The sequence below is a fragment of the Bradyrhizobium sp. AS23.2 genome, assembly GCF_001908185.1.
GTDB lineage: Bacteria > Pseudomonadota > Alphaproteobacteria > Rhizobiales > Xanthobacteraceae > Bradyrhizobium.
This window is the reverse complement of sequence record NZ_LGHM01000150.1, coordinates 1-57,671: the sequence shown is the minus strand read 5'-3', so window position 1 is coordinate 57,671 and position 57,671 is coordinate 1. Positions and strand designations below refer to the sequence as shown.

47 protein-coding genes, 1 tRNA gene and 1 pseudogene are annotated in these 57,671 nt (G+C 63.8%); 27 read left to right on the top strand and 22 right to left on the bottom strand.

Annotated features, from left to right (window positions below; translation table 11 throughout):
* Positions 1-105: 105 nt before the first annotated feature.
* Entirely contained in the window at positions 106-999 is an 894-nt protein-coding gene (locus AC630_RS30155; RefSeq protein WP_074122116.1) for a dioxygenase family protein, read from the bottom strand.
* A gap of 117 nt (positions 1,000-1,116) precedes the next feature.
* Positions 1,117-2,325, bottom strand: coding sequence for a 3-oxoadipyl-CoA thiolase (gene pcaF, locus AC630_RS30150; protein WP_074122115.1), 1,209 nt, complete (start codon positions 2,323-2,325; stop codon positions 1,117-1,119).
* A gap of 350 nt (positions 2,326-2,675) precedes the next feature.
* Between pcaF and mutS the strand changes: the two genes are divergently transcribed.
* Positions 2,676-5,414: a DNA mismatch repair protein MutS gene (gene mutS / locus AC630_RS30145; RefSeq protein ID WP_074122114.1), complete on the top strand. Its 2,739-nt coding sequence runs from the start codon at positions 2,676-2,678 to the stop codon at positions 5,412-5,414.
* Positions 5,415-5,517: 103 nt separating this feature from the next.
* Here the strand turns inward: mutS and AC630_RS30140 are convergent, their stop codons facing one another.
* The 5 genes from AC630_RS30140 to AC630_RS30120 all read right to left on the bottom strand — a co-directional run bounded on the left by AC630_RS30140 (position 5,518) and on the right by AC630_RS30120 (position 10,009).
* Positions 5,518-6,321, bottom strand: coding sequence for a hypothetical protein (locus tag AC630_RS30140; protein WP_074122113.1), 804 nt, complete (start codon positions 6,319-6,321; stop codon positions 5,518-5,520).
* Positions 6,322-6,568: 247 nt separating this feature from the next.
* Positions 6,569-7,078: an OsmC family protein gene (locus tag AC630_RS30135; RefSeq protein ID WP_074122112.1), complete on the bottom strand. Its 510-nt coding sequence runs from the start codon at positions 7,076-7,078 to the stop codon at positions 6,569-6,571.
* Positions 7,079-7,132: 54 nt separating this feature from the next.
* Positions 7,133-7,918, bottom strand: coding sequence for an ABC transporter ATP-binding protein (locus AC630_RS30130; protein WP_074122111.1), 786 nt, complete (start codon positions 7,916-7,918; stop codon positions 7,133-7,135).
* 4 nt (positions 7,919-7,922) lie between these two features.
* Complete coding sequence (locus AC630_RS30125; RefSeq protein WP_074122110.1) at positions 7,923-8,768, bottom strand: ABC transporter permease; 846 nt, start codon at positions 8,766-8,768, stop codon at positions 7,923-7,925.
* 269 nt (positions 8,769-9,037) lie between these two features.
* On the bottom strand, positions 9,038-10,009 hold the full coding sequence (locus AC630_RS30120; RefSeq protein WP_074122109.1) for an aliphatic sulfonate ABC transporter substrate-binding protein: 972 nt from the start codon (positions 10,007-10,009) through the stop codon (positions 9,038-9,040).
* Between the two features lie 187 nt (positions 10,010-10,196).
* Between AC630_RS30120 and AC630_RS30115 the strand changes: the two genes are divergently transcribed.
* Positions 10,197-12,986, top strand: a complete 2,790-nt coding sequence (locus AC630_RS30115; RefSeq protein ID WP_074122108.1) for a [protein-PII] uridylyltransferase — start codon at positions 10,197-10,199, stop codon at positions 12,984-12,986.
* A 155-nt stretch (positions 12,987-13,141) separates the two neighbouring features.
* Here the strand turns inward: AC630_RS30115 and AC630_RS30110 are convergent, their stop codons facing one another.
* Positions 13,142-13,672 carry a methylated-DNA--[protein]-cysteine S-methyltransferase gene (locus AC630_RS30110; RefSeq protein WP_074122107.1) on the bottom strand — a complete coding sequence of 177 codons (531 nt, stop codon included), beginning with the start codon at positions 13,670-13,672 and terminating at the stop codon, positions 13,142-13,144.
* Between the two features lie 97 nt (positions 13,673-13,769).
* Here AC630_RS30110 and AC630_RS30105 point away from each other — a divergent pair, with 97 nt between their 5' ends.
* From AC630_RS30105 to AC630_RS30095, 3 genes are all read left to right on the top strand, one after another.
* Complete coding sequence (locus tag AC630_RS30105) at positions 13,770-14,126, top strand: DUF1304 domain-containing protein (protein ID WP_208867065.1); 357 nt, start codon at positions 13,770-13,772, stop codon at positions 14,124-14,126.
* Between the two features lie 149 nt (positions 14,127-14,275).
* Positions 14,276-15,502: an ABC transporter substrate-binding protein gene (locus tag AC630_RS30100; protein ID WP_074122132.1), complete on the top strand. Its 1,227-nt coding sequence runs from the start codon at positions 14,276-14,278 to the stop codon at positions 15,500-15,502.
* 204 nt (positions 15,503-15,706) lie between these two features.
* Complete coding sequence (locus AC630_RS30095; RefSeq protein ID WP_074122105.1) at positions 15,707-16,933, top strand: ABC transporter substrate-binding protein; 1,227 nt, start codon at positions 15,707-15,709, stop codon at positions 16,931-16,933.
* Between the two features lie 141 nt (positions 16,934-17,074).
* Here AC630_RS30095 and AC630_RS30090 read toward each other — a convergent pair whose 3' ends face one another.
* Positions 17,075-17,500 carry a DUF1330 domain-containing protein gene (locus AC630_RS30090; RefSeq protein WP_074122104.1) on the bottom strand — a complete coding sequence of 142 codons (426 nt, stop codon included), beginning with the start codon at positions 17,498-17,500 and terminating at the stop codon, positions 17,075-17,077.
* A 176-nt stretch (positions 17,501-17,676) separates the two neighbouring features.
* On the opposite strand from AC630_RS30090, the gene AC630_RS30085 reads away from it, so the two are divergent.
* Positions 17,677-19,884: a transglycosylase domain-containing protein gene (locus AC630_RS30085; RefSeq protein ID WP_074122103.1), complete on the top strand. Its 2,208-nt coding sequence runs from the start codon at positions 17,677-17,679 to the stop codon at positions 19,882-19,884.
* Positions 19,885-20,210: 326 nt separating this feature from the next.
* Here the strand turns inward: AC630_RS30085 and AC630_RS30080 are convergent, their stop codons facing one another.
* From AC630_RS30080 to AC630_RS30065, 4 genes are all read right to left on the bottom strand, one after another.
* Entirely contained in the window at positions 20,211-21,050 is an 840-nt protein-coding gene (locus tag AC630_RS30080) for a M48 family metallopeptidase (RefSeq protein ID WP_074122102.1), read from the bottom strand.
* Positions 21,051-21,371: 321 nt separating this feature from the next.
* Positions 21,372-22,700: a polyhydroxyalkanoate depolymerase gene (locus AC630_RS30075; protein ID WP_074122101.1), complete on the bottom strand. Its 1,329-nt coding sequence runs from the start codon at positions 22,698-22,700 to the stop codon at positions 21,372-21,374.
* A gap of 121 nt (positions 22,701-22,821) precedes the next feature.
* Positions 22,822-23,640 (bottom strand): ABC transporter permease, encoded by an 819-nt coding sequence (locus tag AC630_RS30070; RefSeq protein ID WP_074122100.1) that lies wholly within the window; start codon positions 23,638-23,640, stop codon positions 22,822-22,824.
* Positions 23,641-23,771: 131 nt separating this feature from the next.
* Entirely contained in the window at positions 23,772-24,578 is an 807-nt protein-coding gene (locus AC630_RS30065; protein WP_074122099.1) for an ABC transporter ATP-binding protein, read from the bottom strand.
* A gap of 99 nt (positions 24,579-24,677) precedes the next feature.
* Between AC630_RS30065 and AC630_RS30060 the strand changes: the two genes are divergently transcribed.
* Together AC630_RS30060 and AC630_RS30055 are read left to right on the top strand one after the other, a co-directional pair.
* Positions 24,678-26,009: an ActS/PrrB/RegB family redox-sensitive histidine kinase gene (locus AC630_RS30060; protein WP_074122098.1), complete on the top strand. Its 1,332-nt coding sequence runs from the start codon at positions 24,678-24,680 to the stop codon at positions 26,007-26,009.
* Positions 26,010-26,112: 103 nt separating this feature from the next.
* Complete coding sequence (locus AC630_RS30055; RefSeq protein ID WP_074122131.1) at positions 26,113-26,667, top strand: ActR/PrrA/RegA family redox response regulator transcription factor; 555 nt, start codon at positions 26,113-26,115, stop codon at positions 26,665-26,667.
* A gap of 176 nt (positions 26,668-26,843) precedes the next feature.
* On the opposite strand, the gene AC630_RS30050 is transcribed toward AC630_RS30055, so the two are convergent.
* Positions 26,844-27,335, bottom strand: a complete 492-nt coding sequence (locus AC630_RS30050; RefSeq protein ID WP_074122097.1) for an MmcB family DNA repair protein — start codon at positions 27,333-27,335, stop codon at positions 26,844-26,846.
* Between the two features lie 181 nt (positions 27,336-27,516).
* A complete protein-coding gene (locus tag AC630_RS30045; RefSeq protein WP_074122096.1) occupies positions 27,517-29,115 on the bottom strand; it encodes an alpha-amylase family glycosyl hydrolase in 1,599 nt (532 codons plus the stop codon).
* Between the two features lie 171 nt (positions 29,116-29,286).
* Here AC630_RS30045 and AC630_RS30040 point away from each other — a divergent pair, with 171 nt between their 5' ends.
* Positions 29,287-29,982, top strand: coding sequence for an MBL fold metallo-hydrolase (locus AC630_RS30040; protein WP_074122095.1), 696 nt, complete (start codon positions 29,287-29,289; stop codon positions 29,980-29,982).
* A 129-nt stretch (positions 29,983-30,111) separates the two neighbouring features.
* On the opposite strand, the gene AC630_RS30035 is transcribed toward AC630_RS30040, so the two are convergent.
* The gene (locus AC630_RS30035; RefSeq protein ID WP_074122094.1) at positions 30,112-30,480 is read right to left on the bottom strand and encodes a winged helix-turn-helix transcriptional regulator; all 369 of its coding nucleotides are present in this window, start codon (positions 30,478-30,480) and stop codon (positions 30,112-30,114) included.
* A gap of 194 nt (positions 30,481-30,674) precedes the next feature.
* On the opposite strand from AC630_RS30035, the gene AC630_RS30030 reads away from it, so the two are divergent.
* Entirely contained in the window at positions 30,675-30,983 is a 309-nt protein-coding gene (locus tag AC630_RS30030) for a hypothetical protein (protein ID WP_245330563.1), read from the top strand.
* Between the two features lie 204 nt (positions 30,984-31,187).
* Here the strand turns inward: AC630_RS30030 and AC630_RS30025 are convergent, their stop codons facing one another.
* Positions 31,188-32,360: an extracellular catalytic domain type 1 short-chain-length polyhydroxyalkanoate depolymerase gene (locus AC630_RS30025; RefSeq protein WP_074122092.1), complete on the bottom strand. Its 1,173-nt coding sequence runs from the start codon at positions 32,358-32,360 to the stop codon at positions 31,188-31,190.
* A 141-nt stretch (positions 32,361-32,501) separates the two neighbouring features.
* Positions 32,502-33,914, bottom strand: coding sequence for an MFS transporter (locus AC630_RS30020; RefSeq protein WP_074122091.1), 1,413 nt, complete (start codon positions 33,912-33,914; stop codon positions 32,502-32,504).
* A 229-nt stretch (positions 33,915-34,143) separates the two neighbouring features.
* Here AC630_RS30020 and AC630_RS30015 point away from each other — a divergent pair, with 229 nt between their 5' ends.
* Positions 34,144-35,382, top strand: coding sequence for an LLM class flavin-dependent oxidoreductase (locus AC630_RS30015; protein WP_074122090.1), 1,239 nt, complete (start codon positions 34,144-34,146; stop codon positions 35,380-35,382).
* 94 nt (positions 35,383-35,476) lie between these two features.
* A complete protein-coding gene (locus tag AC630_RS30010) occupies positions 35,477-36,853 on the top strand; it encodes a cytochrome P450 (RefSeq protein WP_074122089.1) in 1,377 nt (458 codons plus the stop codon).
* 305 nt (positions 36,854-37,158) lie between these two features.
* Here the strand turns inward: AC630_RS30010 and AC630_RS30005 are convergent, their stop codons facing one another.
* On the bottom strand, positions 37,159-37,488 hold the full coding sequence (locus tag AC630_RS30005) for an SDR family NAD(P)-dependent oxidoreductase (protein WP_083636445.1): 330 nt from the start codon (positions 37,486-37,488) through the stop codon (positions 37,159-37,161).
* Between the two features lie 155 nt (positions 37,489-37,643).
* Between AC630_RS30005 and AC630_RS30000 the strand changes: the two genes are divergently transcribed.
* The 12 genes from AC630_RS30000 to AC630_RS29945 all read left to right on the top strand — a co-directional run bounded on the left by AC630_RS30000 (position 37,644) and on the right by AC630_RS29945 (position 52,428).
* Positions 37,644-38,609: a sensor histidine kinase gene (locus AC630_RS30000; protein WP_074122087.1), complete on the top strand. Its 966-nt coding sequence runs from the start codon at positions 37,644-37,646 to the stop codon at positions 38,607-38,609.
* A 258-nt stretch (positions 38,610-38,867) separates the two neighbouring features.
* Positions 38,868-40,604, top strand: coding sequence for a putative bifunctional diguanylate cyclase/phosphodiesterase (locus AC630_RS29995; protein WP_074122086.1), 1,737 nt, complete (start codon positions 38,868-38,870; stop codon positions 40,602-40,604).
* Between the two features lie 324 nt (positions 40,605-40,928).
* Complete coding sequence (locus tag AC630_RS29990; protein WP_074122085.1) at positions 40,929-42,371, top strand: sigma-54 interaction domain-containing protein; 1,443 nt, start codon at positions 40,929-40,931, stop codon at positions 42,369-42,371.
* A 386-nt stretch (positions 42,372-42,757) separates the two neighbouring features.
* Positions 42,758-43,942, top strand: a complete 1,185-nt coding sequence (locus AC630_RS29985; protein WP_074122130.1) for a substrate-binding domain-containing protein — start codon at positions 42,758-42,760, stop codon at positions 43,940-43,942.
* Between the two features lie 64 nt (positions 43,943-44,006).
* Complete coding sequence (locus AC630_RS29980) at positions 44,007-44,771, top strand: ABC transporter ATP-binding protein (protein ID WP_074122084.1); 765 nt, start codon at positions 44,007-44,009, stop codon at positions 44,769-44,771.
* Positions 44,768-45,490 carry an ABC transporter ATP-binding protein gene (locus tag AC630_RS29975; RefSeq protein WP_074122083.1) on the top strand — a complete coding sequence of 241 codons (723 nt, stop codon included), beginning with the start codon at positions 44,768-44,770 and terminating at the stop codon, positions 45,488-45,490. The genes AC630_RS29980 and AC630_RS29975 overlap by 4 nt, the downstream gene beginning before the upstream one ends.
* Positions 45,487-46,497, top strand: a complete 1,011-nt coding sequence (locus AC630_RS29970; RefSeq protein ID WP_074122082.1) for a branched-chain amino acid ABC transporter permease — start codon at positions 45,487-45,489, stop codon at positions 46,495-46,497. Before AC630_RS29975 ends, AC630_RS29970 begins: the two co-directional genes overlap by 4 nt.
* Entirely contained in the window at positions 46,494-47,579 is a 1,086-nt protein-coding gene (locus AC630_RS29965; RefSeq protein ID WP_208867064.1) for a branched-chain amino acid ABC transporter permease, read from the top strand. Before AC630_RS29970 ends, AC630_RS29965 begins: the two co-directional genes overlap by 4 nt.
* Before the next feature lie 183 nt (positions 47,580-47,762).
* Complete coding sequence (locus AC630_RS29960; RefSeq protein WP_074122080.1) at positions 47,763-50,873, top strand: bifunctional diguanylate cyclase/phosphodiesterase; 3,111 nt, start codon at positions 47,763-47,765, stop codon at positions 50,871-50,873.
* A 1-nt stretch (position 50,874) separates the two neighbouring features.
* Positions 50,875-51,933, top strand: coding sequence for a sensor domain-containing diguanylate cyclase (locus AC630_RS29955; protein ID WP_074122079.1), 1,059 nt, complete (start codon positions 50,875-50,877; stop codon positions 51,931-51,933).
* Between the two features lie 58 nt (positions 51,934-51,991).
* Positions 51,992-52,068: transfer RNA gene (locus AC630_RS29950), tRNA-Arg, on the top strand.
* A gap of 81 nt (positions 52,069-52,149) precedes the next feature.
* On the top strand, positions 52,150-52,428 hold the full coding sequence (locus AC630_RS29945; RefSeq protein ID WP_208867063.1) for a DUF5334 family protein: 279 nt from the start codon (positions 52,150-52,152) through the stop codon (positions 52,426-52,428).
* A gap of 21 nt (positions 52,429-52,449) precedes the next feature.
* On the opposite strand, the gene AC630_RS29940 is transcribed toward AC630_RS29945, so the two are convergent.
* Entirely contained in the window at positions 52,450-53,280 is an 831-nt protein-coding gene (locus AC630_RS29940; protein ID WP_074122129.1) for an SDH family Clp fold serine proteinase, read from the bottom strand.
* A gap of 495 nt (positions 53,281-53,775) precedes the next feature.
* On the bottom strand, positions 53,776-54,501 hold the full coding sequence (locus tag AC630_RS29935) for a TIGR02391 family protein (RefSeq protein ID WP_074122077.1): 726 nt from the start codon (positions 54,499-54,501) through the stop codon (positions 53,776-53,778).
* A 282-nt stretch (positions 54,502-54,783) separates the two neighbouring features.
* Between AC630_RS29935 and AC630_RS29930 the strand changes: the two genes are divergently transcribed.
* The 3 genes from AC630_RS29930 (at position 54,784) to AC630_RS29920 (ending at position 56,797) form a co-directional block, all read left to right on the top strand.
* Positions 54,784-55,260 carry a hypothetical protein gene (locus AC630_RS29930; RefSeq protein WP_143198430.1) on the top strand — a complete coding sequence of 159 codons (477 nt, stop codon included), beginning with the start codon at positions 54,784-54,786 and terminating at the stop codon, positions 55,258-55,260.
* A gap of 98 nt (positions 55,261-55,358) precedes the next feature.
* Positions 55,359-55,859, top strand: coding sequence for a hypothetical protein (locus tag AC630_RS29925; protein WP_143198429.1), 501 nt, complete (start codon positions 55,359-55,361; stop codon positions 55,857-55,859).
* A gap of 32 nt (positions 55,860-55,891) precedes the next feature.
* The gene (locus AC630_RS29920) at positions 55,892-56,797 is read left to right on the top strand and encodes a hypothetical protein (RefSeq protein ID WP_074122074.1); all 906 of its coding nucleotides are present in this window, start codon (positions 55,892-55,894) and stop codon (positions 56,795-56,797) included.
* Between the two features lie 87 nt (positions 56,798-56,884).
* On the opposite strand, the pseudogene AC630_RS45740 reads toward AC630_RS29920, so the two are convergent.
* Positions 56,885-57,671, bottom strand: a pseudogene (locus AC630_RS45740) (hypothetical protein); the annotation flags it as partial.

Here is a 57,671-nt window from a genome sequence, read left to right as displayed (position 1 = left end):
TTTTCGTGCGGCCGGTCAACGCTTGCTCCGATCATTATAATATATAACTAATCGGGGAAAGCGGGTTTAGCGGGCCTCTTGTAGCCTTCACCTGCCGCAAGCGCCCTATTTGATCGGCGGACGCGGCAGCACGGCTTCCCCGGCCTCGAGCCGGTAAGTGTGATCGAGCGAATACCAGGGCGCCGGAACATCGGGCGCGGTCGGATGCGGCATCTCGTGGCGCACGAACTTGCCGATCAGCGCTTGTGTCACGCCGAACTGCACGTCGCTGTCGATATGGGGATCGTTGGGATCGTAGACCTGCGAGATCAGGACCTTGAACCCCGGCTTGAAGATCAGGGCATGCAGATGCGCGGGACGATAAGCGTGCCGGCTCTGCGCTTCCAGCAGACGGCCGACCACGCCGTCGGTCGGAATGGGATAGCCGACCATCATCACCGAGCGAAAGGAGAAGCACCCATCCTGATCTGTCGTGAACTTGCCGCGCAGGTTCATGTCGGCCTGCTCGGGATCCTGGTTCTCGTAGAGACCAACCGGCGAGGCGTGCCAGACGTCGACCTCTGCGCCCGCAACGGGCCGGCCGTCCTTGTCGACGACGCGACCGTTGACGAACAGCGTCGCGCCCGGGGTCTCGGACCGGACGATCGATCCGCCGTTCTCCACCCGCGGCGAGTTCAGCCGCCAGAACGGTCCGAGCAGCGATTGATCCGTTTCCGTATTGCCCTGGTCACCATTGTTCAGCAGGCACACCAGCGGGGAGACGCCGAGCGAGCCCGCCATCAGCACAACTTCGTTGTGCGTGTCGGTGGTCAGCTTGCCGAGTTCGGCGACGATTGCCGTGGCGTCGCGGAATTCCTTCTCGGTCAGGCGAACGTCGCGGACGAAGGCATGCAGGTGCTTGACCAGCGAGACCATGATCTGGCGAAGCCGTGGATCGGACGTTCGCTCCATCACCGCCAGTGCCGCCGCCGTGACGTCCTGCTCGCGCGCGATGATCATGCTGCCATTTTCTCCCTGTCATTCCGGGGCAGCCCGACAGGGCTGAACCCGGAATCTCGAGATCCCGGATTCCACTCTAACGAGCGGCTCCGGGATGACGGGACGCTGCGCGTCCCGTCAGTTCAGCTTCTCGATCGCGACCGCGACGCCCTGGCCGACGCCGACGCACATGGTGGCGAGCGCGAGCTTGCCGCCGCGCTTCTCCATGCCGTGCACGGCGGTGAGCGCGAGACGGGCGCCACTCATGCCGAGGGGATGGCCGAGCGCGATGGCGCCGCCATGCGGATTGACGAAGTCGGCATCGTCCTTGACGCCGAGCTGACGGAGGCAGGCGATGCCCTGCGAGGCGAAGGCCTCATTGAGCTCGATCAGGTCGAAATCGCTGATCTTCTTGCCGAGACGCTCCATCAGCTTGCGGGTCGCGGGCACGGGGCCGATGCCCATGATGCGCGGCGGCACGCCGGCCGAGGCAAGCCCGAGGATGCGCGCGCGCGGCGTGAGACCATGCTTCTTCACCGCAGCTTCCGACGCCAGGATCATCGCGGCGGCGCCGTCATTGACGCCGGAGGCATTGCCGGCGGTCACCGTGCCCGGATTGCGCACGATCGGCTTCAGCTTGGTCAGCCCTTCCAGCGTGGTCTCGGGACGCGGATGCTCGTCCTTGTCGACGGTAACAGGGCCAGCCTTGCCGCCGGGAATGGTGATCGGCGTGATCTCCTCGGCGAAATAGCCGGCGGCGATCGCCGCACCGGCGCGCTGCTGCGAGCGGATGGCGAAAGCGTCCTGGTCGGCGCGGGAGACCTGGAATTCCTCGGCGACGTTCTCGCCGGTCTCCGGCATGGCGTCGACGCCATACTGGGCCTTGAGCAGCGGATTGATGAAGCGCCAGCCGATCGTGGTGTCGAAAATCTCGGCGGAGCGCGAGAAGGCTTCCTGCGCCTTGCCCATCACGAACGGGGCGCGCGTCATGGATTCGACGCCGCCGGCAATCGCAAGCTCGATCTCACCGGCGCGGATCGCGCGGCCGGCCGCCCCGACCGCGTCGAGGCCGGAGGCGCAGAGCCGGTTCAGGGTCTGGCCGGGAACCGAGTCCGGCAGACCCGCGAGCAGCAGCGCCATGCGCGCGACGTTGCGATTATCCTCGCCGGCCTGGTTGGCGCAGCCGAAGAAGACTTCATCCACCTGCGCCCAATCGAGGTTGGGGTGCTTGCCCATCAGCGCCTTGATCGGGGCTGCCGCGAGGTCGTCGGCGCGCACCTTGGCGAGCGAGCCTCCGAAGCGGCCGATCGGTGTCCGCACGGCATCGCAAATAAAGACGTCACGCATCGTTGTTCTCCCTGAATGCCGCGGTCCGGCCAGAATTCTTCAATGACGGCGGAGTTTTAGGAGGGCGCCCGCAGCAGGTCAATTGACGGTTTCGCGCGGGCCGCATGGCTTGGCGCATGAGCTACCTGCCGAGAAACTCCAGCCGTCATTCCGGGGCGCCCGAAGGGCGAGCCCGGAATCCATACCCACGAGCGGGGGTTATGGATTCCGGGCCTGCGCCTATCGGCGCATCCCGGAATTACGACCAAAAATGTGGCAGCCGCTCGCCCGATGCGGACAACGTGGAAAACCCGCCCCATCCGGCCAAAGCGATAGGAGCACGGGGCGAAATTTTGTAGGTTGCGCCGCCCATGACAGTCCGACAACCCATTCCCGCGCCAGACCCTGAACCTACACAAGCGCCGCCGGCGGAAGCTGCCGCGCGCGTCACGCCGATGATGGAACAGTACCTTGAAATCAAGGCGGCGCATCAGGGCCTCTTGCTGTTCTACCGGATGGGCGATTTCTACGAGCTGTTCTTCGAGGACGCCGAGATTGCCTCCAGGACGCTGGGCATCGTGCTGACCAAGCGCGGCAAGCATCAGGGCGCGGATATCCCGATGTGCGGCGTGCCGGTCGAGCGCTCCGAGGATTATCTGCACCGCCTGATATCAGCCGGCCACCGGGTCGCGGTGTGCGAGCAGACCGAGGATCCCGCCGCCGCGAAGGCGCGTGGCAACAAGAGCGTCGTGCGCCGCGGCGTGGTGCGACTGGTCACCCCAGGCACGCTGACCGAGGACACGCTGTTAGATGCGCGCGCCAACAATTACCTGCTGGCGATTGCGCGCGCCCGCTCCTCCGCCGGCGGCGACCGTTTCGGCCTTGCCTGGATCGACATCTCGACCGCCGAATTTTCCGTGACGGAATGTTCGGGCGGCGAGCTCGCCGCGACGCTGGCGCGCATCAATCCGAACGAGGCGATCGTCACCGACGCGCTCTACAACGACAGCGAGCTCGGGCCGACCTTGCGCGAGTTGCCGGCGGTGACGCCCCTGACCCGCGACGTCTTCGACGGCGCCACCGCCGAGAAGCGTCTCTGCGATTATTTCGCGGTTGCGACCATGGACGGGCTGGCGCAGCTGACGCGCCTTGAAGCCACCGCCGCGGCGGCGGCCGTCACCTATGTCGACCGCACCCAGGTCGGCAAGCACCCGCCGCTGTCGCCGCCCGCGCGCGAGGCCTCGGGCGCGACCATGGCGATCGACCCGGCCACCCGCGCCAATCTCGAACTGACGCGGACGCTGGCGGGCGAACGCCGCGGCTCGCTGCTCGATGCCATCGACTGCACGGTGACTTCAGCCGGCTCACGTCTGCTGGCGCAGCGGCTCGCGGCGCCGCTGACGGATGCGCCGGCGATCGCGCGGCGGCTCGATGCGGTCAGCAGCTTCGTTGCCGATTCAGCCGCGCGCGAAGACATCCGGAGCATTCTGCGCGGTGCGCCCGACATGTCGCGGGCACTGGCCCGTCTCTCGGTCGGCCGCGGCGGACCGCGTGACCTCGCCGGCCTTCGTAATGGCATCATGGCCGCCGACCAGGCGCTGGCGCGCCTCGGCGAGATCGACCAGCCGCCACAGGAAATCGCGGCGGTGATGGCCGCGCTGCAAAAGCCGTCGCGAGAGCTCGCTGCCGAATTCGCCGCGGCGCTCGACGAGCAACTGCCGCTGATCAAGCGCGATGGCGGCTTCGTGCGCCAGGGCTACGAGCCCGCGCTCGACGAAGCCCGAAACCTGCGCGACGCCTCGCGCCTGGTGGTCGCCTCGATGCAGGCACGCTACGCCGACGCGACCTCCGTGAAGGGCCTCAAAATCCGCCACAACAACGTGCTCGGCTATTTCGTCGAGGTCACCGCGCAGCACGGCGACAAGTTGATGTCGGCGCCGCTGAACGCGACCTTCATCCATCGCCAGACGCTGGCGGGCCAGGTGCGCTTCACCACATCCGAGCTGGGCGAGATCGAGGCCAAGATCGCCAATGCCGGCGACCGCGCGCTCAACCTCGAGCTCGAGATCTTCGAGCGTCTCTGCGCCAAGGCGCTCGAGATCAGCGAGGACCTTCGCGCCGCCGCGCACGGCTTCGCGCTGCTCGACGTCGCGACATCGCTGGCGAAACTCGCGGTCGACGACAACTATGTGCGGCCCGAAGTCGACTCCTCCCTCGGCTTTGCCATCGAAGCCGGCCGCCACCCAGTGGTCGAACAGGCGCTGAAACGCAATGGCGAGCCGTTCATCGCCAACGCCTGCGACCTGTCGCCGGCGCCCGCGCAAAAGTCCGGCCAGCTCTGGCTGCTGACCGGTCCGAACATGGCGGGTAAATCGACCTTCCTGCGCCAGAACGCGCTGATTGCCCTGATGGCGCAGATCGGCAGCTTCGTGCCGGCGACGCGCGCGCGGATCGGCATCATCGACCGCTTGTTCTCGCGCGTCGGTGCCGCCGACGATCTCGCGCGCGGCCGCTCCACATTCATGGTCGAGATGGTCGAGACCGCGGCGATCCTCAACCAGGCCGGCGAGCGCTCGCTCGTGATCCTGGATGAGATTGGCCGCGGCACCGCGACCTTCGACGGGCTCTCGATCGCCTGGGCCGCGATCGAGCATCTGCACGAGAGCAATCGCTGCCGCACGCTGTTCGCCACGCATTATCACGAGCTGACCGCGCTCTCGGCCAAGCTGCCGCGGATGTTCAACGCGACGGTGCGGGTGAAGGAGTGGCAAGGCAATGTCGTGTTCCTGCACGAGGTGCTGCCCGGTTCGGCCGACCGCTCCTACGGCATCCAGGTCGCAAAGCTCGCCGGCCTGCCGCCGGCCGTGATCACGCGCGCCAAATCGGTGCTGGCGAAACTCGAGGCCCAGGACCGCGGCCAGACGGCCCGGGCCCTCGCCGACGATCTGCCGCTGTTTGCGGTGCCATCGCGCGCTGCCGCGGAAGCCGCACCGCCAAGCGAGGCCGAGCTGCTGATGGAAGCGGTGAAAGCGCTGCACCCCGACGAGATGTCGCCGCGTGAGGCGCTGGATGCGCTGTATGCGCTGAAGGCCAAGCTGCCGAAGCAGTGAACGGTGCCGTAGGGTGGGTTAGCGAAGCGTAACCCACCACCTTGATCGCCGCACGAGAAGTGGTGGGTTACGCGTTCGGCTAACCCACCCTACAAGGCGAATGCTACGCCGCGGGGATGACTCGTTTCCTCCGCCCGTTCCACCACAACGTCAGATTCCACACGATGCAGGTGGCGAGCCCCAGGCTGAGGCCGATCGCCGAGCCGAAGTTTCCAGCCCCCACATGCAGCACCGCGATCGCCATGCCGAAGCCGAGCAGGCCCCAGGCCGAGTTGGCGAGCACGGCGGCGGTCGGCGGGCCGCCGATGCGCGGGTGCAGGATCACCATCATGCTGGTGAAGACGATCGGGTAGAGCGCGATCACGCCGGAGACCCGCGGGCCGACCCAGCCCGAGGTCGAGACCACGATCGCGACCAGCGTCGCGACCAGCGAGGCGCGGAACGGAATGTCGTACCAGCGACGCGTCACCAGCGGCATCTTCACGTGGCGGTACTTTGCGAGCAGCGGAATGCAGATGCCGAAGGCAACCAGGTTCACGGCGAGTCCTGCCATCAAGGTCCAGTCAAACAGACGGATGATGGACGCCAGCACGATCCACACTGCGACCGCGCTTCCGACACTCACGGCAAAGCTATGCCGCTGCGCCAGCACGACATAGGTGAGCCCCAGGACGATCGTCGCAGCGTTGACCGGAAGGCTCGACAGTGCGCCTTGCGCGATGAAAGCGGCATCGTGGTCGAGCGCAAGGAAGACGTAGGAGGGCCCTGCCGAGATCGGCAGCGTCGCCACCAGCGCACCGATCACCGGACCTGAGCGCTCGGTGATAACAGATGCCGACACAACGAACGCGGCCGCGATCGCCATGCGCAGGAGAAGGAAGAGGATGAAGTGGAGTTCGGGGGGCATTTCTTCTTTGTCGTCCCGGACAAGCGAAGCGCGGATCCGGATGGAACGTAAAGTAACTCTCACCGTCATTCCGGGGCGCGCAAAGCGCGAGCCCGGAATCCATAGCCACAGGCCGCAGTTATTCACAAAGCTGGGGCGACGACCGTGCGAAAGCACCACGGCCTGGGGTTATGGGTTCCCACCCCCCCGTGCGCAATTGCGTACTAGGCGGGAACGACACCGATCGTTGGGATACGACTTTCGCCCCTCACATCCGCTGCATCGACACCGAAACCTTCGGGCCGTTCTTGATGGTCTGATAGACCACGCAATAGCGCTCGGTGAGCTTGAGCAGCAGATCGAGCTTGTCCTGCGGCGCGTCGGTGTCGACCTCGAAGCGCAGGCGGATCTCGGCGAAGCCGACCGGAGTCTCCTTGTCGACGCCGAGCGTGCCGCGGAAGTCGAGATCACCCTCGGCATAGACGTTACCGGTCTTCAGCGGCACCTCGATCGCGGTCGCGACCGATTTCAGCGTGACGCCGGCGCAGGCGACCAGCGCTTCCAGCAGCATGTCACCGGAGCAGAGCTCGAGGCCGGAGCCGCCCGTGGCCGGATGCAGGCCAGCCATTGCAATGGCGCGGCCGGTCTCGACCTTGCAGGCGATGCCGTCGCTGTCGGTCGAGCCCTTGGCCTTCAGCGTGATCATCGCGGCCTTGGGATCGGTCTTGTAGCGTTCCTTGATCGGGGCCTGCATCTGGCGCAGTGCTGCGGCGTCCATTTGGTTCTCTCCCGGAAAAATCGCCCCTCGATGTACCGGCTCGGAGAGAAATTGTCACCACCACATGGCCTGACCGGGACCCTGGGTTGCGTCACGGTCGGGCACGCTGCGATCGAGCGAACGGTCAAGTGACGTCAGCACGCTTCGCTTGAAGTTCTCGAACAGCAGCGAATTGCGGTCGCGCGGCCGACCCAGATTGATCTCGATCTGGTCGAACAGCCGGCCCGGCCGCGGCCGCATCACCAGCACGCGATCGGCCAGCACCACGGCCTCGTCGACGTCATGTGTGACGAGGATCAATGTCGGGCGCGTGTCGGCCCAGAGGTCGAGCAAATGATCCTGGAGATCGCGGCGCGTGAAGGCATCGAGCGCGGAGAACGGCTCGTCGAGCAGCAGCACTTCAGGCTGCGGCACCAGCGCGCGCGCGATCGCGACACGCTGCGCCTGTCCGCCGGAGAGCTCACGCGGCCAGGCCTGCGCCTTGTCGGCGAGGTCGACGCGCTCGAGCGCGCGCGCCACCTTCTCGCGCCGCTCAGTCGCGGGCAAATCGGCAAGGCCGAAGCCGATATTGTCGGCGACGCTGAGCCAGGGCAGCAGCCGCGGCTCCTGGAAGATGATGCCGATCTTGGCGTGCGGCGAGGCGATCGCCTCGCTGTCGAGCGTCACAGTGCCCGAGCTGGCGCGGTCGAGGCCGGCGATGGCGCGCAGCAGCGTGGACTTGCCGCAGCCGGAGCCGCCGATGATGGCGATGATCTCGCCCTGCCTGATCTCGGCGGAGAAGCGCGCCAGCGCCTGCACACCGTTTGGATAGGTCTTGCTGACCCGGGCGAGCGCCAGCATCGCCTCAAGCTCCCTTCGCGCGCCCGAAGGCGTCCTGCCAGCGCAGGAAGGGCGCGGCCGCGACCTCGATCAGCCAGTCCGTGAGCTTGCCGAGGATGGCGAAGATCACGATCGCAGCCAAAATCTGCGCGGGCTTGCCGAGCTGCTGGCCGTCGAGCAGGAGATAGCCGAGGCCTTCGGAGGCGCCGATCAGCTCGGCCGCGACCACGAACATCCAGCCAAGGCCGAGACCGACGCGCAAGGACACGACATAGGCCGGCAGCACCGCAGGCAGCAGGATGCGGCGGATCATGGCGAACCCGGAGAGGCGGAAGACACGGCCGACCTCGACGACCTTGCGGTCCACCGAGAGGATCGCGCCCATCACGCCGAGATAGACCGGGAAGAACACGCCGACCGCGATCAGCGCGATCTTCGAGGTCTCGAAGATGCCGAGCCAGAGGATGAACAGCGGCACCCAGGCGAGCGAAGGGATCGCGCGCAGCGCCTGCACCGTTGGATCGAGCAGCCGGCGCGCCAGCGACCAATAACCGGAGATGGCACCTAGCAGCGTGCCCGCGATGACGCCGAACGCGAAGCCGAGGCCGACCCGCCAAAGCGTCGCGGCGATGTGGCGGACCAGCTCGCCGGAGCGGGCGAGCTCGGTGATGGTGGCAAAGATGCGCGAGGGCGGCGGCACCAATCGGCCATTGGACCAGCCGAGCCAGACCACGAGCTCCCAGCCCAGCGCGAGCGTGACCGGCAGCAACAGCCCCAGCGCCGGCCGCACGTAGCGGGACAGCCGCGAGGGCGCGACGGCGCTTTCGGCCGGTTCCGAGGATCGTTGCAAGGCGGGCGCGTCGGAGATCATGGCTTTAGCAAGCGCGTCTGGCGAGGGAATGCAATGGCGCGGCAATCTCGGCTGTCGTCCCGGACAAGCGCAGCTCTTGGCAACGCGTTGCGTTGTCCAGGGCGGAGCGCAGATCCGGGCCCCATAACCACAGGGAGACGTGGTTACGGGGACTCGGAGTTACCGTCTTCGTGCCACAACCACTCCCTGTGGTTATGGGTCCCGGGCTCGCTTCGCGCCCCGGGACGACGGCGGAGTTTGTTGCGGCGGCACGCGTCTTAAGAACCAAACTAATTCGTCGGCAGCGGGACCTGATCGTCGATCAGCGCGTCGAGTGTTGCCTTCACGTCGACCTTGGCGTCGACGACGCCGGCCTGCTGCAGGGCGAGGCCCGCAGCGAGGATCGACTCGCGCTGGGGCGCGCCGATGCGGCTGTGGGTCAGCTCGGTACGCTCCTTGAGCTGCTTGTCGACGACGGCTTCGGGCAGCTTGGTCACGGCGATGAAGGTCTTCTTCAGCTCGTCGTAGTTCGCCAGCGAATATTTGCGCGCCTCTTCATACACCGCGAGCACGCGGCGGGCAGCGTCCGGATAGTCCTTCAGGAACTGCTCGCGCACATTGAGGATGCCCCAGGTGTTGGCGTCGGCCTTGCGGTAGAACAGCTTCGCGCCCTCCTCGACCTCGGCCTGCGCCATCATCGGATCGAGGCCGGCCCAGGCGTCGACATCGCCGCGGATCAGCGCGGTCTTGCCGTCGGCATGCTGCAGCAGCACCGGCGTAATATCCTTTTCGGTCAGGCCGGCGCTGAGCAGCGCACGCACCAGGAAGATGTGCGGATCGGTGCCACGTGTCACCGCGACGCGCTTGCCCTTGAGACCCGCAACGCTCGCAATCTTGGAGTCCTTGCCCGTCACCAGCGCGGTCCATTCTGGACGCGAATAGACATAAATCGACTTGATCGGGTTGCCGTTGATGCGGGCGACCAGCGCCGCCGAGCCCGCGGTCGAGCCGAAATCGATCGAGCCGGCGTTGAGGAATTCGAGCGCCTTGTTGGAGCCGGCCGACTGCACCCAGGTGACGCTGATGCCGTCCTTGGCAAACTCCTTCTCAAGAAGCCCCTTCTGCTTCAGGACCATCGACACCGGATTGTAGGTCGCCCAGTCGATACGGATTTCCTTGAGCGGATCCGCCGCCTGTGCCGCGGGGGTTATCGCGAGCGCCACCGTTCCCGCCAGCAGAATGCGTCGTGTAATCCTGATCATGCCCAGCCCCTTCAAAACTTCATTGTTTTTCAATGAGTTATATCTAGAGGTCAACAGGAAAATCCGCCCCTGGAAAGCCCTCCAGCCGAGAACAAATTTGCCCAAAACCGGCCCTTCCCAGCATGGAACGACTATTGCCTGAGAATGGCGGGTGACAGCGCCTGTCACCTCTTATATCCGGTGGGACATGGACAGCGTCGCGACTGAGCACAAGGCCGAGGTAGACGATCGCTTCGGCACCGCGCGGATCACCGCCGCGATCGATGCGCTTGCCGAGAAGCATGAGGGACGCGAGGACACGTTCCGCACGGCCGTGGCGCAGTTGCTCAAGGCCGAGCTGATCGAGGCCCGCGCCGCGGCACAGGCGCTCCTGCTGAAGGACCGCCACGGCCGCCGTTGCGCCGAGCGGCTGTGTCATGTCCAGGACGAGATCATCCGTATCCTGTACTCGGCGGCCACCCGTCATCTCTACCGCTCGCCGATCCCGAGCGGCGCCGAGCGCATGGCGGTGGTGGCGACCGGCGGCTATGGCCGCGGCCTGATGGCCCCCGAGTCCGACATCGATCTGCTCTTCATCCTGCCCTACAAGCAGACTGCCTGGGGCGAGCAGGTCGCCGAAGCGATCCTCTACTGCCTCTGGGACATGGGGCTGAAGGTCGGTCACGCCACGCGTTCGGTCGATGAATCGATCCGGCAGGCGCGCGGCGACATGACGATCCGCACCGCGATCCTGGAGACGCGCTTCCTCACCGGCGACCAGCCGCTCTATGACGAGCTGGTCGCGCGCTTCGACAAGGAAGTCGTGCAGGGCACCGCATCCGAATTCGTCACCGCAAAGCTCGCCGAGCGCGAGGAGCGGCACCGCCGCGGCGGCCAGTCGCGCTACCTGGTCGAACCCAACGTCAAGGACGGCAAGGGCGGCCTCCGCGACCTTCACACGCTGTTCTGGATCGCCAAATACGTCTACCGCGTGCGCGACACGAACGAGCTGGTCGAGCGCGGCGTGTTCGATGCGCAGGAATACCGCACCTTCCGCCGCTGCGCCGATTTCCTCTGGTCGGTACGCTGCAATCTGCATTTCTACTCTGGCCGCGCCGAGGAGCGCCTCTCCTTCGACCTCCAGCGCGAGATCGCGGTCCGGCTCGGCTACACCTCGCATCCCGGCATGCAGGACGTCGAGCGGTTCATGAAGCACTACTTCCTGGTCGCCAAGGAGGTGGGCAACCTGACCGCCATCCTCTGCGCCAAGCTCGAGGACCAGCAGGCCAAGCCCGCGCCGGTCTTGAGCCGCATGATGGCGCGGCTGCGCCCCACGCCGGCGAAGCGGCGCGTGCCTGACAGCGACGACTTCATCGTCGACAACAACCGCATCAACGTCGCCGCGCCCGACGTGTTCAAGCACGATCCGGTCAACCTGATCCGCATCTTCCGCCTGGCGCAGAAGAACAACCTCGCCTTCCATCCGGACGCGATGCGCGACGTGACGCGTTCGCTCGGCCTGATTAACGCGCAGCTTCGCGAGAACCCCGAAGCCAACCGTCTGTTCATGGATATCCTGACGTCCGACAACGCAGAGATCGTGCTGCGGCGGATGAACGAGACCGGCGTGCTCGGCCACTTCATCCGCGCCTTCGGCAAGATCGTCTCGATGATGCAGTTCAACATGTATCATCACTACACCGTCGACGAGCACCTGATCCGTTGCATCGGCTTTCTCCAGGACATCGAACGCGGCGGCATCGAGGAGTTCGCGCTCGCCAGCGACCTCATGCGCAAGACCCGGCCCGAACATCGCGCGGTGATCTACATCGCGACGCTGTTGCACGATGTCGCCAAGGGCCGGCCCGAGGATCACTCGATCGCGGGCGCCAAGGTCGCGCGCCGGCTCTGTCCGCGATTCGGCTTCAGCCCGGCCGACACCGAGCTCGTGGCCTGGCTGATCGAGGAACACCTGACCATGTCGACGGTCGCGCAGTCGCGCGATCTCTCCGACCGCAAGACCATCGAGAATTTTGCTGCCGTCGTGCAGTCGGTCGAGCAGATGAAGCTGCTCACGATTCTGACCACCGCCGACATTCGCGGCGTCGGTCCGGGCGTGTGGAACGGCTGGAAGGCGCAGCTGCTGCGCTCTCTCTATTATGAGACCGAGCCGGTGCTGACCGGCGGCTTCTCGGAGGTCGACCGCGGCAAGCGGCTTGCGGCTGCTTATGCCGAATTCCGCATGGCCTTTGCCGAGTGGCCGAAGGAGGAGCTCGACGCCTATATCGGCCGACACTATCCGGCCTACTGGCTCAAGGTCGAGCTGCCGCGAAAGATCCGCCACGCCCGCTTCGTCCGCTCCAGCGAACAGGCCGGCCACAAGCTCGCGATCAATGTCGGCTTCGACGAGGTGCGCGGCGTCACCGAGCTCACGATCTTCGCCGCCGACCATCCCTGGCTGCTCTCGATCATCGCGGGCGCCTGTGCCTCGGCCGGCGCCAACATCGTCGATGCCCAGATCTACACCACGACCGACGGCCGCGCGCTCGACACCATCTCGATCTCACGGGAATACGACCGCGACGAGGACGAGGGCCGGCGCGCCACCCGCATCGGCGAGATGATCGAGGACGTGCTCGAAGGCAAGCTGCGCCTGCCGGAAGTCGTGGCGCGGCGCACCGTGCGCGGCAAGGCGCGGCCCTTCGTGGTCGAGCCGGAAGTGACCATCAACAACCAATGGTCCGACCGTCACACCGTGATCGAGGTCTCCGGCCTCGACCGCCCCGGCCTGCTCTACGAGCTGACCACGGCGATCTCGAAGCTCAATCTCAACATCGCCTCGGCCCATGTCGCGACCTTCGGCGAGCGCGCGCGCGACGTGTTCTACGTCACCGACCTCCTCGGTGCGCAGATCACCGCCCCGACCCGCCAGTCCGCGATCAAGCGCGCGCTGACCCATGTGATGGCCAGCGACAAGGCGGTTCAGCCGGCGGCGTAAGGCGGCGCTCTCTCCCCTCGTCATTCCGGGGCGCGCGGAGCGCGAACCCGGAATCCATTCATCCACATCGTCGGTGCCGACCGATGGATTCCGGGCTCGCCGTTTGCGCGGCGCCCCGGAATGACGGGTGGAGAGATCGGTGCGCGGCTACGCCTTCATACCTCCACCCCCTCATGCCGCAGCAGCCAGCGCTTGCGCTCGAGCCCGCCGCCGTACTTCACCAGCGAACCGTTCGCACCGATCAGGCGGTGACACGGCAGCACCACGCTGATCGGGTTGGAGCCGTTGGCATGGCCGACGGCGCGCACGGCTTTGGGCATCTCAATCCTTGCGGCGAACGCGCCATAGCTCATGGTGGTGCCGGCGGGAATTTTCGCGAGCGCAGTCCAGACCTTTTGCTGGAACGGCGTGCCGGCGATACGCCATGCGATGGCCGTGAGCCGATCGATATCGCCTTCGAAATATGCCGACAACGCCGCCCGCATTCCCGCGGGCGCAGGCTGATCACTGAGATCCACCGTGCCGTAATGCAGACGCAGGAGTTCGCGCATGCGGTGCTCGTAGTCCTCCCAGTCGAGCGCGCGCAACGTGCCCTCGGCATCGGTGACGAGCAGGGCGATCCCGATCGGCGTCGCGAGGCGATCGAGGCCGAAGCGTTCGGGCGTATTGGTTGATCGGCTGGCCATTGCGACACCATTGTATCGAGACACGGATCGCACTTGCCACGCCTGCCGTGCTAACGTCCACCCGAAAGCTGACGCTTTGGGGGAGTTCGACTTGATCCTGATCGCCAATGTCCTGGTGGCGCTGGTCGCGGCGCTGCACGCCTATTTTCTGATCCTGGAGATGTTCCTTTGGGACAAGCCGCCGGGCTTGAAGGTCTTTCGCAATACGCCGGAGAAGGCCGAGATCACAAAAGTGCTGGCCGGCAATCAGGGCCTCTATAACGGCTTCCTCGCCGCCGGCCTGATTTGGGGTCTCGTCCACGCCAACCCGGCCTTCGCGTTCCAGATCAAGGCATTCTTCCTGCTCTGCGTGATCGTGGCCGGCGCCTACGGTGCGGCGACCGTCAGCACGCGCATCCTGATCGTCCAGGCCCTGCCGGCGGCGATCGCGCTGGTTGCATTGTTCCTGGCCTAAGACCCCTGGCCTGAGACGCGACGGCGCTGCGCCGCGATCCTTGCGCGGCGCCTGCCCTTCCTCCACAATCTTCGACAGCGATGGCGACCGTTGCAAACAACGGGAAAAAGACCGTCGACCGAAAATTCCAACAGGAGGAACAACCCAACATGAGCAATCGCAGAGCCTTCATAGCTGCCACGGCGGCGCTCGTCTTCGCGTTCTCCGCCGGTCAAGCCCTCGCCCAGAAGAAATACGACACCGGTGCAAGCGACACCGAGATCAAGATCGGCCAGACCGTACCGTTCTCCGGCGCCTACTCCGTCTACGCCAATATCGGCAAGACCCAAGCCGCTTACTTCAAGATGATCAACGATCAGGGTGGCATCAACGGCCGCAAGATCAATCTGATCCAGTATGATGACGCCTATTCGCCGCCGAAAACCGTGGAGCAGGTGCGCAAGCTCGTCGAAGGCGACGAAGTGCTTTTCACCTTCCAGCTCATCGGCACCGCGGCCAATGCGGCCGTGCAAAAGTATCTCAACGGCAAGAAGGTGCCGCAGCTGCTGGCCTCGACCGGCGCGGCGCGTTTCAACGATCCGCAGAACTATCCCTGGACCATCGCCTATAATCCCAACTACGTGTCCGAGGGGCGCATCTACGCCAAATACATTCTCGCCAATCACCCCAACGCCAAGATCGGCGTGCTCTACCAGAACGATGACATGGGCCGCGATTATCTCGCGGGCCTGAAGAACGGCCTCGGCGACAAGGCCGCCAGCATGATCGTCGGCGAGGTGTCCTACGAGGTCACCGATCCGACGGTGGACTCGCAGGTGGTCAAGCTGAAGTCGATGGGCGTCGACCTGTTCTACGATGCCTCGACGCCGAAATTCGCGGCACAGGCGATCAAGAAGCTCGCCGATCTCGGCTGGTCGCCGGTGCACATTCTCGACATCAATGCGAGCCCGATCTCGGCCACGCTGAAGCCGGCCGGCCTCGACATCTCCAAGGGCATCATCTCGACCCAGTATGGCAAGGAGCCCGGCGATCCGCAGTGGAAGGACGATCCCGGCGTTAAGGCCTTCTTCGCGTTCATGGACAAGTATTTCCCTGAGGGCGACAAGCTCAACACGGTCAACACCTACGCCTATTCGGTGGCCGAGCTCCTGGTCCAGGTGTTGAAGCAATGCGGTGACGACCTTACGCGCGAGAACGTCATGAGACAGGTCGCCAACATCAAGGACTTCACCCCGAGCTTCGCGCTGCCCGGCATCAAGATCAACACCGGACCGAACGATTATCGCGTCAACAAGCAGATGCAGATGATGAGGTTCAACGGCGAACGCTGGGAGCTGTTCGGACCGATCATCGAGGACACAGGATCGTCGGGCTAGTCCCACGCACGGAACCAAAGGGTGGGTTACCCCCGCGGCTGCGCGAAGCGCAGTCCGCTCGGCGTAATCCACCCTACGAATTGTGGGCACTTCCCCACCTTGCGTTGCAGCAATGGCTCCTCCACATTCCCGCGCAGCGATGGCGTCGGGCGTGCAGCAGCGCGTCCGATAGACCGTCGGCAATAACAACCGAGGAAATTGCGAATGAGGAATGGAATTCTGCATCTGGCCACGGCAACGGCGCTGACCCTGGCGCTGTCGGTCTCTGCGGTCAGTGCCCAGAAAAAATATGATCCGGGCGCCAGCGACACCGAGATCAAGGTCGGGCAGACCGTGCCGTTCTCAGGACCGGCGTCGGCCTATGCGTCGATCGGCAAGGCCCAGGCCGCCTACTTCAAGATGATCAACGACCAGGGCGGCATCAACGGCCGCAAGATCAACCTGATCCAGTATGACGACGCCTATTCGCCGCCGAAAGCGGTGGAGCAGGTACGCAAGCTCGTCGAGAGCGACGAGGTGCTCTTGACCTTCCAGATCATCGGCACGCCCTCGAACGCAGCCGTGCAGAAATATCTCAACTCCAAGAAGGTACCGCAGCTGTTCGCCGCCACCGGCGCCTCGAGATTCACGGATCCGAAGAACTTCCCGTGGACCATGGGCTACAACCCGAACTACTTCGTCGAGGGCCGCATCTACGGGCAGTACATCCTGAAGGAGCACCCGAACGCGAAGATCGGCGTGCTCTACCAGAACGACGACCTCGGCAAGGACTATCTGAACGGCCTCAAGGCCGGCCTCGGTGACAAGGCCGCCAAGATGATCGTGACCGAAGCGTCCTACGAAGTCTCCGATCCGACCGTCGATTCGCAGATTCTCAAGATCAAGGATGCCGGCGCCGACCTGTTCTTCAGCGCGACCACGCCGAAGCAGGCGGCACAGGCGATCAAGAAGATCGCCGAGATGGGCTGGCATCCGGTCCAGATCGTCGACATCAACGCCACCTCGGTCGGCGCGGTGATGAAGCCCGCTGGTCTCGAGGCCGCCAAGGGCGTGATCAGCGTCAACTACGGCAAGGATCCGCTCGATCCGACCTGGAAGGACGACGCCGGCATGAAGCGGTATTTCGACTTCATGGCGAAGTACTATCCGGACGGCGACAAGGACTCGAACTTCAACACCTACGGCTACGGCACCGCCCAACTGCTGGCCCACGTGCTGCAGCAGTGCGGCGACGACCTGACGCGCGAGAACGTCATGAAACAGGCCGCCTCCCTGAAGGACGTGACCGGCGACGTCGCGCTGCCCGGAATCAAGGCCAACACCTCGGCGACCGACTACCGCGTCAACAAGCAGCTTCAGATGATGAAGTTCAACGGCGAGCGCTGGGAGCTGTTCGGCCCGATCCTGGAAGACGCAGGCCCGGCGGGTTAGGCGAAGAGAAGGCACACATCGTAGGGTGGGCAAAGGCGCGCAAGCGTCGTGCCCACCATCTCTCCTCGATCGCGACAAACGTGGTGGGCACGCCCCGGGGACGCGCATTCGCGCACCCCGGCACTTTGCCCACCCTATGAACTAAGAAGGTATCTCGCCAAAATTCTTCCCCACCGGCAACACGGCGTGGCGGATCAGCCGTGAATCCTCCACGGCCGCCTGCCGGTGCTTCACCGCTTCGCGATAGACGGGATCGCGGATCATCTCGACGAAGGCCGCGACGCTTGGATATTCGGCGATGAAGCAATGATCCCAGCGCTCCTCTTGCGGGCCGATCAGCATCAGCTCGAACCTGCCCTGCCAGACGATGCGGCCGCCGAGGCGTTCGAACACCGGGCCGCTGTCGCGGCCATAGGCCGCATAGGCTTCCGCACCGCTCGCCTTGCGGCCATCCGGATAGGCCGCCTCTTTGCGCAAGCGCACCAGATTGAGCATGTGGATCGGACCGGGACGGTCGTTATCCCGGAATTGCGCGAAGATCTCCTTGGTCGGATCGATATGGCCCATGAACGCTCCTTCGTGAGTTCCCTCTTCATATTCGCGATCCTAGCTCCGGCGTCCGATCAGCGGAACTGCGGCAGGCGAATGCCGCACCTCCTAATCGAGCGTTAAGCTCGGGGTAACCGGGCCTTAAACAGCGACCGCTAGCGTGCGGCGGGGCAGTCTGACCGGGCGTTTTGCGTATGGCGTGGGGAAAGAAAAAGGGTGGGCGGAAGGAGCCGTTGTTCGGCTTGCCCGCGGCGCTCGCCGATCTGCGCCTGACGTCCGCGGATCGCATCCCCAATGCCGAGGACAAGCCGAAAAAGTCCGCGAAATCATCCGCCAAGCGCAAGGCCGACGATTCCGACGACGAGCCGCCGCGCGAGCGGAAGGCGCCGGCGAGCCGCAGCGGCGCCAAGCGCCGGTCGAAGTCGCGCGGAGGCTTCAGCCTCGGCCGCCTGGTCTATTGGGGCGCGGTGCTCGGCCTGTGGGGCGTGATCGCCGTGATCGCCGTCGTGGTCTATGTCGGCGCCCATCTGCCGCCGATCCAGTCGTTGGAGATTCCAAAGCGGCCACCGACGATACAGATCGTCGGCATCGACGGCAGCATGCTGGCGCAGCGCGGCGAGATGGCCGGCGCCAACGTCTCGCTGAAGGACCTGCCGCCCTATCTGCCCAAGGCCTTCATCGCCATCGAGGACCGCCGCTTCTATTCGCATTACGGCATCGATCCCGTAGGCATCCTGCGCGCGCTCGTCACCAACGTGCTCCATCGCGGCGTGTCGCAGGGCGGCTCGACGCTGACGCAGCAGCTGGCGAAAAACCTGTTCCTGACCCAGGAGCGCACCATGCAGCGCAAGCTGCAGGAGGCGGAGCTGGCGATCTGGCTGGAGCGCAAGCATTCCAAGAACGAGATCCTTGAGCTCTATCTCAACCGCGTCTATTTCGGCTCCGGCGCCTATGGTGTCGAGGCAGCCGCGCAGCGCTATTTCGGCAAGTCGGCCAAGAACGTCACGATTCCCGAGGCCGCGATGCTGGCCGGCCTCGTCAAATCGCCCTCGCGCCTTGCGCCCAACCGCAACCCCGAAGGCGCCGAGCAGCGCGCGCAGGTCGTGCTCGCGGCGATGGCGGATGCAAAGTTCATCACCGAAGCGCAGGCGCAGGCCTCGATCGGCCATCCCTCCTACAATGTGAAGCCGGTCGGCGCCGGCACGGTCAACTACGTCGCCGACTGGATCGGCGAAGTGCTGGACGATCTGGTCGGCCAGATCGACGAGAGCATCAAGGTCGAGACCACGATCGATCCAAAGCTCCAGAGCGTCGCCGAAGCCGCCGTCATCGACGAGCTCGCGGCCAAGAGCGTGAAGTTCAATGTCAGCCAGGGCGCGCTGGTGGCGATGACGCCTGATGGCGCGGTGCGCGCCATGGTCGGCGGCCGAAACTATTCCGAGAGCCAGTACAACCGCGCGGTGACCGCCAAGCGCCAGCCGGGCTCCTCGTTCAAGCCGTTCGTGTATCTGACCGCGCTCGAGCAGGGTCTGACGCCGGACACCGTCCGCCAGGACGCCCCGATCGAGGTCAAGGGCTGGAAGCCCGAGAACTACACGCATGAGTATTTCGGCCCGGTGACGCTGACGCAGGCGCTCGCGATGTCGCTCAACACGGTCGCCATTCGCCTCGGCCTCGAGGTCGGGCCGAAGAACGTGGTGCGCACCGCGCACCGGCTCGGCATCTCCTCCAAGCTCGAGCCCAACGCCTCGATCGCGCTCGGCACTTCCGAGGTCTCGGTCGTCGAGATGGTCGGCGCCTATGCGCCCTTCGCCAATGGCGGCTTCGCGGTGTCGCCGCATGTCGTCACGCGGATCAAGACGCTCGGGGGCAAGCTGCTCTACATGCGCCAGCCCGAGGAGCGCAACCAGGTGATCGACCCGCGCTATGTCGGGATGATGAACGCGATGATGCGGGAGACACTGATCAACGGCACTGCCAAGAAGGCGGAGATCCCGGGCTGGCCGGCGGCCGGCAAGACCGGCACCAGCCAGGATTATCGCGACGCCTGGTTCGTCGGCTATACCGCCAACCTCGTCACCGGCGTCTGGCTCGGCAACGACGACAACTCGCCGACCAAGAAGGCGACCGGCGGCGGCCTGCCGGTGGAGGTCTGGTCGCGCTTCATGCGCACCGCGCACGAGGGCGTGCCGGTCGCAGCGTTGCCGAATTCGCTGGCCAATTGGGGCCCGTCGAACCTCGCGATAGTGGCCTCGCAGGTGGCGCCGCCGACAGTGCCCCCATCGGCTCCGGCCAATAACGGCGGTTATCGCCCCGCGCCGACGCGCGCCAATGTGCGGCCGGAAGCAGCGCCGGGGCTCGATGGTTGGCTGATGGACCGGCTGTTTGGCGGCAATCGATAGGCTCGGCCTGCGGTCTTTGTGACCTCAAAACAAAAACCGCGAAAACAACCCCATGCACAGTAGCCGGTGATTGCCGGCGTGACGCTGGGTGGATGGTACGAAAGCTTTGATGCAGCGGGGCAAATGACGGATGCCGCGCGATCATCGCAGCCTTCTGGGAGATTCGCGCGAAACGCGTTGATGTCGCCCCATTCGCAGCTGTCATTCCCCGCGAAGGCGGGGAATCCAGTATTCCGAGACATCGAGATCTAAAATAGCCGCCGCGGCGTACTGGGTCGCCCGGTCAAGCCGGGCGACGACAGCGAGTGTTGGGCTGGCAGCGAGGCCTAATCCTCGACCCCGAAGCGGTGCAGATCGTTGCCGTGTGTGTCGAGCCACTTCTTGGCGCGCTCCATCGACGGACAGACCTTCCCGCAGACGCGCCAGAACCGCGCCGAGTGGTTCATCTCGACGAGATGGGCGACCTCGTGCGCGGCGAGGTAGTCGAGCACGAAGGACGGCGCGAGGATCAGGCGCCAGGAGAACGACAGCGAGCCCGCCGAGGTACAGGAGCCCCAGCGGCTGGACTGGTCGCGGATCGAGAGACGCTTGACCTTGACGCCGAGCTCGACGGCATAGGCCTCGGCCGAACGCTGAAGGTCGCGGCGCGCCTCGCGCTTGAGGAAGTCACTGACGCGGCGGTCGACATGTTCGACCCCGCCGGCGACGCAGAGAATGCGCTCTCCGGAGTCACGCACCTCCGTCCACACCGTGCCACGCTGGCCGGCGCGATGAACGATGCGGTGGGAAACGCCGCGAAGCGGTATCACTGTGCCAGGCTGAAACGGCGCAGCCTTCGGCAAACGGCCGAGACGTGCCGCGATCCACGCGCCGTGACGCTGCGCGAAGTCCTTTGCCTCAGCGAGCGTGCCACGCGGCGGCATCGTGAGGATGGCTTCGCGATCGCTCGGATGAATTCTGAGCGTGTAGCGGCGCGCTCGGCGATGTCGGCGCAGGCGAATCGCAAAAAATTGCGATCCATGGGTGATCAGGAGGGTCTTCGGTTCGTGGGGCCGCCGATAGAGGAGCGCGCGTGTAGCCATGTCTGTCAGTCCGGGGAGCAGGAGTTCGCCCGGATTCTGCCATAACCGCCGCCAGGGAAAGCGCTCGGCGCAAAAACAAATCATTTGCCCAATATACAGGGGTCTGGTGTCCGGGAGACCCTACAGACTGGGGTTGGAACCCCAATTTTTCGCCCCCGCTGGACGCATGCGGCCCCCCCAAAGGCTGAGGGAGGACTCACTCCTATAACGCTACCTAAATACCACGAATCTGGAGGGAACCTCACCCCGCCGAAGCCTCCGGCAGGGCCTGAATTTTCGACGGAAAAGCCGAAAAACGCGTCTAGAGCCATTTTCCGTTCCGATGGAATCGGAACGGGGCTCTAGATTCGTGTTTTGGCGCGTTTTCTTTACGCGAACCGGTCTCCACTTCGCGCGAAAACGCGTCTATTCGGCCGCGAGAGCCTGCAACGAGCTCGGATTCGCTGCCGAGACCATGAAGTCATGAATCCGCGGCACAATTTCCGACTTGAAGCGCGAGCCGTTGAACACGCCGTAATGTCCAACGCCCTTCTGGACGTAGTGAACGCGGCGATGTTCGGGAATCGAACTGCACAATGTGTGCGTTGCTTCGGTCTGGCCGAGCCCGGAGATGTCGTCGTTCTCGCCTTCGACCGTCATCAACGCAACGCGCGTGACCTTCGAGGGATCGACGCGAGTTCCACGATGGGTCATCTCGCCCTTCGGCAGCGAGTGCTTCACGAACACGGTGTCGACCGTCTGCAGATAATACTCGGCAGGGAGGTCCATCACCGCAAGATATTCGTCATAGAAGTCGCGATGCTTGTCGACGAGGTCGCCGTCGCCCTTCACCAGATTGGCGAAGAGACGCTTGTGGGCGTCCATGTGCCGGTCGAGGTTCATGCTGATGAACCCGTTGAGCTGCAGGAAGCCCGGATAGACGTCGCGCATCATGCCGGGATGCGGGAACGGCACCTTGGTGATGACGGTGTTGCGGAACCAGTCGATGCCGCGCTCCTGGGCGAGCTTGTTCACCGCGGTCGGATTGCGGCGCGTGTCGATCGGGCCGCCCATCAGCGTCATCGAGGTCGGCACGAAGGGATCGCGCTTCGCTTCCATGACCGAGACGGCGGCGACGACGGGCACGGAGGGCTGGCACACCGCCATGACATGGGTGTTGCCGCCGAGAACGTGCAGCATCTCGATGACATAGTCGATGTAGTCGTCGAGATCGAAGCGGCCGTCGCTGAGCGGCACCATGCGGGCATCGGCCCAGTCGGTGATGTAGACCTCATGCGCCGGCAGGAACGCCTCGACCGTGCCACGGAGCAGCGTCGCGTAGTGGCCGGACATCGGCGCGACGATCAGCACGCGCGGCTGCGGGCTGCGCAGCGGACGGGCGAACTTGCGATCGAAGTAGAGCAGGCGGCAGAACGGCTTTTCCCAGACCGAACGGATTTCGACGGGAACGCGGATGCCGTTGACCTCGGTGTCGTTGAGGCCCCATTCCGGCTTGCCGTAACGGCGCGTGGTGCGCTCGAACAGTTCGCAGGCTGCGGCGACCGACTTGCCGACCTCGGTGCGCGCCCACGGATTTAGCGGATTCTGGAACAGCAGCTTGGTCGCGTCGGTGACCGCACGCGCCGGATTGAGAGAGGCGTGCGCCATCTCGTACATCCAGTACATCGGCGTCGTCAGGACCGGACTGCCTTCCGCAGCCAGGGGCGGCGCGCCGCCAAACTCACCAATAGGCATTGTTAAAGTCCTCTTCGCATCGCAGCATACTGCCGAATGCGTAATATTGCGTCAATGCATGGTTCCGTACATCTACGTAGCCGGGACGGCCAAACCAGCCTGAATCCACGGGAAAGTGACGCTATTCGCCGCTGGACAGCAGCGAGCCGTGCTTTCTGGCGCTGCGCAAAAGGGCAAGGAATGCTCCAAAAGATGCAATCAGCAGGCCCGCATTGATCGCCAGCGCATCCAGCATCAGGTCGGTGCGGAAGGTGTTCTCGATCAGCAGCGCGCGCATTCCCTCAAACACGTAGGTCGGCGGCAGCGCCCAGGCGACATATTGCAGCCAGGCCGGCAGCACGCTCACCGGATAGTAGATGCAGGCGAGCGGCATGATCGCGAACATCAGCGTCCAGACGATGCTCTCGGCGCCAAGCCCGTTTCGCAGCACCAGGCCCGAGACAAAGATCCCGACCGACCAGCTCGTGAAGATCAGGTTGCAGAAGAAGGCGATCAACGGCAGGCCGAGGGCGTAGACGTTGAAGTGGAACAGGAACAGCGCAAGCAGCGTCATCGGGATCACGCCGATGGCGAGCCGGATCAGGCTCATGACCATCAGCGACAGCAGAAACTCGATCGGCTTGAGCGGGCTCATCATGAGGTTGCCGAGGTTCCGCGCCCACATCTCCTCCAGGAACGAGATGGAGAAGCCGAGCTGCCCGCGGAACAGGATGTCCCAGAGGATGACGGCGCCGATCAGCGTGCCGCCCGCCCGCGCGAAGAAGTTCGCATTTTGGGCAATGTAGAGCTGGAGGAAGCCCCAGGTGATGACCTGGAGCGCCGGCCAGTACAAAAGCTCGAGCAGCCGCGGCCAGGACGACATCAGCAGATACCAGTAGCGCAGGATCATCGCGCCGATGCGCTGCATGGAGATGCCGCGGTGGAGGGAAACCTCGGTCATGGCCGCACCGCGTAGCCTGGATGGAGCGAAGCGCAATCCGGGAAAAGTCCATCCAGACGCGAGACCCCCCGGATTACGCTGCGCTCCATCCGGGCTACGGCTACGGCTACGAGCGAAACATGGGGGTTCGCTCATCGCGCCGCCTCCTGCCTGACGCCGTTCACCCGGCCGCGTGCGACGTCCAGAAACACCTCCTCCAGCGTGGTGCGGTTGTAGCGGGCCATGATGGCCTCCGGCGCGTCGTCGTCCTCGATGCGGCCGCGCTTCATGATGATGATGCGGTCGCAGAGCCGCTCGACCTCGAGCATGTTGTGCGAAGCCAGCAGGATGGTGGCGTTATTCTCCTTGCGATAGCGCTCCATATGCGCGCGCACCCAGTCGGCGGTGTCAGGGTCGAGCGAGGCGGTCGGCTCGTCCAGCAACAGCAGCTCGGGCTGGTTGATCAGTGCCTTGGCAAGGGCGACGCGGGTCTTCTGCCCGGCGGAGAGCTTGCCGTTGGCGCGGTCGATGAAATCGGTGAGGTCGAGATCGTCGGCCAGCTTGGCGATGCGGTCGGACAGGTTCTTCACCGCATAGAGCTTGCCGAACACTGTGAGGTTCTGCCGCACAGTGAGCCGCATCGGCATGTCGACATATGGGCTCTCGAAATTCATCCGCCCCAGCACGGCCGCGCTTTCCTCGGGCATCCGATGCCCGAGCACCCTGACGCGGCCGGAGGTCGGCAGCACCAGGCCCATGATCATCGCGATGGTCGTGGTCTTGCCGGCGCCGTTGCCGCCCAGAAGTCCGGTGATGCTGCCGCGCGGAAGCGAAAAGGAGATATCGTCGACGGCGCGGGTCTGCTTGTAGAACTTGACGAGGTGATCGACCTCGATCGCAGCCAGGGAGCTGCGATCCGCGACAGTCGGCCGACTTGAAGCCTTGTCATTCTCGGTCATGCTGGGCCGTTCTTCTGCTATTGCAGCGGGAAGCGCAAGGCTTGTAATCCCTCGTGGTTCCGCGAGCTGCGCGTTTGTGATCGAGAAGGCACCGCCACATTGACAGATAAGACCGAAATTGCCGCTTCCGACTTTCGCCCTGCGCAGCGGCATATCCGGCTGGACACGATCCTGCGGCTGCGCTGGCTCGCGGTGCTGGGCCAGCTCGCCGCGATCTTCATCGTGGCGCAAGGGCTGGAGTTCAACGTCGAGATCGTCCCCTGCGTCAGTATCATCGCCCTGTCGGCGGCGCTCAATCTGGGGCTCCAGACCCTGTCCAATCCGCTGCAGCGGCTGGAGCCGATGCAGGCCGCAGGACTGCTTGCGCTCAACATCGTTGAACTGGCCGGGCTGCTGTTCTTCACCGGCGGACTGCAGAACCCGTTCTCGTTCCTGTTCCTCGCGCCCGTGCTGATCTCGGCCACTGCGCTGCCGGCCCGCGTCACCTTCGGCCTCGGCCTGCTGGCGGTGGCCTGCGCCTCGGTCCTGTTCTTCTTCCATCTGCCGCTGCCCTGGGATTCCGACGATCCCCTGGTGCTGCCGCCGATCTATCTCGTCGGCGTCTGGCTCTCGATCGTGCTCGCGATCGGCGTCACCAGCCTCTACTCGTTTCAGGTGACCGAGGAGGCGCGCAAGCTGGCGGACGCGCTGGCTGCGACCGAGCTGGTGCTGACACGCGAGCAGCATCTGACCCAGCTCGACGGGCTTGCCGCGGCGGCCGCGCACGAGCTCGGCACGCCGCTCGCCACCATCTTCCTGATCTCGCGCGAGCTCGAAAAGACGGTGAAGGATCCGGGCTTTGCCGCCGACCTGAAAACCCTGCGCGAGCAGACGCAGCGCTGCCGCGACATCCTGAGCAAGATCACCCAGCTCTCCTCCACCGGTGCGCCGTTCGACCGCATGAAACTGTCGGAGCTGATCGAGGAGGTGGTGGCGCCGCACCGCGATTTCGGCGTCGACATCAAGGTGCGGATCGCAGTAGCCGCAGTCGCCGAGCCGGTTGGCTCACGCAACCCGGCGATCCTCTACGGCGTCGGCAATATCGTCGAGAACGCAGTCGACTTCGCCCGCACCACCGTCGAGGTGAATGCCTGGTGGAACAAGGACACGATCGAGCTCGTGATCTCCGACGATGGTCCCGGCATCCCGCCTGATATCCTCAACCGGATCGGCGAGCCCTATCTGTCGCGGCGGCGCATCCTGGATGAAGGTGGCGGCGCACGGCGCGGCCTCGGGCTCGGCGTGTTCATCGCGCGCACACTGCTCGAACGCACCGGCGCCAAGGTCTCGTTCACCAATCGGACCTTTCCGGAACACGGTGCAGTGGTACAGATCACATGGCTGAGAGAGCGTTTTGAGGCTATCGAGACCTTCGAAGAAACAATAGGATAGACCGCGACCTTGCGTCGCACGGAAGGCCGGGTCGACCATTTGCGGCCTTGGCACCGCCCGATTGCGACGCCATATGTGGAAGCGCTGGAGAGAGGACAACACCTTGAACGCCATCGCCGAACTGAACGAACAGACCGACCGCTCGCTTCTCATCGTGGAGGACGACAAGCCGTTTCTGGAGCGGCTGTCGCGCGCGATGGAGACCCGTGGTTTTGCTGTGACATCGTGCGACACCGTCTCGGACGGACTGGCGCAGATCGGCAAGGCTGCGCCCGCATTCGCGGTGGTCGATTTGCGGCTCGGCGACGGCAACGGCCTCGACGTCGTCTCGGCGTTGAAGAAGAAGCGCCCTGAAGCACGCGCGATCGTACTGACCGGCTACGGCAACATCGCCACCGCAGTGACCGCGGTGAAGATGGGCGCGATCGACTATCTCTCGAAGCCTGCGGACGCCGACGACGTCGTCGCCGCGCTGCTGTCGACCAGCGCGGAGAAGTCCGAGCTGCCGACGAACCCGATGTCGGCCGACCGCGTGCGCTGGGAGCACATCCAGCGCATCTACGAGATGTGCAACCGCAACGTCTCGGAAACGGCACGCCGCCTCAACATGCACCGGCGTACGTTGCAGCGGATTTTGGCGAAGCGCGCGCCGCGGTAATTTTCACCGCTCTCGTGCCCCGGACGCTGCGCAGCACGAAGTGATGCGCTGCTGAGCCGGGGCCTATGCTTCAGCGTAGATCGCCGCCTTCTGGGTCCCGGCTCTGCGCAGCAACGCACCGGACGATGCTTCGCATCGCCGGGAGCGTTGCAGCGCGTCCGGGACACGAGAGTATCTTATTCCCAGAAATCCGCGTGCCCCTGCGGATCGACCAGCCGGTTGATCCGCAGCGCCGCCGCCATTCCAAACCGCACCGTCATCTGCTTGCGCGTCGGCGCGGGTAGCTTGTGCTCGGGCGCCTCGCAATGCAGGTGCGCGCCATAGGCATCCGCGATGATCAGGCCGGTGTCTTGCGGAAAGATCTCGCAAGGCAGGTCCTGCGTGAAGGCGAAGAACAGCCGATCGCAATGGGCGCGGTATTCGTGCCATTTCTGGTCGGCGCGCAGATCCTCGACCGATGACTTGATCTCGACGATCCAGATCTCACCGCGCTCGTTCAAGGCCACGAGATCGGCGCGCCGGCCCGACGGCAGCGGCAATTCGCTGACGCAGGAAAAGCCAAGCGAGCGAAGCAGCCGCGCGGTGCCGCGCGCGATCGCCAGCGCCGTCTCCGACTGGCGGCGATCCGGCGGCGGAACGAGGGCGATGTTGCGGGCGACATTGTCCATGGGGCGAGTTTAGCCGATTCCGTTGCGCCCGTCATTCCGGGGCGCGCGCAGCGCGAACCCGGAATCCATAACCACAGGGTGTAGTTGCGGCTCGAGACCGACAACCAAAAATCATCGCCAAACCTGGCCCTGTGGTTATGAGTCCCGGGCTCGCGCTTCGCGCGCCCCGGGACGACAGCTGCTAGGGCGGCCCGACCACCACCCCCTCATTGCCGCGCAAATCCAGCACGCCCTCGAGCCGCTCGCCCTCGCGATCCAGAAACGTCGACAGCAGGACCTCGCTGCCGAAACGTATCGCGGTGCTGGTTACGGCTATCGGGTCGGGGCCGAGATTGAGCACGACGATCACCGCCCTGCCCTCGGCCGTGCGGCGATAGATCAGCAGGTCGCCTTGCGCAGCAATCGGATGATAGTCACCCGAGACCAGCGGCGGGCAGGCCTTCCGCAAGGCAATCAGGCGCTTGTACAGGCTGAGGATCGAGCGTGAATCAGCTTCGAGATTGACGACATTCTCGTGGACATGATCCTCGGGCAGCGGCAGCCACGGCTTGACGTCCGAGAAGCCGGAAAAACCTGAGGAGTCCCACTGCATCGGCGTGCGGCAGCCGTCGCGCCCGACGCCGATGCCGGGCACGTTCTTCTCGAAGGGATCGCGGACATCTTCGGGCGCGATCGTGAGCTGATGCATGCCGATCTCGTCGCCATAATAGAGCGTCGGTGTGCCGCGCAGCGTCAGCAGCAGCATCGCGGCGACGCGGGCCTGCTCTGCCCCGACACGGCTCGCCACGCGTGGCCGGTCGTGATTGCCGAGCACCCAGTTCGGCCAGGCGCCATTCGGCAGCGCCTTCTCATAGTCCTCGATGATCTTCTCGATGGAGCGCGCGCTCCAGAAGGTCGAGAGCAGCGCGAAGTTGAACGGCATCTGCGCGCCGGTGAGATCGTTGCCGTAATAGGCCATCAGGCGATGCAGCGGCAGATAGATCTCGCCGATCAGCACGCGCGCCGAATACGCATCGGTGACGCGCCGCATCTCGGCGATGACGTCATGCACCTCCGGCTGGTCGGTAGAGTATTGCGTCAGGAGCTTTTCGTTTGGCGGCCGGCCCTCGACGTAATGCGGGTTCGGCGGGTTGTCGCGGAATTCTGTGTCCTTGATCAGGTGCCAGATCACGTCGACGCGAAAGCCGTCGACGCCCTTCTCCAGCCAGAACCGCATCACGTCGTAGATCGCCGCACGGACGTCCGGATTGCGCCAGTTGAGGTCCGGCTGCTGGACGAGGAAGGCGTGGTAGTAATATTGACCTGTCGTCTCGTCGAGTCGCCACGCACTGCCGCCGAACTCGGACAGCCAGTTGTTGGGCAGGCCGCCATCGGGGGCCGGATCGCGCCAGACGTACCAGTCGCGTTTGGGATTGTCGCGCGAGGACCGGCTCTCGACGAACCAGGGATGCTGGTCCGAGGTGTGGTTCGGCACGAGGTCGAGGATCAGCTTCAGGCCGTTGTCATGCGCAGCGCTGAGCAGCGCATCGAAATCCGCCATCGTGCCGAATAGCGGCTCGATGCCGGTATAGTCCGAGATGTCGTAGCCGAAATCCGCCATTGGCGAGGGGAAGATCGGCGACAGCCAGATCGCGTCGACGCCGAGCGATTTCACGTAAGGCAGCCGCCTCAGGATGCCCGCGAGATCGCCGACGCCGTCACCGTCGCTGTCCTGAAAGGAGCGCGGATAGATCTGATAGAAGATGCCGTCGCGCCACCAGTTTTCGTCGCTCTGGGCCATGCGGGAAATACCCCAAGAAATGTGCTTCTCGCGCGATAGAACGCTGAAGGAACGCCCCCGGTTCAAATCAGCAAGCGAAATGGGACGCCCGTGTGACGACGAGGCGGCCGCTCCCCGGGCCGACACGAATCTTTTGCTTGGCGGCATGGCAAAAATCGGCATTGTGAGGCCATGACCGAGCAAAATGACACCCAAGAATCCCAGCAAGCCGAATCCCAAACGGCAAAGGCTGGTGCGATCATCGTTCCCGTGACGTTGTTCGAGCAGAACTGCACCATCATCTGGGACGAGCCCGGCAAGAAGGCCGTGGTGATCGACCCCGGCGGGGACGTGCCGAAGATTTTGGAGGCGATCAAGCAGACCGGCGTCACCGTGGAGAAGATCTGGCTGACCCACGGCCATATCGACCATGTCGGCGGCGCGGCCGAATTGCGCGATGCGCTGAAGGTGCCGATCGAGGGCCCGCACATCGCGGACAAGTACCTGCTCGACAACGTGGTCGAAAGCGGCGCGCGCTTCGGCATGACCGGCGGCCGCAACTTCGAGCCGGACCGCTGGCTCGACGAAGGTGACACCGTGTCGATCGGCGGTTTGCAATTCGACATTTTTCACTGCCCCGGCCACTCGCCCGGCAGCGTGGTGTTCTTCAACAAGGAGCTGCGCTTCGCCCATGTCGGCGACGTGCTGTTTGCGGGTTCGGTCGGGCGCACCGACCTGCCCGGCGGCAGTCATGCAATGCTGATCAATTCGATCAAGACCAAGCTGCTGCCGCTCGGCGACGATGTCGGCTTTATCTGCGGCCATGGCGCAGGCTCGAGCATCGGCCAGGAGCGGATGACCAATCCGTTCATCACCGGCGAGATGTAGGCCTAAAGCGCGATGAGCTCAGGATGAACCATCATCGCGCTTTAGCTTTTGTTTGAGCATGATCTCCGCGCAAACGCGTTCCGCGTTTGTCGCGAGGGAAAACCGCTCCACACTTTTCCGGATCATGCTCTATTCGGCGGCGTCCGCCAGCGCCGCGGTCTCACCGAGATTGCGCTCGCCCCATTCGCGGATCGCGGCGACGACGGGCACAAAGCTCTTGCCCTTGCGGGTCAGGCGATACTCGACCTTCGGCGGCACCTCGCCAAAATCCTTGCGGTCGATCAGGCCGCTTTGCGTCAACGCCTTCAATTCGCGGCTGAGCACGCGCGGGGTGATCTCGGCGCTACCGCTGGCGCCGCGCAGCAGGCCGCTGCGGATCTCGCCATAGCGGCGCGGGCCGTCCTTGAGGTCCCAGACGATGCGCAGCTTGTACTTGCCGCTGATCATCTTCTGAAACGCCGCGACCGGACAGGCGCGCGCGGGGGAAGCCTTTGCCATGACATCTCCTCCATGTGCGAGACTCTTGTTTTGACGCGTTTTCTTGATGCGAACCGGGATCCACTTCGCTCGAAAACACTTTGGCAAAGCATAGGAGCGACGTCGGAAAAGTCCATACTATCAATCTTGTCCATACTTGCAGGATCGCTCGCAGGCCGCAGATGATGACGCACACGACGAACAGGGAGCGTCACATGAAGCACTTCATGATCAGGTACCAGTTCAAGGACGGCACGACGGACGCCTGGCACCAGGAGATCCGCCGCTTCATCAAGGCGATCGACGACGATCCGGAACTCAGGGGGCGGATCGGCTATCGCTGCATCAAGAACCGCGACGATGGCAGCTATTTCCATCTCGCCAGCGTCACGGATGACGCCGCGCAAAAGACGCTGCAATCGCGCGACTTCTTCAAGCGCTATTCGGAGATGACGCGGAAGGTCGCGGGCGGCGAGGTGACGGTGACGCCGATCGAGATGATCGATCAGACTGCTTCGTCTTGACGGGACCGACACAACGGCGTGACCACAAATTCCGCTGTCGTCCCGGACAAGCGTAAGCGCAGATCCGGGACCCATAACCACAGGACAAAGTTTGATACGAAAAGCGTAACTCCGAGTTCCCGTAACCACACCTCCCTGTGGTTATGGGTCCCGGATCGGCGCTCCGCTTCGCTGCGCTTGTCCGGGACGACAGCGGGGCTGGAGCTACTTCATCAAGCCCGCGGCGGTCAGCGCCCGCGTGATGATCTGGCCGAGATCGAATCCGCGAGCCTCCTCGTGCTTCGGCTCGGCCGGCTGCTCGGCGACCGCGGCGCGGATCGAGCGGGCAAGATGCGGCGCGGGCGTCAGCGCCGGCTTCGACGACTTCGCATCCACCTTCTTCTTTGCCGCGTCCGGAATCCATCCGGTCAGGCCGAAGAACTTTGCGATGTGATAGGACGAGGAGATGCCGGCCTCGATCAGGAACGCGCCTTCCACGCCATAGCGCTGATCGTTGGCGGCAAGGCCGAGCGGCGTGCCATGCGCCATGCCGGTGATGGCATAGGACTCGACCATCGTCTCGCCGTCCTTGTTCCACCAGGCTTGGCGCGGATAACCGTCGACATTGGTCTCCGCCATCGGCGTGGCCGGCAGATCGTGCAGGTCGAGCCACTGCTTGACGATCTCGTTGGCATTGCCGGGATTGACGGTGCGGTCGGCGCTGCCGTGCCACACGGAGATCTTCGGCCAGGGCCCGCGATGGTGCGAGGCGTTGCGCACGAGATCGCTGAGTTCGCGCGCGGACCGGGCCGGCGAATGGAACATGCCGTCCAGCGCTTCGCGCAGGTTCGAGGCAATGCCATAGGGCAATCCGGCGATGACCGCGCCGGCCGCAAATACTTCCGGATAGGTCGCGAGCATCACCGACGTCATGCCGCCGCCGGCGGACAGGCCGGTGATGAAGATGCGCCTGGGATCGATGCGGTGCGCTTCCACCATGTGCGCGATCATCTCGCGGATCGAACACGCCTCACCGCTGTCCCGCGCAGTGTCCTCCGGATTGAACCAGTTGAAGCAGGTGTTGCCGTTGTTGATGCGCCGCTGCTCGGGCATCAGCAGCGCGAAGCCATAGTGCCGCGCGAGCGTCGACCACCCCGCGCCGAGATCGTAGCTTGCTGCGGTCTGGCCGCAGCCGTGCAGCACGACGACGAGCGCGCGCGGCTTCTGCAATTGCGCCGGCACGAACGCCAGCATGCGCAGACTTCCGGGATTGTCGCCGAAGCCCGTGACCTCTTCCAACGGACTGGACGCATCCGCGCCGCGGCCGAGCCGGGCAACGCGCAGACCATCCACCTTTGGCAGACTTCTCAAGCGATCGACATTTCTAGCGAGCGACACGGCAACTCCTGGCAGGGGACGTTCAACGTTCACCCAAACCAAATAGTTGCTGCAGTGCAAAATAAAAAAGCCCGTGTGCTGTCAATCACGCGGGAATCGCGCGAAAATCCGTAGGATTCCGCACGTAGTATCCGCAATGCCTCAACTTCGTGCAGATGCACGGCGCATCCACGTCAGGAATGCGGCACAGACCATGATTAACGCCGCAAACAGCGCAAGCGAAACAAGGAAACCTGCGCGCGCCGATTGCAGCGCTTCGACCGCGAAGAACACCGCGCCGATTGCGGCCACTCCGGCCGCATTTCCGATCTGCGCCATGGTGCCGTACATGCCGGAGGCTGAACCCGCCGCGACGGGCTTCACGGTCGAGAGCACCGCACCGGAGAGCGGCGCCATCACCAATCCCTGACCGTAGCCGAAGATGATCATGGTGAGCGCAAGCAGGATTGGAGTCGGCGCATCGGAATAGCCGGCAACAAGCGCAAGCACCGCAAGGCCCGCGATCTGCATCATGCAGCCTTCGATCAACACCTTGGTTCCACGATGCCGTGCCCGCGCGCCGCTGTGGCGCGACGCCGCGACGAAGGCAAGCGCGAGCGGAATGAAGGCCAGACCTGCTGCGAGCGGCGGGATCTTGAGGCCTCGCTGCATGAACAGCGTCATGACCAGATAGAACGAGAGATTGGCGACGAAGAAGAAGAACGCCGCGCCAAGGCCGCGCAGGAAGACGGCATCCGCCAGCAGCGTCAGATCGATCAGCGGCATGCCACCGGCGCGCGCGACCGCATGTTCGAGCTTTGGGAATGCGGCGAGTATCACGCCGCCGATCGTCATCACGGCCCACAGCCACGGCGCCCAGCCGGCATCGTGACCGAACAGCAGCGGCCCGATCAGGCACAAAAGTCCAGCGAACAGGACCACGCTGCCCTTGATGTCGAGCCGGGTGCCGGCCCGGCGCGGCACCGACGGCATGATCCGCCACGCTGCGCCGGCGATGACGAGACCGCAGGGAACGTTGACGAAGAACACCGAACGCCAGCCGGTGCCCGCGAGATCGATCGTGATCAGGAGACCGCCGAGCAGGAAGCCTGCCGCACCCGCAAGCCCGAGGACGATCCCGTAGATGGCGAAGGCGCGGCTGCGGGAGTCGTCGGTGAAGAGCAGATGCAGCGTCGCCAAGACTTGCGGAACCATCAGCGCCGCGGTCGCGCCTTGCGCCAGCCGCGCGATGATCAGCTCCGCGCCGGATTGCGCCAGCCCGCACCACAGCGACGTCAGGGTGAAGCCGAGCACGCCGGCCAGGAACACGTTCTTCGTGCCGTGGATGTCCCCGAGCCGCCCGCCAGTGACAACCAGCGTGGCATAGGCGATCAGGTAGATCGCGATGACGGATTCGATCTGCGCCGGGGTCGCGTGCAGATCGACGGCAATGGTGGGAATGGCGACGTTGACCACGAAGGCGTCGACGCCGAACATGAATTGGGCGGCCGCGACGATCGCCAGCGCCCACCAGCGGCGCGACGTATCGATCTGCTTTGTGACGGTTTGATGCATCGGCGCGCGGACCTTCGGAACGTTTCTCGCGCTTCAAACTCTCAGATCGGCAGCATTCGCACGATTACCTCCGAGGTAGGACCGCAGATGCGATTGCCCTGCGGGCAGCGGGAGACGATGAACGCATGCCTGCATTCCGCTGCGCGGGACATCGCGCGATTGCGTTCGTGCCATCAGGGACGTAGCCTCGCGTCATCAACAAGCAGAAAATCAAGCTGGAGAGAACGCTATGGCGCGCCTGAAGTTCGGAGCCTTCCTTGCCCCGCATCACCCGATCGGGGAGCATCCGATGCTCCAGTTCCGGCGCGATCTCGACCTCGTCGAGCAGCTCGATGCGCTCGGCTATGACGAGTTCTGGTGCGGCGAGCATCATTCCTCCGGCTGGGAGATGATCGCCTCGCCCGAGATGTTCCTGGCGGCGGCCGGCGAGCGCACCAAGCGCATCAAGCTCGGCACCGGCGTGGTGTCGCTGCCCTATCATCACCCCTACAACGTCGCCCAGCGCATGGTGCAGCTCGACCACATGACCGGCGGCCGCGCCATCTTCGGCTCCGGTCCCGGCGCGCTTGCCTCGGACGCGCATACGCTCGGCATCGATCCGATGACCCAGCGCGACCGCCAGGACGAGGCGATCGGTGTGATCCGCCGCCTCTTCAACGGCGAGCGTGTCACCGCGAAGAGCGACTGGTTCACCATGAACGATGCCGCGCTGCAGATCCTGCCGTTGCAGGAGGAGATGCCGTTCGTGGTGGCCTCGCAGATCTCGCCCTCCGGCATGACGCTCGCCGGCAAATACGGCATCGGCATCATCTCGCTGGGCTCGATGACGACGCAGGGGCTGATGTCGCTGCAGCAGCAATGGCAGTTCGCCGAGGACGCCGCCAGGAAGCACGGCACCAAGGTCAACCGTGCTGACTGGCGCGTGCTGCTGACCTTTCACATCGCCGAGACCCGCGAGCAGGCACGCAAGGAGGCCGGCGCCGGGCTGATGCGCTGGCACAACGAATACAATGTCGGCACGCTGCAGCGGCCGGGCCTGACCGCATTCTCCTCGCCCGACGAGGCCGTGGACAAGACCGCCTTCGTCGAGGGCGCCGCGTCCACCATTGGCACGCCCGACGACCTCGTCAAAACCATCAAGAACGTGATGCAGGTGTCCGGCGGCGTCGGCGCCGTCATCGGCTTCGTGCACGACTGGGCCAATCCGGAAGCCACGCGCCGGAGCTGGGACATGGTGGCGCGCTACGTCGTGCCGGAGATCAACGGCTATATCGACGGCCTGCGCAGGTCGCAAAAATTCGTGATCGAGAACCGCGCGATCTTCGAGCGCGCAGGGCAAGCCGTGATGGCCAAGATCATGGAGAACGAGAAGGCCGCCGAGGCGCTGAAGGTGACCGGCGCCGGCCGCGTCGCCATCCCCGCCGTCAACGCGCCGGATCTGAATGCGGCAGCGAAACGGCTGGGATAGACCGGCGCGGCTGCGAACCCGCAGGGGCACAACGGCACGTTGTTCGGTCTGGACTGTGCTATGCTGCCCCTGCGAGTAAATCGGAGCTAGCAGCATGTCGATGCAAAGCGTGGCCTCTCCCGAGATCCCCTTCGCGCCGCCGAGGCGTAACCAGTTGACGCACATTCCCGGCGACGAAGGCTGGCCGATCATCGGCAAGACGTTCCAGGTGCTGGCCGACCCCAAGGGCTACGTCGAGGCGTGCGCCGCGAAATACGGGCCCGTCTATCGTACCCACTCCTTCGGCCAAACCAACGTGGTGCTGCTTGGACCCGAGGCCAACGAGCTCGTGTTGTTCGACCAGCAAAAGCTGTTCTCTTCGACCCATGGCTGGAACCATGTGCTCGAATTGTTGTTCCCGCGCGGCCTGATGCTGCTCGATTTCGACGAGCACCGCCTGCACCGCAAGGCGCTGTCGGTCGCCTTCAAGTCCGGGCCGATGAAGTCCTATCTCGGCGAGCTCGACAAGGGCATTGCGGCACGGATCGCGCAGTGGAAGGCGAGACCCGGCGTGATGCAGCTTTATCCGGCGATGAAGCAGCTCACGCTCGACCTCGCCGCAACGTCATTCCTCGGCACCGATATCGGCCCGGAGGTCGACGAGATCAACCGGGCCTTTGCCGACATGGTGGCGGCCTCGATCGCTCCGATCCGCCGTCCGTTGCCGGGCACGCAGATGGCGCGCGGCGTGGCCGGACGAAAGCGCGTCGTCGCCTATTTTCGCGAACAGATTCCGCTCCGCCGCGCCAGGGACGGCGGCGAGGATCTGTTCTCGCAGCTCTGCCACGCGACCCATGAGGATGGCGCGCTGCTCTCCGAGCAGGACATCATCGACCACATGAGCTTCCTTATGATGGCCGCGCACGACACGCTGACTTCATCCCTCACATCCTTCATCGGCGAGCTGGCCTCGCACCCCGATTGGCAGCAGAGGTTGCGCGAAGAGGTTCTGGCGCTCGGACTTTCCGCCGATGCCCCAACGGGCTTCGACGATCTCGAAAAAATGCAGCTGTCGGAAATGGCGTTCAAGGAGGCGCTCCGGATCAGGCCGCCTGTGCCATCGCTACCGCGCTATGCCATGCGCGAGTTCACCTTCAAGGGATATACCATTCCTGCCGGAACCCCGATCGGTGTCAATCCGCTCTACACGCATCGCATGAAGGACATCTGGCCGGAGCCGGATCGCTTCGATCCGCTGCGCTTCACCGAGGAGGCCCAGCGCAACCGTCATCGCTTCGCCTGGGTGCCGTTCGGGGGCGGTGCGCATATGTGCCTCGGCCTGCACTTCGCCTACATGCAGGCGAAATGCTTCGCCCGGCACTTCCTGCAGAACATCGAGGTATCGCTGGAGCCGGGCTACAAGCCGGACTGGCAGATGTGGCCGATCCCGAAGCCCCGGGACGGGCTGCGGGTGGTGGTGAAGGCGGTGTGAACGTCTCGTGTCCCGGACGCGCGAAGCGCGAGCCGGGACCCAGAAATTTCACCGAGCGTGACGTCGGCAATGTGGGACCCGGCTCTGCAGCGCGGCACTTCGCGCCGCACTGCGTCCGGGGCACGAGACTTCCCTATCCGACGATCGCAGAACTCGTAGGGTGGGCAAAGCCAACGGGTCGCGCGAATGCGCGCCCGATGACAGGCTCCGCGTGCCCACCATGCCTCTCCACGTTTGAGCACTGATGGTGGGCACGGCGCGCGAAGAGCGCGCCTTTGCCCACCCTACGGCATTCCTCCTCGCAGCTACGTCCCCTGATCGAACGCCTTGCGCAAGGCCACGCAGCCCTGCTGCTGCTGGCTCCAGTTGCGGCCGCCTGTGACGGCGCCGTCGATGACGAGATCAACGCCGGTCGCGATCGCGCCGGGCGAGATCGAATTGACGCGCACGTTGAATGCGCCGAGCTGCTTCGCCAGCGCCTCGCCCTCCGGCATACGCCGGCCTGCGATCACAATTTTGGCACCTTCGGCAACGAAGACTTCCGCGGTACGCAATCCGATGCCGCTCGTCGCCCCCGTGATCACTGCAACCTTGTCGTCCAGCCTGCCCGTTGAATGTTTCTGTTTTCGAACGATTTGATGCCAAATGGCGAACACCGGCCGGTGCCGTTGCCGGAAAGGTCACTATCTCTGCCCGCTTGCGCCAAGGCAAGCTATGCTTGTGCGGCCGGCACGCGTAACATTCTCACCTGCCGCTCGATTTTCGAACGCGTATCGCGACTGGGCAGCGCATGGCGAAGCTGACCGATGAATTCCGCAAGGGCTGGCAGGGCGTGGCGCCGCCATCGCTCGGCCTGAGCATTGCCTTTGCCGCGGCCTGTCTGCTGCTCGCGACGCTGGCGCGCTGGGGTCTCTCGCATGTGCGGCCCGACATCTACTTCACACCCTATTTCCCTGCCGTGCTCTTTGCCGCCACGTTCGGCGGCCTGCGGATCGGCGTCATCACCGCGCTGATCGGCGGCGCGCTCGGCGTTGTCCTGAATTTTGGCGATGCTTCTGCCGATCGCGCCCGGTTCGCCCTGCTGGCGATGTATTGGGGCGTCTCGGCACTCACCATCTGGGGCGTCGAGCATTATCGCTCGATGCTGACGGAGCAGCGCCGGATTTCCAAGCGCCTGATCGAGGAGGAAGACTATCGCAAGCTCCTGGTCGCCGAGCTCCAGCACCGGCTGAAGAACAAGCTGTCGACCGTGCACGCCGTGCTGCACCAGGTGCTGCACGACCAGCCGGAGGTCTGGGCCCGGATCGATCCGCGGCTGCGGTCGCTGGCCACGGCCGACGACCTGATCTCCCGGATCGACAGGGCAGGCTGCGACATCCGCGATCTCCTGATCGCAGAGCTCGGGCCCTACGGCCACGTCCGATTCACCCTCAATGGCGAGCGGCTGTTTCTGCCGTCGAAGCTTGCGGTGACGCTGTCGCTGATGTTTCACGAGCTCGCCACCAACGCCGGCAAATATGGCGCGTTCTCCGCGCCGCGCGGACTGTTGCAGGTGTCATGGACCGTCAACGACGACCGTCTCACCGTCACCTGGGATGAAACCGAGGGTCCGAGCATCGACAAGGTCTCCGAGCCCGGCTTCGGCACCAAGCTGCTGAAATCGGCATTGTCGGCCTTCGACGGCAAGAGCGAGATCTCGTATCTCAAGACCGGGCTGCATTGCATCATGCAATGTCGCATCCCCAAGAGCGGCTAGGACCAGCGGCTAGGACCAGCGGCTAGCTAGAGCGGATAGCCGGCTTGCAAACGAAAGCGGACCACGCGCTCCGCACGCGCTTTCACAAGCGCTATTGACTCTCTGTTAATGACGATCGGCAGCGCGCGTCGCATCGCCGCAAGTTTCGTACAAAACACCACCGTATTTCTGCGTCCCCCTTAACCAAACCTAAGAGGGAACTGCGCAACATCGCGTCCATTGCAAAGGCGCGCTGAAACAACAAGATTCATGACTTCTATGAACGACAATGCATATTTCGGCGCGAGCGAAGCCGAACTCGGATTCCTCAAGGAAATCGTTAGAATGCTGCCTGCCGGCCTGACCGTGCAGGACGCCCATGGCAAGCTTCTCCTCGTTAACGATGCCGCGGCCGCTCAGCTCGGCATGGACGGCAGCCGTCCCTCGCCCGATCTCGCGCAGCGCCGGGAAGCCTGCCAGCGCGCGCTGAGCGCCGGACAACCTGTTGTTGCCGAGGAAGCCCTTCACGACGGCGCCGCACGCCAGGTGCTGCTCACCACCCATCGCCCCGTTCGCCTCGCCGGCCGCGATCTCCTGATCTCGGCCTCCTCCGACATCTCCGAACAGAAGAATTTCGAGGACCAGCTGTTCCGCTCGGCCTATTTCGACGAGCTGACCGGACTGCCCTCGCGGCGCGTGATCGAACATCGCGCCAACAGCCTCTTGGCGCGCCCTCGCGCCGGCGATCGTTTCGCGCTCGCCTTTCTCGACGTCGACAATTTCAAGCACATCAACGACTATTACGGCCATGCGGTCGGCGACGCACTGCTGGTCGAGCTGTCGAAGCGGCTCGGGCGCGACTTGCGCGACACCGATATGCTGTCGCGCATCTCGGGCGACGAATTCCTGCTGCTGCTGTCGCCGATCCAGAGCCAGGAGGAAGTCGCCGAATTCATGAAGTCGACGCTGGAGCGGCTGACGGCGCCGTTCTTCATCGACAATTCGGAAGTCTTCGCCTCCACCTCGGTCGGCGTCAGCCTCTATCCCGACCACGGCCGCAGCTTCGAGACGCTGCGGCAGAACGCGGACATCGCGATGTACCGCATCAAGAACGACGGCAAGGGATCGGCCGCCTTCTTCGATTCCAGCATGGAGCGCGAGGCGCTCGCGCGCATGAAGATCGAGCAGTCGCTGCGGCTCGCCATCCTGGAGAAGCGTTTCTGCTGCGCTTTCCAGTCCAAGGTCGACATCCGCACCCAGGCGGTAAGGGGCATCGAGGCATTGGTGCGCCTGCGCGACGACGAGGGCGTGATCCAGGCGCCGGGCTCGTTCATCAACCTCGCCAGCGAGCTCGGGCTGATCGACGAACTTACCCATCTCGTGCTCGCCGAGATCGTCAAATCGATCGATCTCATCAACGAGACGTTTGGCGCGGACGCGACCATCAGCATCAACGTCGCCGCCAAGCAGGCCGGCAATCCCGAGTTCATGCGCAGCTTTGCGCGGGCGCTGGACGACACCGGCTTTCCCGGGCGCTTCATGATCGAGGTGACGGAAGACGCCTTCGTCGCCAAGAATCACTTCCAGGCCGAGATCCTGCCGATGTTCCGCAAGCTCGGCGTCGGCATCTCCATCGACGATTTCGGCACCGGCTATTCCTCGCTCTCGGCGCTTGCCGACATCACCGCCGACGAGATCAAGATCGACCGCTCCTTCATCACCGACATCCATAAGCGCCCGCGCAGCCAGGGCATCCTGCGCGCCATCGAGTCCTTGAGCGAAGCGCTCGGCATGACCGTGATTGCCGAGGGCATCGAATCCCACGAAGAACTCACCTATCTCCAGGCCGCGACCAAGATCCGCTACGCGCAGGGTTATTACTTCGCCCGCCCGATCTTCCTGGAGGAGCTGAAGCTCGCGACGCCAGCCTCCAGCGAAGCGCGCGCCAGCGTCGCGAGCCGCCCGATGCAGCAGAACAGGCAGGGCTATTCACGGGCGAGCGGGTATCGGCGGTAGAGGCGCGACAGCGGCGCAACAAGAACCGCTGTCGTCCCGGGGCGCGCGACGCGCGATCCCGGGACCCATACCCCCAGGAAGCAGTTGCGGCGCGAGGCTCCCACTCCGAGTCTTCGCCAAATCACTTCCTGTGGATCACGACGAGCGCAAGCGCTCGCGCGGGGGTCCCGGATCTGTGCTCCGCCCTGGACAACGCAACGCGTTGCCAAGAGCTGCACTTGTCCGGGACGACAATCGAGAATGGGCCGCACCCAAACGACCAATTCTCCCCTTTGAAATTGCTGCCCTTTTGGTAATAACCAGGCGGACTCCCTGGGGTATGTCATGTCCGTCTCTTCCTCCGACGTCAGTAATCCCGCCTATGTCCGCGCGCGGGCGATGGTGACGCTGTTCGAGCGGCTGGAGCATCTCTGCGAGGGCGCGATCGCGATCGATCGCGGCGGGCGGGTCATCTACGTCAACGAGAAGTACCTGGCCTCGCTCGGCCTCAAGCACACCACTGATGGGATCGGCCGGCCGATCGAGGAAATCATCCCGAACAGCCTGATGCGGAATGTGGCCGAGACCGGCGAGCCGATCCTGCTCGACATCATGGAACTCGGCGGCGAGCAGCTCGTGGTCACGCGGATGCCGATCGAGGACGAGAACCGACAGGTGATCGGCGCGATCGGCTTCGTTCTCTATGACCATCTCGAAAGCCTGAAACCCCTGCTCGCCCGCGTCACCCAGCTCGAGAGCGATCTGCGGCTGGCACGTCGGCAATTGTCCAACGCGCGCGCGGCGCGCTTCACTCTCGCCGATTTCGTCGGCACGACACCGGCGATCGCGCAGGCCAAGGAGTTTGCAAAACGCGCCGCGCGGCAGAGCGTGACCGTGCTCCTCACCGGCGAGACCGGCACCGGCAAGGAGCTGCTGGCGCAGGCGATCCACAACGCATCCTCACGCGCGGAAAAGCCGTTCGTCAGCGTCAATGTCGCGGCGATCCCGGAGACGCTGATCGAGTCCGAATTCTTCGGCACGGCGCCGGGCGCCTATACCGGCGCGGACCGCAGGGGACGCGAGGGGAAATTCCGGATCGCCGACGGCGGCACACTGTTCCTCGACGAGATCGGCGAGATGCCGCTGCAACTGCAGGCCAAGCTCCTGCGCGTATTGCAGGAGCGCGAGATCGAGCCGCTCGGCTCGGACAAGATCACCAAGGTCGACGTGCGCGTTATCGCCGCGACCAATGTCGATCTGCGCAGGCGTGTCAGCGAGGGCGCCTTCCGCGCCGATCTCTACTACCGCCTCAACGTGCTCTCGATCGACCTGCCACCCTTGCGCAAATGCCAGGACGATCTGCCTGACATCTGCGCGCGGCTGATCGAGGACATCAGCGTCTCCGGCGACTTCGTCAACGCGAAGATCACGCCGAGCGGACTGGCGGCACTCGCGCGCTACGACTGGCCCGGCAACGTCCGCGAGCTCCGCAACATTCTCGAGCGCGCGCTGATCCTGAGCGATTCCGGGCGCCTGACCGGCGACGATTTCGTTCATATCCTGCCGGTCAATGCGGATGCCGGTTCAGTGCCGGCGCCGCGGATGACCGGGTCGGTCGTCCCCTATGCCGAAGCCGAGGCCGAATTCGAGAAACAGACGCTCGAACATGCGCTGGCCGCCAGCAACGGCCAGATCTCGGAGGCCGCGCGCATGCTCCGCATCTCGCGCGCGACCTTCTACAAGAAGCTCGCCAAGTTCGGTCTGGCGTCGGGATCGCCGCCTGTCTGAATTTCGAGACGGCGCCTGTCTGACGTCTCAGACTCCTGACACCACGATTTCGGCCCTTGCCCGCGGTATCAGCGGACAATCTGCCGCATTTTCAGCCATTCCGGCACGAAGCTCCGCATCTGGCGCGAGGCTTGCTCTGGGCCGTACCGAGGAAACGCATGGGCTGATGCAAGACGTGGGATCGTGGCTTCGCCAGTTCGAACGCCGCGGATGATTTCGGGACATCGTTAACGCGAATTGGTCGCGGCTTGCGACGATCCGGCACGCGCACGTTAACAGACTGTCACATGCGCCTCACGCAAGCTCCGCCGTAAGGTGGAATTGCAATGTTTGCACCGTTGTGCAAATCGCTGTGGCCAAGGCATTTCATTCAGGGAGGAACCACCGTGCGTCGATCGCTCATTCTCACAGCAGCCATCCTCGGCTTGGCGGCGAGCAGCTCCGCGCGAGCCGACGACCTCAAGGTCGCGCTGATCTACGGCAAGACCGGCCCGCTCGAGGCCTATGCCAAGCAGACCGAAACCGGCCTGCAGATGGGCTTCGAATACGCTACCAAGGGCACCATGATGCTCGACGGCCGCAAGATCGTCATCATCACCAAGGACGACCAGGGTAAGCCGGACCTCGCCAAGGCCGCGCTCGCGGAAGCCTATCAGGACGACAAGGCGGATATCGCGATCGGCACGACTTCGTCGGCCGCGGCGCTCGCCATCCTCCCCGTCGCCGAGGAGAACAAGAAGATCCTGATCGTCGAGCCCGCGGTTGCGGACCAGATTACCGGCGAGAAGTGGAATCGCTACATCTTCCGCACCGCGCGCAATTCGTCGCAGGACGCGATCTCGAACGCGGTCGCGATCGGCAAGCCGGGCGTTACCGTCGCGACACTGGCGCAGGATTATGCTTTCGGCCGCGACGGCGTCGCCGCCTTCAAGGAGGCGCTCGCCAAGACCGGCGCGACGCTCGCCGCCGAGGAATACGCCCCGACCAACACCACCGACTTCACCGCCGTCGGCCAGCGCCTGTTCGACGCGCTGAAGGACAAGCCGGGCCGCAAGGTGATCTGGGTGATCTGGGCTGGCGCCGGCAATCCGCTGGCCAAGCTCCAGGACATGGACCCCAAGCGCTACGGCATCGAGCTCTCGACCGGCGGCAACATCCTCCCGGCCCTGGCCGCTTATAAGAGCCTGCCCGGCATGGAAGGCGCGACCTATTATTACTACGACATCCCGAAGAACCCGGTGAACGACTGGCTCGTCGCCGAGCACCAGAAGCGCTTCAACGCGCCGCCGGACTTCTTTACCGCGGGTGGTTTTGCCGCCGCGATGTCCGTCGTCGCCGCCGTCACCAAGGCGAAGTCGACCGACACCGAGAAGCTGATATCAGCGATGGAAGGCCTGGAGTTCGACACGCCGAAGGGCAAGATGGTGTTCCGCAAGGAAGACCATCAGGCGCTCCAGAGCATGTATCACTTCAAGGTCAAGGTCGATCCGAACGTTGCCTGGGCCGTGCTCGAGCCGGTGCGCGAGCTGAAGATCGAGGACATGAACGTTCCGGTCCGCAACAAGCGCTGATAACAGATCTCCTCTCCCCGCATGCGCGGGGAGAGGATCCTTCCTTAATTCCAGAGTTATCCCGATGGCCCTGACGTTAGAGACCCGCGACCTCACCATCCGCTTCGGCGGCCATGTCGCGGTCAACAACGTCACCTGCAGCTTCCGCCCGGGCGAGCTCACCGCCATCGTCGGGCCGAACGGCGCCGGCAAGACCACCTATTTCAACCTGATCTCGGGCCAGTTGCGCGCATCGAGCGGCAGCATCCTGTTCGACGACACCGATATCACCCAGCATTCCGCGCCGCTGCGCACCCGCGCCGGCCTCGGCCGTGCCTTCCAGCTCACCAACCTGTTCCCGAACCTGACGGTCGAAGAGAACGTCCGCCTCGCGGTGCAGGCGGCGAACGGCACCCATTACGACATGCTGCGGCCCTGGATGGTCCGCCGCGACCTGATCGCGCGCGCCGATGCCATCCTCGACCAGGTCGCGCTCGGCGGCCGCCGCGGCGTCGCCGCGACCGCGCTGTCGCATGGCGACCAGCGCAAGCTCGAGGTGGCGCTGATGATCGCGCTCGAGCCGAAAGTGTTCATGTTCGACGAGCCGACCGCCGGCATGAGCATCGACGAGGTGCCTGTTGTCCTCAACCTGATCGCGCAGCTCAAGCAGGACAAGAGCAAGATCATCCTGCTGGTCGAGCACAAGATGGACGTGGTCCGCTCGCTCGCCGACCGCATCATCGTGCTGCATAACGGCCAGCTCGTCGCCGACGGCCCGCCAGCGGAGGTGATCGCCTCGCCGATCGTGCAGGAAGCCTATCTCGGCGTTGCTCCAAAGAGTGCAGCATGACCGACCTGCTCAAACTCTCCGGCGTGCACACCCATATCGGCCGCTACCACATCCTCCAGGGCATCGACCTCGCGGTCCCGCAGGGACAGACCACGATGCTGCTCGGCCGCAACGGCGCCGGCAAGACCACGACGCTGCGCACCATCATGGGCCTGTGGCAGGCTTCCAGCGGCGAGATCAGCCTCGCCGGCGAGCGTATCGAGAGCCGCGCCACGCCCGATATCGCGCGGCTCGGCGTCGGCTATGTGCCCGAGAGCATGGCGGTGTTTTCCGACCTCACGGTGAAGGAGAATCTCGTGCTGGCGGCCCGCGACGGGCCGCTCGACGACACCCAGCTCGACTGGATCTTCGGTTTCTTCCCGGCGCTGCGCCGGTTCTGGCTCTCGCGCGCGGGAAGCCTCTCGGGCGGGCAGAAACAGATGCTCTCGATCGCGCGCGCGATCATCGAACCGCGCAAGCTGCTGCTGATCGACGAGCCGACCAAGGGTCTGGCGCCCGCCATCGTGATGGCGCTGATCGAGTGCCTGAAGGAGATCAAGCGCAAGGGCGCGACGATCCTCCTGGTCGAACAGAATTTCTTTGCCGCCCGCGAGCTCGGCGACAGCGTGCTGGTCATGGACAACGGCACCATCGTCCATCGCGGCGAGATGGCGGCGCTGGCCGTCGACGTGCCGCTGCAGGAACGGCTGCTGGGCCTGAGCCTGGAGGCGCATCAGTGACTGAACTCGCCGCAACCGATCCGCTACCGAAGCCGAAGCGCGACATCGCGCCGATCCTGCTGCCGATCGCGCTCGCACTTCTCATGATCCCGCTGATCGGCTCGACCAGCTCCTGGCTGACCCTGACCGCCGCGAGCCTCGCCATGGGCATGATGATCTTCATCATGGCCTCCGGCCTGACGCTGGTGTTCGGCCTGATGGACGTGCTCAATTTCGGCCATGGCGCCTTCATCGCCGTCGGCGCCTATGTCGCGACGCTGGTGCTGGCACCGTTCGCGGCGTCGGTGCAGGCCGATTCGCTGTGGGTGAGCCTTGCGGTGCTGGCGCCCGCCGCGCTGCTGTCGATGGCCGTGTCCGGCGCGCTCGGCCTGATCGTCGAGCGCGTGCTGATCCTGCCCGTCTACGGCCAGCACCTGAAGCAGATCCTGATGACCACCGGTGGCCTGATCGTCGCCGAGCAGACGCTCTATGCGCTGTGGGGGCCGCAGATCATCCCGATGCCGCTGCCCGCATCGCTGCGCGGCTCCTTCATCCTCGGCGACGTCGCGATCGCCAAATACCGCGTGCTGGCGATGCTGATTGGCCTCGCCGTCTTCATCGCGATCCAGCTCGTGCTCAACCGCACCAAACTCGGCCTTCTGATCCGCGCCGGCGTCGAGAATCGCGAGATGGTCGAGGCGCTCGGCTACCGCATCCGCCGCCTGTTCCTTGGCGTGTTCATGACGGGATCGGCGCTGGCCGGGCTCGGCGGCGTGATGTGGGCGCTCTACCGCGAGCAGGTCCACGCCTCCATGAGCGACGATCTCACCGTGCTGATCTTCATCGTCGTCATCATCGGCGGCCTCGGCTCGATCGGCGGCTGCTTCATCGGCGCGATCCTGGTGGCAATGGTCGCCAATTACGGCGGCTTCCTGGTGCCGAAGCTCGCCCTCGTCTCCAACATCCTGCTGATGGTCGCCATTCTGATGTGGCGGCCGCGCGGCCTCTATGCGGTGACCAGCCGATGATGATCCTGTCAGGCGATCCGCCGAAGAGCCGCGTCCTCACGCTCGTTCTCGTCCTCATCATCCTGGCGCTGGCGGCGACGCCGTTCCTGTTCCCGGGCGCCAAGGCGTTGAACGTCGCGGCCAAGATCTGCGTCTTCGCCGCGCTGGTCGCCTCCTACGATCTCCTGCTCGGCTACACCGGTTCGGTGTCGTTCGCGCACACCATGTTCTACGGCATCGGCAGCTACGCGATCGCGATCGCGCTGTACGGGATGGGTCCGAATTGGGCCGCAGTCGCAACCGGCATCGTGGTCGGCCTGCCGCTCGCGGCTCTGCTCGCGCTCGCGATCGGCCTGTTTTCGTTGCGGGTGGCCGCGATCTTCTTTGCCATGATCACGCTCGCGGTCGCCTCCGCCTTCCAGGTACTTGCCTCGCAGCTCTCGTGGCTGACCGGCGGCGAGGACGGGCGCAGCTTTCAGCTGCCCGAGCTGCTCCGGCCCGGCACCGTGCTGATCTCCAGGAACCTGTTCGGCTTCGAGATCAACGGCCGGATCCTGACTTTCTACCTGGTGTTCACCATCTCGGCCCTGATGATCCTCGCTCTGTTGCGCGTGGTGAACTCGCCATTCGGGCGCGTGCTGCAGGCAATCCGCGAGAACCGATTCCGCGCCGAGGCGCTCGGCTTCCGCACCGTCTTCCATTTGACCTACGCCAACTGCCTCGCCGCACTGGTCGCCGCCAGCGCCGGCATCCTGAACGCGCTGTGGCTGCGCTATGCCGGCCCCGACACCTCACTCAGCTTCTCCATCATGCTGGACATCCTGCTGATGGTCGTGATCGGCGGCATGGGCACGATCTACGGCGCGATCATCGGCGCCACCATCTTCATCCTCGCCCAGAACTACCTGCAATCGCTGATGGGCGTCGCCTCCAAGGCGGCGTCGGAAGCCGGCCTGCCGCTGCTGCCGGGGCTGTTGCATCCCGACCGCTGGCTGCTCTGGCTCGGTCTGCTCTTCATCGCCAGCGTTTATTTCTTCCCGACCGGCGTGGTCGGACGGCTGCGCAATGGCGGCGGCGACAAGAGCGCGGGCGCCTCGCATTAAGCCGCCATTGACGATGAATCGCAGCGCTTGGGCGAACGCGGTGCAACCGTGGCGCGAGGCGCGACGATTCCCGCGTTGCTGGATATCCGTACAAATGCGCAACCGGCTTAAGCCGTAAGTAACCGGCTTTCCTAAGCTTTGGGCCATCTGTCCGTAGTATTTCTGCTCCCTCAGGGAGTGGGAATGCGCCGGGTTTTTTCGGGGATGGCAGATACGATGGTCCTGGCCGCGAAGAGCGGCTGGGACGCTGCCATGCGGCGCGGCCCCGTGCTGTGGCTGACCGTGTCCGGCGCGTTGCTGGTGGCCGGCATCTTCGCCGTGACCGCCATGGCCGTCGGCGAATTCCGCGAGCGTACGCTGACAAATCGCGAGCGCGAGCTGGAAAACACGGTCCAGCTGATCGCGCGGCATTTCGATCAGCAGTTCGAGGATTCCGACGTCAACGCTGCCGACCTGATCGGGCGGATGAACCTGCCTGAGATCGCCTCGCCTGCAATGTTCCGTGAGCGGATGTCGGGGTCCGCCGCAAACGAGATGCTGCGGGGCGAGGTCAGCGCCGTGTCCCACCTCGGTGACATCGCGATCTACGATGCCGACGGCGAGCTCATCAACTGGTCGCGGTCGCAGCCGCTGCCCAAGATCAACGTTTCATCGCGCGCCTATTTCCAGACCTTCAAATCGAATCCGATGTCGGAGCCGGTGCAGCTGGAATCCGTGCACAGCTACCTGATCGACAAATGGACCACGGTCGTCGCGCGGCGGCTGAGCCTGCCGGACGGCACCTTCGTCGGCGCGATGGTCCGGCGCATCGATCCCGACAGCTACCAGCGCTATTTCGCTTCCGTTGCGCTCGCCGACGGCGCGGCGATCTCGCTGTTCGATCGCGAAGGCAAGATGCTGGCCCGCTACCCGCATGTCGAAGGCCTGATCGGAAGGAGCTACAAGAACGCGCCCTTGATGCGGAAAGTGCTGAGCCGCGGCGGCCAGCACACGCTTCGCGTCAAGAGCCCCGTGGACGGCGAAGAGCGGCTGGGCTCGGCTGCGTCGCTGACGCATTTCCCGCTGGTCATCGTCGCGACCAACACCATGTCGGCCGCGCTCGCGGACTGGCGGCAGCAGACCGGCTTCATGGTGACCACGGCAGCGCTCTCGGCCGCGGTCATCGCGCTCACTCTGTTTCTCATCATTCGCCAGATCAGCCGGCAAAACCGCGACGCCCAGGAGCGGCTGGAAGCGGAGAGGCTGCGGCTCGACACCGCCCTGAACAACATGTCGCAGGGATTGATCCTGTACGACTCCGCTGGATACATCGTCACGTGTAACCGCCGCTATGTCGACATGTTCGGCCTGTCCACGGACGTCATCAAGCCCGGCTGCCACATCCGAGACGCCATGCACCACCGCAAGGAACGCGGAGTATTCAATGGCGACGTCGAGGTGCTTTGCGCCAAAGTCATGCGAATCGTCGGCGAGGGCAAGGTCTCCACCAGGATCCATGAACTGCCCAACGGGCGTGCCTTCCAGGTCATAAACACCCCGCTCCCGCAGGGAGGCTGGGTCGCCACGATCGAGGAAATCACTGAGCGGCGCAATCTGGAGCAGGAGCGCGATCGCAACTACACGTTCCTCCGCGAGATCATCGATCACATCCCCTCCCAGATCACCGTGAAGGACGCCCAGACGCGGCGATATCTGCTGGTCAACCGGATTGCCGAGGAGACGTTCGAGAAATCGGGTGACACGATCGTCGGCAAGACCGCGGCCGATATTCTGCCGGAATCGGACGCCGACATCGTCACGCGCGATGATGACGCCCTGCTGCAGTCGCCCGATCGGCTGTGGCTGAACGAACAGTCCTGGAAGACGCGGAGCGATGGCCAGCGGCATACTATATCGAAGCGCATCGGCATCCGCGACAGGGCCGGCGAGCCGCGCTACATCATTAACGTGATCGAGGACGTCACAGAACAGAGAAAGACCGACGAAAAGATCGAACACATGGCGCATTACGACGCGCTGACCGACCTGCCGAACCGCACGCTGTTCCGTGAACAGATCGAACGCGAGCTGGCCAAGGTCGCCGGCGGCGGACAGTTCGCGCTGCTCTATATCGACGTCGACGAGTTCAAGGGCATCAACGATTCACTCGGCCATCACGTCGGCGACGAACTCTTGAAGGCGATCGCCGGGCGCCTCCGCAGCTGCCTCAAGCGGGGCGATCTGATCGCGCGGCTCGGCGCCGACGAATTCGCGGTGATCCAGACCGGGATCGACTCCGCCTCCGACGTGCTGTCATTCGTGACGCGCATCTATGAGGCGATCCGCCGGCCCTATCGCTGCCTCGGCCATCAGCTCTCCACCGACGCGAGCATCGGGATCGCGCTGGCGCCGCAGGACGGCACCGATCTCGACCAGCTCATCAAGAACGCCGACCTCGCGATGTACGGCGCCAAGGCGGAAGGTCGCCGCACCCACCGCTTCTTCGAACCGGCCATGGATGCGAGCGCCAGGGCGCGCCTGACCATGGAGCAGGACCTGCGTCAGGCCCTGGCGTATGGCGACTTCGAGATTCACTACCAGCCGCTGGTCGATCTGCGCACCAACGAGGTCTCCGGCTGCGAAGCGCTGCTGCGCTGGCGCCATCCCGAGCGCGGCATGGTGTCGCCGGCGGAGTTCATTCCGGTTGCCGAGGATACCGGCCTGATCAACGAGCTCGGCGACTGGGTGCTGCGCACGGCCTGCAACGAGGCCGCGACCTGGCCGGCTCACGTACGGGTTGCCGTCAACGTCTCGCCGGTGCAGCTCAAATGCGACACGCTCGCGCTCAGGATCGCCAGCGCGCTCGCCGCCTCCGGGCTCGATCCGCGCCGGCTCGAGATCGAGATCACCGAGGCCGTGCTGATCCGCGACGACGAGGCCGCGCTCTCGATCCTGCACCAGCTCCGCGCGATCGGCGTGCGCATCGCGCTCGACGATTTCGGCACCGGCTACTCCTCGCTCAGCTATCTGAAGCGCTTCCCATTCGACAAGATCAAGATCGACCGCTGCTTCGTTGCCGACATCGCGGAGACGAGCGGGGCGCCCGTCATCGTTCAGGCGGTGGTGAATATCGCGGCCGCCAGCAACATGACCACCGTCGCCGAGGGCGTCGAGACCGCGGCCCAGCGCGAGATGCTTCGTACGCTCGGCTGCACGGAGATGCAGGGCTATCTGTTCAGCGCGCCGAAGCCGGCCGCTGAGGTGAGAAAACTGTTCGGCCCGGCCGACGCCGTGCCGGTGGCAGCGGTGGCCTGAGATGGCGAAGCCAGCCAAAGCCGTCGACGTTGCGGACTCCTATGCGGTGCGGCTGATGCAGCATCTGGTGGTCCCGACCTTCGTGATCGACCCCAGGCGCCGCGTCGTGATCTGGAACAGAGCCTGCGAGCGGCTGACCGGCGTCGCCGCCTCGGAGGTGATCGGCACCACGAAACACTGGCAGGCCTTCTACGAGACGAAGCGCCCTTGCCTCGCCGATCTCGTCGCGCTCGACCGGCCGGGGCAGCTTCCGGAATTCTATTCGGAATATGCGGCGCGCGGTCATAACGGGCTCGGCTTCAGCGCGGAGAACTGGTGCGTGATGCCGAAGCTCGGCAGCCAGCTCTATCTCGCCATCGACGCCGGCCCGATCCACGACGAGGCCGGCAATTTGATCGCCGTGGTGGAGACGCTGCGCGACCTCACCGACCAGAAGCGTGTCGAGACGGCGCTGAAGGAGCTTGCCACCAAGGACGGGTTGACCGGCCTGTCGAACCGCCGCTCCTTCGACCAGATGCTGATGACGGAATGGGCCCGCGCCCAGCGGACGCAAAAGCCGATGGCGCTGCTGTTCGTCGATGTCGATCATTTCAAGCTGTTCAACGACCGGCACGGCCACCAGAGCGGCGACGAATGCCTGCGCGCGCTCGCCGCCGTCGTCAGCCGGCATGCCATGCGACCGCTCGATCTCGCCAGCCGGTATGGGGGAGAAGAATTCGCGCTAATCCTGCCGGACATGGATTGCGATGCCGCCTGCGCCGTCGCCGAGGAAATCCGTTGTGCCGTCATGGCCTTGCGGATCGCTCATGGCGCGGACGGTGCCAGCGACCACGTCACCCTCAGCGTCGGCGTCGCCAGCCGGGTCCCCGGCGATGCCGACGGCGGCCCCGACCGGCTGCTTGGATCGGCCGACCAGGCGCTCTATGCGGCCAAACGACTCGGCCGCAACCGCGTCATCTGCGCCGAACGGGTGCTTGCCGAGTTCGCCGGCCTCGCCCAGGACGGCGTACAGGGGAGCGTTCCAGGTCCTGGCGGCCCCACCGCCCGCAAATCGGCCTAATCGACGCGGCGAGAAGCGGTTGCCCGCCCCTCGCCAATCGGCTAAATGAAGCCTCGCTGCACCCGTAGCTCAGCTGGATAGAGCGTTGCCCTCCGAAGGCAAAGGTCACACGTTCGAATCGTGTCGGGTGCGCCATTAAAATCAAGTATTTATGAGACTTTTGGCTTCCGGCTCGACCCTTCGGGTAAGCACCGGGTAAGCAGGAGAATTGCACTCGTGGTACGTCGAACCCTATTGCTCGCACACCTGACCGTATCCATCGCAAGCACGCAAGCTTTCGCATGGGACGGGACCAATACGACAACCGGCACCAGTGTCGAGATCGAGCGAGGCCAGCTTGTTCGGTCCGGTCGGACGATAGAGGTGTACGACAGCGAGCGCGGCTATAAGGAATACGATGTGGACAGCATTCGACGGTACGGCCGATCTGTCGAGATCGAGGCTACGGATACCGAGACCGGAGAAAGCACCACGCTAGAGATGGATGACGACTGAGTTGAACTCACTAGATTTCTTTCACTTTGGCCGAGAGATTGAAAATTTAGTGCCTTCGATGATCCGACCGATCCCGTTTGCTTTGGTATCATAGTCATACATACAATAGAGCAGCCAAAGCTGCTTCCACAGCTCGTCATCCGGCTTAAGGAAGCTGACAGACAGTCCCAGGCTCCGCGCTTCGTCATAGTCGATCACCGCACCATGGGACATGTAACCGTCCGCGGTGGATATTTTCTTCAGGACGTCCTCGATTTCTTGCGCGGTCTTACCCTTCATCATTCCTTTCTCGAGCAAAGTCGTCGCGAGCTGTCGCATCCGTTTCACTGCGAGTTGCGCAAGCTGTTGAATATGGAATGGCTGACTAGGATCCTTGCCTAATATTTCGCAAGGTATGTTAAGCCCGTTCGCGGTCCACTGCGGATCGATTGGCCCCAGTTCGGAATTGATTCCGAGCATAATCTCGTTGGACGAAAGAGCGATCACAGTGCCTGCTGATTTGGCCCAGCTGGGCACAATCACTCGCCAGGACTTCAAGCGCTGCCGGAGTATGCCGATGAGCTTCTCAGTGGCATCGACATTGCCACCGGGCGTTTGAATGAAAAAATCTGCTTCATCACCATCGACCCCCGAAAGAATTTCAGCAAGATCATCAGGATCAGTGTGATTTATGATTTGGTCGAGCTGTGCGAAGTACACAAAAATAGGGCGCTTGGTAGCGCCCTGTATATCGCCTATCAGTAGCTGGCGAAGGTAGCGGTCCTTTTCCTTAACCCAGAACTTGGGAGATTGAGAAGGAATGAGCTGACTGCGTGGGAACCGATCCTTCGCGGTCGTCGCTTCGTTGGTCATTGTGTGCACCGGGCTCCCTGAACACCGTCGAGCCGCGCAAATTACGCTCCGACTTGGGCGTATCAAAAGTGAGTCCAAGCGGGTTGTCCAGTCGCACCAACCGCTCATTCTGGCTGTCATATTGTGCCATTGAGAAACCTCGCAAACCGGCCAAATGGGCCTTGACAGGCCCTGACTCAGGAAAATGGAGAGCTTCCCGCAGGTTGTCAAATTAACCGATCATTAGGAATTTGGCTGAGTCTCCTGTCCGATGGTGAAGGATTAAGTGGCTATTTGCTGGCCTTCAGGAACGGCAGGATTCGTTTGCCAGGCCCTGGACCGATGGGTAGGCCGATCGGAGGAAACCTCTCCAGAGTCTTCCCAGCCCCTCCAAGACGCCAAAAATAAATTTGCGAGCAGGCCCGTGGCCCACCGCTCCTGGCGCGTGCCACCGTTTTCGGGGGGGGCGTTATGACGCATGGCATTCAGAGGGTCGCTTCGCTGCCGCCAAAGGAACTAGGCGCCAGAGCGAGCCCGCCGGCTGCCGACGATGCGCAAAAGGTGACTCGCGATTATCAACATCTCTGCCGCCTCTTTCGGATCCGATAGATCAACATTCCGGTGGCTCCTCGGGTTCTTGAAGACGCTGACGGCGCCGGCCATGAACTGCTGCATACCCTGACGTTCGCCACCCGGGTCGGAAGAGAGCATCAGCGGTCCGTTCTCTGCATTGAACGCCTTGGCCACCATCGGCATGCCATGCGCCTCTGCAGGCAAGCCTGCGGCTTCGCGTATTTCGGTCTCGACTAGTTTGAACGCCTCGAACACCGCGGCATCGTAGCGGCCGATCTTGAATATCTCCGCTGAAGCGTCTCTCACGTCCGGATGCAATAGAAACTCAGGAAGAAGCCGTTCGATTTGAAGTCTCTCAAGATCGGCCTCTGGTTCAAATTCGGCCCCCGCCCTGCTGAGGACATACCGTGCAGCCGACGGCTGGCTTAAATCCGGCACCGCGAGCAGCATCTGCTGCGCCCACATCATGCCTTCCGAAATCCGCTGCATGAGCCAGGGCGGAGAACCTTGATTGGCGAACCAATGGTTGATCTCAGTTTGAAAGTTGTGCGGCGAGAAGCGCCCGTGCTGGACCTGCATGTGAAGCACGATTGCGACGCCAACTTGCTCGGGCGAGGCGCGGTTCAATTGCTCAGTTGACTTGAACGAATGATTAAAGAGCTTCGGCACTACAAAACCTCATCTGCTAGTAAGATCGATTCCGAATCCAAACCCCAATCGATCTTCAGGGGAGCATCACGTCTAGCCCCTCCTTTGACTTGCTCTTAAATATGGGCTCTAACTCTATCACAGATTGCAAGAAGTGACGCTGGCATTTTCGTCCCAACCGCTGTGCGCCGTGCAGGACATACAAGGGGTCGGCAGCGCGCCCGCATTCTTCAACCGACTTTCGCCCGGCGGGACGGCGAAACCACCGAGAAGACCATCAGCCTCAAAGGGGAAACAGGACAGATGAAGCGAACCGGCGTTGCAGTGGTAGCTACCATCCTTTCGATAGTCCCGGCATTCGGCGACTGCGACGAAGTCGTCGGGAAGCGAGTGGCATCGCAGGTGTCTAGCGATTTTGCGACACTCGTCGGGTTTACAAAGGCGAGCTGCGCGGTAACTGCTGATGGCCATCAATGCTCCCTGCTCTGTCTCTCGGATCTCAATGTCCTCGGTGATAATCGCAATCTGGCCCTCGCCATGATTACGGCTTCAGCGGGAAAGAGGATGAGAGATGCGGGTCTGGGCAAGTTCGCCAGGGTAACTTTTGCCGATCGTGAACTCCTGAGCGCTCGTAAGGCCCTTACGATTTCAGCGGTTGATGCATCTACGATGCAGCAATCCATCGCGAAAGCCGGGGGCGAGCACCCTTTGGTCGTATCGGCCAGGGTGGCGGGGGCATACCGGACAATCGAGATTCCTAAGACCGGGTCGAAGAAATGAAATGCGCCACCGGCCCTTCGCGGCTCCAGAGGGAGCCGCCCATTGCTGTTGCTCCGGCGCCCGCAATGGGGAATCATGCGGCCTGTGGGGGCCGGGCAATGGTGTTGCGTGTCGTAAGCGAGCAGTCCGAAGCGGATATCAAGAAGCAACGGGCTCATGACCAGTTAAGCCGTGACCTTCGCAGATTTGCCGCGAACTTCCTTCGATTGACCAGCGGCTCAGGCAAGGCACTGGAGCTTTTACCGCAACTTGAAAAGTTGTCTGCATCCATCAAAGCCTATGCCGATGCTTACGACGGCGCTCTCCCGTCTCAGAAAACCGTTCACCAGATCCTCGACAGTCGAGCGGCGCTAATCGAGTATCGGCCGTGGATTAAGGACGTTGACGAGGCATCAAGGCGCCGCTGGGAGGCGGACGGCACCTATGCCAGGAACGATGCCGTCGCCGGAATCATCAAGGCCGGGCTAAGGATGGTCGCCTCCGAACTTGTCGATCAATTAACTCAGCATAGCGCAGCTGAAGATCTATTTTATGAGCAAATTCGGCGCCTAGAGGATGTCAGAGAGAAGAGTAGGCGCCAGAACAATCCCAAGAAGTAGCGTCCCCTGCATGAGGCCCAATGACAGCATCAATGCGCTTCTACATCTTCGCCGAAGATGGCCTTCAACGTATCTCGCACCGGGTGATGGACGGTTTGGTTCATGGATACGATGCGATGCCGCAATTTGCTGGAACCAGGCAGAAGATTGCAAACGTGATTGTAGAGCTGGAGGAAGGCAAACCGGCTCGAATTACGAGAGTGGATGGCAGCTACCTGCACTTTGATGCAGCCGGCAAAGTTCACGAGTCTCTCGTCAACAGCGGCTTCGAGGCAATGGAAACGTTCGATGCCTTAGAGCGGTCGAAGCGGATCAAGTCGACGGTGGTCGATCTCTCTCCAAGATTGAAACGTGAAAAATGGGAACGAGAGCACAGGTGGGAGCTATCAAAAAATGAGCTCGACGCGATTTCCGCTGATCTATGGAAAATGAAGAGAGCCGAGGTCGCAAAGGTGGTTCAAGCTAGGGGGATCAAGCCCAATGCTCCACCTTTGACTTCTGAAGCGCGTAATGCGGTTCGCGAAATTGAAACTCATATTTTTGGTGTTCATGGAAAGCTAGACCATCTAGGCGAAGCGGCTTTAAAGGCGTTGGCATTCGAAGCACGGTCACGGGCCTCGAAAGATTTCAACGATGCGATTTGGCTGGGTATCGCGGGCGCAGCAGACCGGCGCCGAGAAATTCTGACACGCCACCGGACCGGGTCAGGCGTTTGGTATGCGTCTATTGATGTCATTCGTTGGGATAGGTCCAAGCGTTCAGGGGAGACCGAAAGCTTCGTGCATGAGAGGTGCAATTCAAAGAAGCTGGCGGAGGAGGCGGCGCGCCGTCTCTTGGTCGAGAACGCAAAATACTTCAGCGCGGAGACATCGGTAGAGGCGCGCGTGGTGTGCGAACTTGAATGGTACGACGCAGGCTCTGACGATGATGATGAGTAGGCGGGTGCTGTGATCAGGCGCCGGTGCGGTGCCACTGTCGCTTCGGAGGCAAGCGCCCGCCAGCGTGAACCGGCGGGCCGACCTAAATCAGTTGGTGTTCCGTCCCTCCGCCACGGCTCCGTTGAAAAGCCGGTACCACTCTCGTTCAAGCTCCCGCACTTTTTCGGTCAATAGGGCGACCGCGAATGTGGCAAGCTCCGTGCTCTCTGTGTCCGGAGCTTCGACACACGTCCCGTCTTCATATTTCAGCTCGCCAATTGCTTCATGCACCTGCAGCTGGGCGAGCCTGGCCATCCGGGTGAGGTCGCAGACGTCCGATTCGAGGCTGCAGAACGCTCGCGCAAATCCTTCTCGTTCATGTGTTTGCTGGCATTGGATTTGACTGTGCTCGTAGGAGTTCGGCGGGTTAAGGCCTGCCGTAAGTTCAGCTTGTAGAAAGCCATTGGCTTTCGCCAGTGCGGAAACTCCCCAAGCTTCGATGTTTCCGGACTCCTCGACCTCTTCTCGTATTACGTCCAGCAAGGACAATGCCTCTTCTAGTGTTGCTGGTGACGACGCCTTGAGCGCTTTCTGGGACGTGGCAAACTCATTACGAGCATCGTCTGCTCGCTGAGCAGGCGCCTCTAGGCCGGCGCGCTTATCCCATTCCCTGCCTGCCTGAACGGCAGCGCGATATCGCTTTCGCGCCGACTTGTATTCCTTCTCAACGACCTGGGTATCATCGCCTGCCGTCAGAAGCCGCTCGCGCATTGCCTCAATTTCACTGCCGCCTATTGCTGAGTAGTTCCGCCAAGGGATCAGCGCGGCAGGCCTATGACCATGCGCGGTGAATGCTGCCTCATGCGCATCATCAAGCTCAATGGATACCTGCTGC

What these genes read in the sequence shown, in the direction of transcription:
- AC630_RS30030 (WP_245330563.1), top strand. Translation starts at nt 30,675, where the DNA reads ATGAAGCACTTCATGATCAGGTACCAGTTCAAGGACGGCACGACGGAC.
- pcaF (WP_074122115.1), bottom strand. Translation starts at nt 2,325, where the DNA reads ATGCGTGACGTCTTTATTTGCGATGCCGTGCGGACACCGATCGGCCGC.
- AC630_RS29960 (WP_074122080.1), top strand. Translation starts at nt 47,763, where the DNA reads ATGCGCCGGGTTTTTTCGGGGATGGCAGATACGATGGTCCTGGCCGCG.
- AC630_RS30075 (WP_074122101.1), bottom strand. Translation starts at nt 22,700, where the DNA reads ATGCCTATTGGTGAGTTTGGCGGCGCGCCGCCCCTGGCTGCGGAAGGC.
- AC630_RS29955 (WP_074122079.1), top strand. Translation starts at nt 50,875, where the DNA reads ATGGCGAAGCCAGCCAAAGCCGTCGACGTTGCGGACTCCTATGCGGTG.
- AC630_RS29920 (WP_074122074.1), top strand. Translation starts at nt 55,892, where the DNA reads ATGCGCTTCTACATCTTCGCCGAAGATGGCCTTCAACGTATCTCGCAC.
- AC630_RS30155 (WP_074122116.1), bottom strand. Translation starts at nt 999, where the DNA reads ATGATCATCGCGCGCGAGCAGGACGTCACGGCGGCGGCACTGGCGGTG.
- AC630_RS30035 (WP_074122094.1), bottom strand. Translation starts at nt 30,480, where the DNA reads ATGGCAAAGGCTTCCCCCGCGCGCGCCTGTCCGGTCGCGGCGTTTCAG.
- AC630_RS30065 (WP_074122099.1), bottom strand. Translation starts at nt 24,578, where the DNA reads ATGACCGAGAATGACAAGGCTTCAAGTCGGCCGACTGTCGCGGATCGC.
- AC630_RS30090 (WP_074122104.1), bottom strand. Translation starts at nt 17,500, where the DNA reads ATGGGCCATATCGATCCGACCAAGGAGATCTTCGCGCAATTCCGGGAT.
- AC630_RS30040 (WP_074122095.1), top strand. Translation starts at nt 29,287, where the DNA reads ATGACCGAGCAAAATGACACCCAAGAATCCCAGCAAGCCGAATCCCAA.
- AC630_RS29925 (WP_143198429.1), top strand. Translation starts at nt 55,359, where the DNA reads ATGGTGTTGCGTGTCGTAAGCGAGCAGTCCGAAGCGGATATCAAGAAG.
- AC630_RS30010 (WP_074122089.1), top strand. Translation starts at nt 35,477, where the DNA reads ATGTCGATGCAAAGCGTGGCCTCTCCCGAGATCCCCTTCGCGCCGCCG.
- AC630_RS30120 (WP_074122109.1), bottom strand. Translation starts at nt 10,009, where the DNA reads ATGATCAGGATTACACGACGCATTCTGCTGGCGGGAACGGTGGCGCTC.
- AC630_RS30110 (WP_074122107.1), bottom strand. Translation starts at nt 13,672, where the DNA reads ATGGCCAGCCGATCAACCAATACGCCCGAACGCTTCGGCCTCGATCGC.
- AC630_RS30135 (WP_074122112.1), bottom strand. Translation starts at nt 7,078, where the DNA reads ATGGACGCCGCAGCACTGCGCCAGATGCAGGCCCCGATCAAGGAACGC.
- AC630_RS29990 (WP_074122085.1), top strand. Translation starts at nt 40,929, where the DNA reads ATGTCCGTCTCTTCCTCCGACGTCAGTAATCCCGCCTATGTCCGCGCG.
- AC630_RS30015 (WP_074122090.1), top strand. Translation starts at nt 34,144, where the DNA reads ATGGCGCGCCTGAAGTTCGGAGCCTTCCTTGCCCCGCATCACCCGATC.
- AC630_RS30095 (WP_074122105.1), top strand. Translation starts at nt 15,707, where the DNA reads ATGAGGAATGGAATTCTGCATCTGGCCACGGCAACGGCGCTGACCCTG.
- mutS (WP_074122114.1), top strand. Translation starts at nt 2,676, where the DNA reads ATGACAGTCCGACAACCCATTCCCGCGCCAGACCCTGAACCTACACAA.
- AC630_RS29930 (WP_143198430.1), top strand. Translation starts at nt 54,784, where the DNA reads ATGAAGCGAACCGGCGTTGCAGTGGTAGCTACCATCCTTTCGATAGTC.
- AC630_RS30020 (WP_074122091.1), bottom strand. Translation starts at nt 33,914, where the DNA reads ATGCATCAAACCGTCACAAAGCAGATCGATACGTCGCGCCGCTGGTGG.
- AC630_RS30050 (WP_074122097.1), bottom strand. Translation starts at nt 27,335, where the DNA reads ATGGACAATGTCGCCCGCAACATCGCCCTCGTTCCGCCGCCGGATCGC.
- AC630_RS30100 (WP_074122132.1), top strand. Translation starts at nt 14,276, where the DNA reads ATGAGCAATCGCAGAGCCTTCATAGCTGCCACGGCGGCGCTCGTCTTC.
- AC630_RS30130 (WP_074122111.1), bottom strand. Translation starts at nt 7,918, where the DNA reads ATGCTGGCGCTCGCCCGGGTCAGCAAGACCTATCCAAACGGTGTGCAG.
- AC630_RS29965 (WP_208867064.1), top strand. Translation starts at nt 46,494, where the DNA reads ATGATGATCCTGTCAGGCGATCCGCCGAAGAGCCGCGTCCTCACGCTC.
- AC630_RS30085 (WP_074122103.1), top strand. Translation starts at nt 17,677, where the DNA reads ATGGCGTGGGGAAAGAAAAAGGGTGGGCGGAAGGAGCCGTTGTTCGGC.
- AC630_RS29995 (WP_074122086.1), top strand. Translation starts at nt 38,868, where the DNA reads ATGAACGACAATGCATATTTCGGCGCGAGCGAAGCCGAACTCGGATTC.
- AC630_RS30125 (WP_074122110.1), bottom strand. Translation starts at nt 8,768, where the DNA reads ATGATCTCCGACGCGCCCGCCTTGCAACGATCCTCGGAACCGGCCGAA.
- AC630_RS30045 (WP_074122096.1), bottom strand. Translation starts at nt 29,115, where the DNA reads ATGGCCCAGAGCGACGAAAACTGGTGGCGCGACGGCATCTTCTATCAG.
- AC630_RS29940 (WP_074122129.1), bottom strand. Translation starts at nt 53,280, where the DNA reads ATGACCAACGAAGCGACGACCGCGAAGGATCGGTTCCCACGCAGTCAG.
- AC630_RS29980 (WP_074122084.1), top strand. Translation starts at nt 44,007, where the DNA reads ATGGCCCTGACGTTAGAGACCCGCGACCTCACCATCCGCTTCGGCGGC.
- AC630_RS30000 (WP_074122087.1), top strand. Translation starts at nt 37,644, where the DNA reads ATGGCGAAGCTGACCGATGAATTCCGCAAGGGCTGGCAGGGCGTGGCG.
- AC630_RS30140 (WP_074122113.1), bottom strand. Translation starts at nt 6,321, where the DNA reads ATGCCCCCCGAACTCCACTTCATCCTCTTCCTTCTCCTGCGCATGGCG.
- AC630_RS29975 (WP_074122083.1), top strand. Translation starts at nt 44,768, where the DNA reads ATGACCGACCTGCTCAAACTCTCCGGCGTGCACACCCATATCGGCCGC.
- AC630_RS30080 (WP_074122102.1), bottom strand. Translation starts at nt 21,050, where the DNA reads ATGATTTGTTTTTGCGCCGAGCGCTTTCCCTGGCGGCGGTTATGGCAG.
- AC630_RS30070 (WP_074122100.1), bottom strand. Translation starts at nt 23,640, where the DNA reads ATGACCGAGGTTTCCCTCCACCGCGGCATCTCCATGCAGCGCATCGGC.
- AC630_RS30115 (WP_074122108.1), top strand. Translation starts at nt 10,197, where the DNA reads ATGGACAGCGTCGCGACTGAGCACAAGGCCGAGGTAGACGATCGCTTC.